The sequence below is a fragment of the Brucella pseudogrignonensis genome, assembly GCF_031454375.1.
GTDB lineage: Bacteria > Pseudomonadota > Alphaproteobacteria > Rhizobiales > Rhizobiaceae > Brucella > Brucella pseudogrignonensis_A.
In genome coordinates, this window is record NZ_JAVDQT010000003.1 from 1 (window position 1) to 57,671 (window position 57,671).

Consider the following 57,671-nt stretch of genomic DNA (forward strand, 5'->3'; position numbering starts at 1 on the left):
TCAGGGCTGAGAACGGCACCCGACAGATCGCTGACATGCGCGGAAAGATCACGGATATTGCCGTCTGCATCGAGAAGGCCCGGCTTTTCCTGACCTGTTTCGCCATAGCGAAGAAATTTCATGAGATTACTCCTTGTGGGGATAGAACTGGTGGCGGTGGAACGCCTAGAGCTGTCGAAATTCAAGTTATGGCGTGCCGAAAATGGTGTTTTTCGAGAACCGGAGCGGAATGTACTTTAAGGTACATGAGCCTAGGCAAGCGCAGAAGAATACCGTTTGCAGGCCGCCAGAGCCTGAATAGCGATAGCTCTAGATCGTCCAGCCACCATCGATGTTGTACGCCTGACCGGTCGTGTAAGTGGCACCCGCGAGATAGACCGCGAGGTCGGCGATTTCTTCCGGCTGACCGATACGGCCAATAGGCTGACGCGCGATGAAGGCTGCACGCTGCTCTTCATAATCGCCCTGCGCACGCAGGCGATCCTGAAGCGACGGGCTTTCAACCGTACCGGGGCAGATGGCGTTGCAGCGGACGCCCTTGGCAACATAATCAGCAGCAACAGCCTTGGTGAGGCCGATAACAGCGGCCTTGGTTACACCATAGGCAAAGCGGTTCGGAACACCTTTAACGCTTGAAGCAACCGACGCCATATTGACGATCGCGCCGTCATTGCGTTCCAGCATGCCCGGCAGCACAGCCTGAATAGTGCGGATCATCGCCTTGACGTTGAGATTGACGGCGAAGTCGAGGTCTTCGTCCTTCATTTCCAAAATCGAACCGCCATGGACAACGCCTGCGCAGTTGAACAGGATATCGACCTGACCGATCTCGGCAACGAGCGCTTTGACTTCTGCCTCGTCAAGCACGTTGAGCTTGCGGGTGATGATGCCAGAAACGCCTTCGAGTTCTTTCAGCGCTGCTTCGTTGATATCGGTCGCATAGACCTTCGCGCCTGCTTCCGCAAAAGCCAGCGCACTCGCACGGCCAATGCCCTGAGCAGCCGCTGTGATCAGCGCTGTTTTTCCATCAAATCGTATCGTCATAGTCATGCCTTCCGTTCAACAAGCAGGATGTGGTCGCAAGCCAGCACCACTTCGTCCCGCTGATTAAGCACTTCGCACCGCTCGGTAACGCGGCCCATATTTGTCCGTTTCGGGTCATCTTCCTTTGCGCTGATCGTCACGCGCGTGCGGATCGTATCGCCAATATGCACCGGACGCACGAACCGAAGGCGGTCATAGCCATAGGAAAACGCAACAGGGTTAATCAGCGTCGCAGTCAGGCCGACGCCGATTGCAAAGACCATCGTGCCATGCGCAATGCGCTGACCGCCCGGCAAGGTCTTTGCAAATTCCGTATCCATGTGGTGCGGAAAGAAATCTCCTGTATGACCGGCGTGGACCACGAAATCCGTTTCGGTGATCGTGCGGCCATAGGTTATGCGCTGATGGCCCAATTCATAGTCTTCAAAATAGATCGTCTGTTCAGACATGATCAGAACTCCGGTTTTGCAGCGAGCGGCGTGGCGGGCGCAGCGCTTGACTGATAGGCCGCTTCGACCAGCGCCATGGTGTGCCACGCATCTTCGACCGAGCCGATCAGTTCTGCATCTTCACCAGTGGCGAAACTCTGCAACTGCGCCATGCGGTTTAAGAATGCGTCCGGAAACCACGCGCCTTGAAGCTCTACCTGCACCCAGTCGTCCCCGCCCTTTGGCTTGATCCAGAGCTCGTCCGGTTCGCCGCGTGGATAGTCGAGATTGACGCCAAGTTTCACATAGGCAGCGCCTTCAGTCCCGCAGATACGGAACTCGCAAGCCTGAAACTTGCGGCCAAAATCATGGTCGTGATTGATCGACAAAGCACAGCGCACGCGGTTGCCATAATCAAGAATCGCAGCCGTGCGGGTCTGGGCGACCTCGTGGTGTGGATGGCCAATGGTCTTGGCGTGAACGCCTTGCGGATTGCCGAGCAGACCGCGCACAAAATCCAGATAATGGATCGAGTGCATGGCGATCTCGATGCGTGGCAGGCCTTTGAGGAACGGCCACAGCCCCCAAGGGGTAGCAAGTGCCAGCCATGCATCGAAATCCACCACTTCACCAAGCAAGCCCTTATCGACGGCGTCGTAAAGAGCGAGCATCATCGGCGCGAAACGCAACTGGAAATTCACCGCAGCTTTGAGATTGCGCGCACGGCAGGTTTTCAGAATTTCCGTTGCTGCGGCAAGATCGCTGCCCATCGGCTTTTGGATGAGACACGCAGAACCTTCCGGCAATTGTGAAAGGATCGAGGCATGGGCTGACGGCGGCGTTGCCATATCGAAGATCGCGCCTTCAACGGCAAGCGCCTCTTGCAAGTTTGCGAAAGCTTTTACGCCCCATTGGTCAGCAAGTGCCGATGCTTTCTCGAAATTGGGATCGAAAATGCCAGCAACTGGAAAACCGCCCTGCTTATAGGCTGGCAGATGTGCGTCGCCGACAATGCTGCCCGCGCCGAAAATCACTATGGGCTTCGGCTTGGAGGGCTTCGCCCACCACTGGCGCAAGCTTTTGGGATCAAAGACCTCAGTCATGATGGAAAACCTCCTCCATCATCGCCCACCACTCTCCTTCTTTGCGAGTTTCGAGAGGCTTCTGGCATGGCATACAGACCGACCACCATTCCTGATTTTTAGGATTATCGGCCATTTTCTTCATATCGGCTTCAAAGTCCGTACCGAGATAGTCCCATGTGCCAAACAGCAGGTTTTCCGGCTCTTTGAGAAAAATCGTGTAATTGGTAATGTTGCACTCGGAAATGAGTGAGAGAATTTCCGGCCACACGTTCGCGTGCAGCTTCTTATATTCTGCGATCTTCTCAGGCTTCAGCCCGATCACCATCCCCATTCTGTCAGCCATCACGACCTCACGATCTCGCGGGTAAATTCAGAAACGGACCGCGTGCGCACGGCATCCCAATCCCACGAAATACCAATGCCCGGCTCGGATGGCGCAATGGCGTGGCCATCGCGAATTTCCATGCCCTTGGTGGTCAGATCATCAAGCTGCGGAATATATTCGACATAGCGCCCGTTCTGCACGGCACAGGTGAGGCTGACATGCAGTTCCATCAGGAAGTGCGGGCAAACCGGAATGTCGAAGGCTTCTGCGGCATGTGCCACTTTCAGCCACGGTGTGATACCCCCGATACGCGCCACATCCACCTGCACGATAGAGCAAGCGCCCTTCTGCATATATTCACGGAAATGGCGGATCGAATATATCGATTCACCCACCGCAATCGGCGTTGGTGTCGAGCGCGTCAGGCGGATATGGCCATCAAGATCATCAGCCGGAAGCGGCTCTTCAATCCATGCCAGATCAAGTTCTTTCAGACGCTCTGCACGGCGGATCGCTTCATCCACCGTGAAGCCCTGATTGCAGTCGGTCATGATTTCAAAGCCATCACCCACGGCTGCACGAACCGCCGAAAGACGCGCATAATCTTCCGAACCATGTGGCTTGCCGATCTTCACCTTGGAGCCGGAGAACCCCTTGGCTTTGGCGGCTAGAGCATCCTCGACCAGCGCTTCTTTCTCGATATGCAGCCAGCCGCCTTCGGTCGTGTAAAGCGGACAACGATCTTTGGCACCGCCTGCGAGTTTCCAGAGTGGCAAGTTCTGCTTTTTCGCACGCAAATCCCAAAGAGCTGTATCGATGGCAGCAAGCGCCAAAGCGGTGATCGCGCCAATGGTTGTGGCGTGGGTCGCAAATTCGAGCTTGCGCCAGATCGCTTCGATGCAATCTGCATCCTCATTCAGGATAAGCGGCACCAGATGGTCGTTCAACAAGCGCATGACGGACGAGCCGCCAGTGCCGATGGTGTAACTATAGCCCGTACCCACTGCACCATCACTGTCGGTGATAGTGACAATCGGTGTTTCCTGACTGACAAAGCTCTGGATCGCATCCGTGCGTTTGACCTTCGGCGGAAGGTCAACCATGCGCAGTTCGACTTTTTCAATGCGTGCCATGACTATACCGCCAAGCTCTTGCCGCTCGCCGCATCAAACAGATGCGCCTGCGACAGATCAAAATGCATGGAAATCGCTTCACCGGAATTGAGGTGACGCGGGTTGAGCATACGCGCCACCCATTCCTTGCCTGCAAATTCGACAAAGACCAGCGTTTCATTGCCAAGCGGCTCTGTGATCGCAACAGTCATGTCCTGCTCATGCGATGTTCCGGCATCACCCGACGACAGGCCATGACCGGTCGGGAAAAGATCATCCGGACGCAAACCGAATGTCACCTTGGCACCATCCGTCACCTTAGCTTTGAACTGTGCAGGCACTGGCAGACGGTCGCCACTGGCAAAGACCAGTTCCGAACCCTGCACGGTTGCCTCGGCCATATTCATCGGCGGCGAGCCGATAAAGCCAGCGACAAACTGCGTATCGGGGCGCTTGAACACTTCATCCGGTGTTCCGACCTGTTCAATATGGCCGTCACGCATGATGACAATGCGGTCGGCCAGTGTCATAGCCTCAACCTGATCATGCGTCACGTAAACGACGGTAGACTGCACCTTGGCGTGAAGCTTCTTGATCTCGGTGCGCATCTGCGTGCGCAGCTTCGCATCAAGGTTGGAAAGCGGTTCGTCAAACAAAAACACTTCCGGATTGCGCACGATGGCGCGCCCCATGGCAACGCGCTGGCGTTGGCCGCCTGAAAGCTGTGCCGGGCGGCGTTCCATCAAGGCTTCGAGGCCGAGAATGGCGGAGGCTTCATTGACGCGACGGTCGATTTCCGCCTGTGGCTGCTTGGCGATTTTAAGCGAGAAACCCATGTTCTCGCGCACCGACATATGCGGATAAAGCGCATAGGATTGGAACACCATCGAGATATTGCGATCACGCGGCGGCAGATCGTTGACCACTTTGCCGCCGATTTCCAGCGCACCGTCGGAAATGCTTTCAAGACCTGCGATCATGCGCAGCGTCGTGGACTTGCCACAACCGGACGGGCCAACAAGCGCTACAAATTCCTTGTCGGCGATTTCGAGATTGATGCCATGCACCACTTCGACAGTGCCATAACGCTTAACGAGATTTTTAATGGAAAGCTGAGCCATTGTAATATCAACCTTTAACCGCGCCGAACGTCAGACCAGCAACAAGATGCTTCTGAACGATGAATGTGAGGGTCAGCGCCGGAATAATCATCACGACCGCCAGCGCGCACATGCCACGCCAGTCGATGGTGAATTCAGCGGTGTAATCGAGAAGACCGACAGGAAGGGTCTTGGAATTGACCGAGCGGGTCAGCTGGGAAGCCAGCGCATATTCGTTCCATGAGGTGAGGAAGGCGAAGATGCCTGCGGTGGCAATGCCGGGACCAGCCAGCGGAAACTCCACCTGCCAAAAAGCCTGCCAGCGCGTGCAGCCGTCAATCTGGGCTGCTTCCGCCAGATCCTTCGGCACCTGACGGAAGAAGCCGTCGATCAGCCAGATCGTGAATGGCACATTAAGCGCCACATAAGTGACGATCAGACCGAAATGGGTGTCGATAATGCCGATGCGCGAATAGAGCATGAACAGCGGCAGCGACAACGCAATCCCCGGCACCGAACGCGTCAGCATGAGACCGAGGAACGTCGTTGACTTGCCCCAGAAGCGGAAGCGCGCAAAGGCATAGCCACCCGAAACGCCGACGACCAGCGCAATAATGGTGGATGTCACCGAGATAATCAGCGAGTTGCGGAAATAATCCCAGACCGGAATACCGCCACCACCTGCACCCGAGAACATCGCATAATAGGCATCAAGCGTGATTTCCTGCGGAATCCAGACTGGCGGCTTTGCCATGATTTCAACCGGCGGGCGCAGCGAGGACAGCACGATCCACAGACCAGGCAGGCAGATGATCGTCATCGCGAGAAACAGACCGATGAGGTACGCGACTTTCTTAACGCGACGCAGCAGGCGATGCTGATCATTAGAGAGTGTTTTGGAAGCCATGATTACCACTCCGCTCCGATTTGCGCGCGTGCGGCTGCAAGCTTGCGGAAGAACATTACGGTGAAGATGATCGAAAGCAGGATCGCGACATAGGCCATGGCATTGGCCAGTCCCATCTGCGCATCCGAATAGGCTGTGCGCCCGACCAGCGTCCAGATCAGCTCAGTACGGCGTGCCGGACCACCATCGGTCATGATTTTTACGATGTCATAAGCGCGTGCCACATCAAGCGACCGAATAGTCATCGCGATGAAGGCAAATGGCATCAGATAAGGCCAGATGACATAGCGGAATGTCTGCCATGGCGTGCAGCCATCAACGCGCGCGGCCTCAACCGGATCCTGCGGCATGGACAGAAGACCACCCAAAATGAGGATGGCGAATACCGAGGTCGACATCCAGACTTCTGCCATCAGAATGGCAAACAGCGCCAGATTGCCGTCGATCAGCCATGGAATAGCGGTGTCGGTGATACCCAGCGATTGCAGCGCATTGTTCACAAGACCGATATTGTCGTTGAACATAAACTTGAACTGGAAACCGACCAGCACCGGCGAAAACATCATCGGGAACATCATCAATGTGCGCAAAACGCGCTGGCCGTGGGTGGCCTTGTTGATGAGCAGCGCCAGACCAAGTCCGAGCAGCATTTCCAGATTGAGCGCGATGGTGAGAAAGATCACCGTACGAATGAATGCAGCCCAGAACACCCAGTCGGTCATGATGCGCTGATAGTTGCGCAGACCGATGAAGGTGAACAGGCTATCAGGACGCGTCAGCCGGAATGGCGTGAAGCTTGAATAAAGCGAAAGTGCGAGGGGAAACAGAACCACCGCAGCGAGAATGATAAAGGCCGGAAGCAGAAGCAGAACCGGCGGGGAAATTCGTTTAAACATTGTTCTTCCGAAGCGGTCATTAAGCCAGCATCAAAGCGCGCGCATCTTGTTTAAAACCGCTACACACTTTTTGGGATGCGCTTGGAATGGCCCGCCCCATTCAGAACGGGCCATGAAGTCACAGGTTTAAATCACAAGGCAAAATTAGAGTTCGCCAGCATCCTCAAGAATCTGCGTTGCCTTCTTGGCTGCATCATCAAGCGCCTGCTGTGAGGTCTTATCACCAAGAATTGCTGCCTGAAGCTCAGGATAAACAGCGTTGGAAATCTCGATCCAGGATGGTGTCTGCGGAACCGGGAAAGCGGTCTTTGCAGTTTCCTGGAACACCGAAAGAACTTCCTTCTTATATGGATCAGAAGCAGCCTGTTCGATCACGTAATCCCAAACAGCGGTACGGGTTGGCAAAGTGCCAGCTGACGATTCCTGCTTCTGCGAATCTTCATTGGTCAGGAACCAAACGAGCGATGCGGCAGCATCCTTGTTGTCGCAGGATTCAGTGACCGAGAAGCCGTGATGACCCGACCAGCCGGTGCGCTTGCCGGCAGAACCTTCCGGCGCAACAGCAACGCCGACATTACCGGCAACTTTCGAGGACTTTGGATCGTTGAAATAAGTCGCCCAGCCCGGCCAATCCAGATTGAGTGCGATGGTGCCCGATGCAAAGCCAGCGCCCAGCTCATCCCAGAGATAGTTGGTGGTGCCGGCAGGAACAGCCTTCGCCTTATAAAGATTGACGAACCAGTCGAGCGCACGTGCTCCAGCTTCCGAGTTGAAAGCGGGCTTGCCGTCCTTGTCGAGATATTCGCCGCCTTCAGCGACCAGCATTTCATAGAAGCGGCCATTGATCGCTTCTTCCTTGCCCGCAAACTGCGTGCCGTAGAAATTTGGTGGATCAGCAAAGAACACAGCCTGATCGGAAACTTCTTTCCATGTTTTAGGTGGTGCGAGATCGTAGGCGTATTTTTCCTTGAACGCCGCTTTCTTGGCGGCGTCCTCATAGAGGCTCTTCTGATAGTAGAGCGCCGAGACGTCATATTGCGCGCGCGGCAGCATGATGAGCTTGTCGTTGAGCGTCGAAGCCTTGATCACCGAAGGCACAAAGCCTTCGATTTCTTCTTTCGGAACCAAAGCATTCAGATCGGCGTAGAGATCAGGATATTGCGGCGCGAAAGACGAGTGGTTGGAACCAACACACCAGTTGATTGAACGCGAAGCGATGTCGGATTTGATTTCCTTATCCAGCTCGAAGTGATTCTTCTTCGACAGGATATTCACCTTGGCGCCAGTCGCTTTTTCCCATTCTGCAATGCGCGAATAGAGCGCTTCATATTGCTGACCGCCGATCAGCTTGGCATTGATGGTGACGCCTTCAAATTTGCCCGGAAGGTCAGCTGCCCCCGCAGAAACCATACCCAGTGCAAGCAGAACAGAACCTGCCAGCACGGATGTCGTAAAATTCCTCATGCTTTCCTCCTCATGACGGACATCTCCCGTGTCCACACCCAATTGTAAATTGTGTATTTATATGCAAACATAATATTCACAGCCGGTCAAGGCGCTTTCGATGCAATCCTATCTTTCATCGCGCAAGATATTCGTATATGAAGCAAGCTATTCATGAGGGGAAGAAACTTGGAAACAGACGATCGCTACCGCGCACCCGCATTAGACAAAGGCCTGGATATTCTCGAATTGCTGGCCAGTGTCGATGGTGGATTGAGTCAGGCCGAGATTGCCAAATATCTCGACCGTAGCCCGAATGAATTTTACCGCATGCTCGACCGCCTGGTGAAGCGTGGTTATGTCACCAAACTCGAAGGCGACCGTTATTCGCTGACCCTGAAACTGTTTGGCCTTGCGCATCTTCATGCACCTGTGCGCAGGCTGGCGTCGTTCGCCACGCCCTTCATGCGCGAACTTGCAGATCGCTCGAAACAGGCCAACCAGCTTGCCGTGTTTGATCGCGGTTCCGTTGTGGTGATCGCGCAGCAGGAAGCCCCGGATTACTGGGGAATTTCGATCCGCGTCGGTTCGCATATCAGCCTGTTTGATACGGGTTCCGGTCACACTTTGCTGGCATTCCGCTCGCCGGAAGAACGCAAGATGATGATTGCCGAATATGTGAAAGGCAGCGAAAGCGCGCAGCTTGATGACAGCTTTTATGAGCGGCTCGATCAGATTCGCGAACGCGGCTATGAAATGATGCCCAGTGCGCAGGTGGCTGGAGTTTACAATCTTTCCGCACCGATTCTTGGACCGGACGGCACATGCATTGCAGCCCTCACTTGTCCTTATGTCACGCTCGTCAATTCGACTGCTGCACCCGACATCACACAGACAATCACACTGTTGCAAAAGACCGTCAAAGACCTGTCAAAACTGGTTGGCTCCGACATCGGAGCAACAGATTAATCAAGATTGATAATTCTTATTTGAAAACTCTCTTCTTTTTTGAAAGTATGACATCGGAGGAGAGTTTTCTATGATTATCGATACCCATCTGCACCTGATAGACAAAAGCGCGCTCAATTATCCATGGCTAGGCGATGTTCCGGCGCTTAACCGCGACTTCCTTTTTCAGACCTACAGACAGCAGGCCGAGCGCTGCGGAATCAAATCCGCACTGCATATGGAAGTGGACGTTGCGGCGGATAATATTCAGACCGAGACTGATCATGTGCAGAGGATAGCAACTGCCAATGGCGGCTTCATCAAAGGTGCAATTGCATCCTGCCGCCCGGAAGAGACAGGCTTTGCCGCATATTTGGAACAAAGCCGCAGCAATCCCTTCATCAAAGGCTTTCGTCGCGTGCTGCATGTTGTGCCTGATGATGTTTCTGAGGGCACTTTGTTCCGGGAAAACATCAAACGGCTCCAAGGCACTGGCCTGACTTTTGATCTCTGCACACTCCCTCACCAGATCGACAAGGTACTGGCGCTCGCCGATATCGCTCCGGACCTGCAATTCGTGCTCGATCATTGCGGCGTTCCGGACATCAAATCAGGTGCGCTGGAATTGTGGCAGAAGGGGATTACCGAGATTGCGCAACGCGACAATGTGGTCGCCAAGATTTCCGGTGTCGTTGCTTACGCGGATGCCGAAAGCTGGACCGTCGACACGCTGCGCCCCTATGTCGAGCATGTGATTCGTTCATTTGGCTGGGAGCGGATTGTATGGGGAAGCGACTGGCCGGTTTGCACACTTGCGAGCAATGTCGATGCCGGGCTTTCAACATGGGTAGCGACAACCCATGCACTTCTTGAAGGATGCAGCGAAGACGAAAAAGCGTTGCTTCTCTGTGAGAATGCAACACGTCTCTGGAAACTGTAAATTTGATCAAGCTGGCGAGTTCCTCGCCAGCCATACATTATTGATCAGAAGCTTTCGCGGAAAAGCTTATTGAGATCGGCGACAACAACTTCCGCCTTCTCCTTGTCCAGCAAGCCCTTATTGATCCGTTCGGAAGCTACTTCCTGAAACGACATATAGCCATCGTGACGCGGACGCACCCATGCACCTTCCAGCGTCGCGCGCGTATCGCGATAAAAGCCTAAAGTTGCATTGTTTACGGTATCGTCTTCCCATGCACCTGCATGGCCGGGCTGGCCGTTGGAAGCCGCATAAAGGCCCTTTTGCACGTCACCACTTGCAATCCAATAAGCGAAGTCGATTGCTGCTTCAGGATGTTTGCTGAAGGCAGAAACTGCAATGCCTGTACCGCCCAGAGCAGAACCCGCAACACCTGCCGCACCCGATGGAATATCCGCAAAGCGGATCAAACGCTCGCGGAAGCCCGGCATGGCATAATTCACATAGCCGTAAATCAGCGGTGAACAGGCAATCTCAGAATCGGACTTTGCCATTTCCTCAAACACCGCAATCGGGTCCATGCCGAAACATTCCGGCTTAACCAGCGAAGCAACCTCGCGCAGTTGCTCAAAAGCTTTCGCGCCGTCTTCAACAGAGATCAGTTCGCCTTCAACCGCGCAAGGCGTTCCGGCATTGGCAACGAGTGTGTAAAAGCACATCAGCGAATGCGGAGAGCGCAGTGGCAACAGAACTTTCCCGGCGCGTGCCAGACGCAGCACCTCGCCCCATGAGGTGGCTGGCTTATCCATCAGGTCCGGACGCCATGCCTGAACCTGTGTTGCTGCATCGAGCGGAAACGCCCATTGTCGCCCCTGCCAATTATAGCTTGGGAAGGATTGGCCCACAGAGCCATCGGCAAGCGCTTTCAATTCCGCTTCGCGACCCGGCACATCAAGCGGCAGCAGACAGCCTTCCTTGGTGATCTGGCCCACATGCGGATGGTCGATCACGATCATATCGAAATTGCGTGCCAGTTCCTCAACCGGAAAGGTCTCGAAATCCTGTAGTGACCGCTTTTCCCATTCGATCTCAACACCCTTATCCGCGAGCCATTGTTCGGCACCGGAAACCATCGGATCATAGCCGCGCGGGTGGCTCCAGGTCATGCCTTTAAGCTTGATCGTGCTCATAGACCGAACTCCTCGCGAATTTCTTTGCTGTTCTCGCCAATGCGTGGTGCTGCGCGTGCCACCTTCGGGCGCTGTCCGTTGATACGCAGTGGGGAACGGGTAGTGGTGATGAAAACATCATCTTCACGCGTCACCGTCTGGAGCATGTCGAGGGTTGAAAAACCTTCGCTTGCGAGCAGTTCTTCCCAGTTGAGAACGCGGGCGCACCAGATGTCGGCTGGTTCCAGAATGGCGAGCCATTCATCGACCGTTTTCCTGGCAACACAATCAGCGATCAGCCGCTTGATTTCATCGCGCTTGGCAAAAGCCAGTTTTGCATCCTCAATGAAAGGCGCAAGCGTATCTGTTTCAAGCAGTGGTGCCAGTTTCGCAATCGGCATCATGGCAATTGCGAGATAACCGTCCGCTGCCGGATAGACACCATAGGGTGCCGCGAGATAGGCATGGGCACTGCGGAACTCAGAACGCTTTGGCAGGCGGCGACCATCGTTAAGGTGGGTGGTCAGCACTTCAAACTGGAAATCAACCAGCGCTTCGAGAAGGCTGGTTTCGACATGCGAACCTTTGTTGGTGATGCCGCGGCGAACCAGCGCTGCGAGAATGCCCTGCGCGGCCGCAGCCCCCGCCAGCATATCGGCAACCGCCAGACCGAAGGGCACTGGTCCCTGCCCTTCATCACCATTGAGCCACATCAGGCCTGAGCGCGCCTGCGCCAGCAAATCCTGTCCCGGACGCCCAACCCATGGTCCTTCTTCGCCATAGCCACTGATCGACGCATAGACGAGACGCGGATTGATTTGCTGAACGGCTTCGTAATCAAGGCCAAGACGCTTGATGACACCGGGACGGAAATTCTGGATGACCACGTCGGCCTGTGTGAGAAGCTTCTTCAACGCAGCCAGATCATCAGGATTTTTCAGATCAATCGCAAGGCTATCCTTGCCGCGATTGATCGCATGAAAAATCGTGGAATCGCCACCGATTTCCGTATCGCTCAGATAAAGCCTGCGCGAGAGATCGCCACCATCGGGACGTTCAATCTTGATGACGCGTGCGCCCAGATCCATCAAACGCAACGAGCAATAAGGCCCCGACAGAAACTGGCTCATATCGACAACGACAAGCCCGCTTAGCGGCAGTTCGCTTTCCGACATCGGGAAATTCCCTCCTCATGAATTTCTTATGTGAATATAGTCTTCACATATGGATTTATAGAAGGCAAGGCTGAAGTTGATCATAGAAAACAAAAAAGCCGCCCGGTGGGGCGGCGTTTTCTAAGGAATTAGCTGACTATCAAACTTCGTTGCTGACCTGCTCCAGCAGTGTCCAAACATGATCAGCGAACGAGTTCCAAACTTCGATGCGATAATGATCGGCATCCCATTTCAACAAGATGATCTGGGCGTGATCGAAGATGGTGCGCGTGGCACCCGGATGTTGCATCTCTGAAAGATTGAGCGGCGACGCCGCATTAAGCAACCACTCCGCCTTTGGGCCAGAAATATCGATGCCGATTTCGCGGTGGCTGACTTCCGTCAAGCTATGCGGCTCGGTTTCATAAAGCATGGCGAAAGCCTGCGTGATCGCCGTGCTTTTGCTCTCATCTGCCCAGATATACCATTCATCGGGACCAAGGCAGGCTACGGCAGTCTCATCTGTGCGGATCAAATCACCGATTTTTGTCGGGATTTTTGCACCCAGTGCCTTCTCAGCCTGTTTAAGCTTTGCCGGAGCAATGCGCAGGATAAAACGAGCGGCATCTTCTGCCGCGTGGATCTCCACACGGCCGGAAATAACGACCTTGCGGTTCGAATAAGGTTTTGTCTCAATAAGCATGGTTCAATCCTTATCCGTTCAGCTTCTTACCTTCGGGGTCATAGAAGACCATGCCCGAAACAACCGCTTCATGCACACTGCCATCCGGCATCGGCATATAAAGCGTTTCACCCATCCGATCTTTGCCGCCTGACACCACGGCCATAGCAATCGACCGGCCAAGCGCCTCGCTCCAATAAGAAGACGTGACATGACCAAGCATTGTCATTGGCACAGCCTGTTTCGGATCAGCAACAATCTGCGCACCCTCTTCCAAAACCAGTTTGGGATCGACAGTCAAAAGACCAACCAGATGCTTGCGGTCTGATTTCAACATATCAGGGCGGGTCAGCGAGCGCTTGCCGACGAAATCCGGCTTCTGCTTGCCAACAGCCCAGCCAAGGCTTGCATCATCAGGCGTTACCGTGCCGTCCGTATCCTGACCGACAATGATATAGCCTTTTTCCGCGCGCAGAACGTGCATGGTTTCGGTGCCGTAAGGCGTGATGTCATATTGCTGACCGGCCTCATAAAGCGCCTTCCAGAGCGACAGACCATAACGGGCGGGTACGTTGATTTCATAGCCCAACTCGCCGGTGAAGCTCATGCGGAACAGACGCGCTGGCACGCCCAGGAATTTACATTCTGCAACCGACATATGCGGGAAGGCTTCATCGGAAATATCCAGGCCTTCAACCATTGGCTCGATGAGCTTGCGCGCATTCGGGCCATTGATTGCGACCACCGCCCACTGCTCAGTGGTCGAGGTCAGCGAGACTTTCAGATCAGGCCATTCGGTCTGGAGATAGTCTTCCATCATATTGAGAACACGCGCGGCACCGCCGGTTGTGGTCGTCACATGGAAGCGATCCTGCGTCAGACGTCCGACAACACCGTCATCGCGGATGAAGCCATCTTCGCCAAGCAGCAGACCATAACGGCAGCGCCCGACCCCAAGCTTCGTCCATGGGTTGGTGTACATGCGGTTCATAAATTCCGCAGCATCCGGGCCGACCACTTCGATCTTCCCAAGCGTCGAAGCATCGAACATACCCAATGATTCACGTGTAGCACGGCATTCACGCGCCACGGCTTGGTGCATGTCTTCGCCAGTTTTTGGGAAATACCATGCGCGGCGCCAAAGCGACACCGGCTCAAAAGCTGCGCCATGCTGTTCAGCCCAGCTATCAATTGGCGTCTTGCGCGTGACATCAAACAGTTTGCCGCGATTGTAACCGCAGAAAGCGCCAAAGGTCGTTGGCGTATAAGGCGGGCGAAACGTGGTAAGGCCCACCTGCGGCGTCGGGCGCTTGAGCGCATCGGCGGCAACAGCCAAACCGTTGATGTTGGACGTCTTGCCCTGATCGGTCGCCATGCCGTTGGTGGTGTAGCGCTTGACATGCTCGATAGAGTGGAAGCCCTCGCGCACAGCGAGACGAATATCCTTGGCGGTCACATCGTTCTGGAAATCGACAAAAGCCTTGGCCTTGCCCGGATCGCGATCCGTTGGCAGTTCGCGAACACTGACACCGTCACAGATGAAATCACCAGCGACTGCATATTCGGACGCTTTCACCTTATGGCCTGTATCAGAGGCAGCAGCAGCTCCCGCTTCCGCACCCTCACGCAAGGCAGCCTGCAAATCGAAATTGCCATTGCCTGCACCGGCACAGCGGCTTTCCTCTGTGCGTTCGCCCGGAAGATAAATCTGGCGCACCTCGTCCCAAACCAGAGAGCCCTTTGTGTGCGAGAAAAGATGCACACTCGGATTCCACCCGCCAGACATCAGCAGCACATCGCAGGCAATCGTGCGCGCAGCACCGACCGAGCCGTTAGAAACCGGATTAGCGCGAACCGAGGACACGCGATGGCGCCCGCCTGTATCCGTCACAGTCCAGCCGGTCAAAGTTTCAATGCCGAGCATTTTGGCGCGGTTGATAAGGCTATCGGCAACGGTTGCCCGCACATCAATGATGGCTGGAACCTTGACGCCTGCAACCGCAAGATCGAAGGCCGCGAGCCATGCGCTGTCATGCGAAGTGACGACGACAGCCTGATTGCCGACCTTGACGCCATAGCGATTGAGATAAGTCCGTGCGCTCGACGCCAGCATCACGCCGGGGCGGTCATTGCCTGCAAAGACCAGCGGCTTTTCGATAGCGCCCTGCGCCAGCACCACTTGCTTGGCACGCACGCGCCACATGCGTTCACGCGGCGCATTGGTAGCAGGCTTGGCCTGATGATCGGTCAGGCGCTCACAAAGGCCGACCATGTTCTGATGATAATAGCCAATCGCCGTTGTGCGCGGCAAAAGCGTGACATTCGGATTGGCTTTAAGGGCCGCTATGGTCTCATTGAGCCAATCCCAGCTTGCACGGCCATTGATCACCGGCTCTGGTTCGGACAAAAGCGAGCCGCCAAATTCGGCCTGCTCGTCAACGAGAATAACCTTTGCGCCACTCTTTGCAGCTTCTAAAGCAGCCGCCAGACCGGCGGGTCCACCACCCGCGATCAGCACGTCGCAGAAAGCATAGCGGCTGGCATAGGTGTCCGGGTCGGGTTCGGATGGCGATTTACCAAGACCGGCAGCACCACGGATGAAAGGCTCATAGACCTTGTTCCAGAAGCTTTTCGGCCACATGAAGGTCTTGTAGTAAAAGCCTGCAGAGAAGAACATGTAGAGCGCATCATTGATCGCGCCGACATCGTGCTTCAAGGATGGCCAATGGTTCTGGGTTTCGGCCTTGAGACCGTCATAAAGTTCCAGCACCGTCGCGCGGGTGTTCGGCTCGTAACGACCCGGTCCACGTGAGACGCCCATCAGCGCATTCGGCTCTTCGGAACCAGCAGAAAGAATGCCGCGCGGACGGTGATATTTAAACGAGCGACCGGCCAGATGTTCGCCATTGGCGAGCAAAGCGGAGGCCAGCGTGTCGCCTTCAAAACCGGAATAGGTCTTGCCGTTGAAGCTGAACCGCACGGACTTGGCCTTATTGACACGGCCTTTGTTATTCAAACGCATATCGGTCATTATTTTGCCTCCGTAGCCGGAGTTTCTGCCAAAGCAGGACGAGCTTCACCGGCCTTGTAGGTGGTGACGAACTTGTCGCTCACCGTGTCGCGCACCGCATTGAAGAAGCGACCGCAGCCATTGATATGCCGCCAGCGTTCAAAATGCGTGCCGCGTGGATTGGAGCGCGTGAAGAGGAAATCACGCCATTCTTCATCGGTGAGTGTCGATGGATCAGCCGGGCGCGCGATATGCGCTTCGCCAGCATAGGCGAATTCCAGTTCCGGGCGTTCCACTTCGCAATAAGGGCAACGGATTAAAAGCATATCAAACCTCCCTTAGTGCGCAACCGCGGCAGCAGCCGCTTCATCGATCAGGCGACCAGTCGCAAAACGCTCAAGCGTGAACGGCGCATTGATCCAATGCGGCTCATCTCGTGCGATGGTGTGCGCAAAGACATTGGCCGAACCCGGCGTTGCTTTGAAGCCGCCCGTACCCCAGCCGCAATTTACATAAAGACCCGGCACCGGGGTCTTACCGATGATCGGCGAGCGATCAGGCGTGACATCAACAATACCACCCCATTTGCGCAGCATCCGCATACGCGTGAAAATCGGGAAGATTTCGCAGATCGCAGCCAGTGTATGCTCGATCAGCGGCAGACCACCGCGCTGGCTGTAAGACGTGTACTGATCAGTACCCGAACCAATAACCAGCTCGCCCTTGTCCGACTGACTGATATAGGCATGAACACTGTTCGACATGATAACGCACGGAACAATCGGCTTCACGGGTTCAGACACCAGCGCCTGAAGCGGGAAGCTTTCCAGTGGCATCCGCACACCAGCCATATCCATAACAATCGACGTGCTGCCCGCAGCCGACACCGCAACTTTCTTAGCTTTGATAAAGCCGCGTGGTGTTTCAACACCCGTTACACGGCCCGATGCATCGCGACGGATACCCGTCACCGGACAGTTCTGAATAATATCCACGCCACGCTCAGTTGCGCCGCGTGCATAACCCCACGCAACCGCATCGTGACGAGCCACACCGCCGCGCCGCTGCAACGTAGCGCCAACAACCGGATAACGGGCAGTGGGGGAAATATCGAGCGGCGGGCAATATTCCTTCGCCTGCTCTTTCGTCAGCCATTCATTGTCGATGCCATTGAGGCGATTGGCATGGATGTGACGCTTGAAGCTCTGCACATCATGCACCGTATGCGCCAGCATCATCACGCCGCGCTGCGAGAACATAACGTTGTAGTTGAGGTCCTGGCTCAAGCCTTCCCACAGCTTCATCGAATGTTCGTAGAGATGCGCGCTCTCATCATAGAGATAGTTGGAGCGGATGATGGTGGTGTTGCGCCCGGTATTGCCGCCGCCAAGCCAGCCTTTTTCGATGACCGCAACATTGGTGATGCCATGTTCTTTGGCCAGATAATAGGCAGCACCCAGACCATGGCCACCTGCGCCGACGATGATCACATCATATTCGGCTTTAGGCTCGGCATTGGGCCATTGTGGCTTCCAGTTCTTGTTGCCGGATAGCGCGTTGCCAACGATAGAAGCTAACGAAAAGCGGGACATATACAAACCACCAGTCTTACGGTTCACGCTCCCATGTGGCGCATGAAAAACCTCTGGCGATATTTGTATTGGTTCAAGCGGAGAATGGAAAGCAGGCTTGCGTCATAAGACGTCATAAATACGACATTACCACCATTTCGCGACATACCCGCAAACGCCTTTTGAGAGTTGCTATTATCGCCATAGCCAGACAGTAATGGAATGAATTTGACACTATACGCCTAACGCTTTGATCGGACTGCCAATGACTGACGCGCTGCCACTTAAGCCACTCAACCTATCTGAAAGCGAATTCACAAGTCTTGTTCCGAACACCAGATTGCGACAGCAGTTCCAGTTCATTCTTGAAGTCGAAAAGCTGAAGCAGGTCATTCGTCGGACACCACTTCTGGATGGATCCCGTCGCGAGAACGATGCCGAACACACCTGGGAACTGGTGCTGATGGCGATGGTTTTGCAGGAACATGCGAATGAGAGCGTTGATCTGTTGCGCGTGCTCAAAATGCTAATCATCCATGATATCGTGGAAATCGATGCTGGCGACACGTTTATCTATGACAATGCCGGAATTGTTGATCAGGAAGAGCGCGAAATACAGGCAGCCAACCGGATATTCGGCATTTTACCCAATGATCAGGCGCTGGAGTTCCGTGCTCTTTGGGATGAGTTTGAGGCGCGCAAAACGGCAGAGGCGCAGTTTGCCCGCGCAATGGATCGGCTGCAACCGCTCCTGCACAACTTCTTCACAAGCGGCGGCACATGGCACACGCCGGGCGTGACCGCGCCTGTTGTGCTTGACCGAAAATCCCCGATCTCCCATGCATCAGACACACTTTGGGAGGCTGCTCAGCGGATTATCGCGGAAGGTGTTGAGCGCAGCTACCTGAAACAAGGATAAGCTCCGCCTTTATAATATTAGCATTAAGTAATATTAGAACAAATCCAAAACATTTTTGGGAAATAGGACAATAATATTGTCCTTTTCTCTTTTCTTTTATTGCGTGAAACGGTACTCAGACTTGCGCAAAATCGCATTTAAAAACACTTAAGCGCAAGAAAGGTGATTTCGTGACTAGGGAAAATCTACTTGAAAGTGCACTGGTTCGTCTTGATGAAGCCGCAAGCCACATCAATATTGATCCGGATGTTATCGAAAAACTGAAATACGCCCGCGAAACCATGAAAGTGCGACTGATGATCCGCATGGATGACGGTTCGCGTAAATCCTTTCTTGCATGGCGCTGCCGTTATGACGACACGCGCGGACCAACCAAGGGCGGCATCCGCTATCACCCGGAAGCAACGGCTGAAGAAGTCGAAACACTCGCTTTCTGGATGACCTTCAAATGTGCAGTCATGAATCTGCCTTATGGCGGCGGCAAGGGTGCCATTCAGGTTGACCCACGCCAGCTTTCCAAGGCAGAACTTGAGCGTCTTTCGCGCGCTTATATTCAGGCTTTCTCCGGCATCATCGGCCCGGATCGCGATATTCCGGCACCAGACGTTTACACCAACTCCATGATCATGGGCTGGATGGCAGACGAATATTCGCAAATCGTTGGTCAGTCTTCGCCAGCTGTTATCACCGGCAAGCCTCTGGCGCTCGGTGGCTCGCTTGGCCGTAACGATGCGACTGCACGTGGTGGCTTCTATCTTGTGCGCCACCTATCGGAAGATCTGGGCCTGGCATCACAGCTTCGCGTCACCGTTCAGGGCTTCGGCAATGCCGGTCAGTTCATCGCAAAGCTTATGGCAAGCGATGGTCATAAGATCGTCGCCGTATCGGATTCGTCCGGCGCCGTTTATTGCGCAAACGGTCTTGATCTTGATGCGCTGCTTGAAGCCAAGGCGCAGAACAAGTCGGTTGTCTCCACCGCTGGCAAACATGGCCATGAAGCCATTACGCCGGATCAGCTGATTGCCGCTGAATGCGATGTTCTCGTACCAAGCGCCATGGAAAACATGATCAACGCCGACAATGCAGCATCCGTAAAGGCAAAGCTGATTGTTGAGCTGGCCAATGGTCCTGTGACGCCGGAAGCCGACGAAATCCTCGTCAAAAACGGCGTTATCGTCCTTCCGGATATTCTGGCCAATGCTGGCGGCGTGACTGTTTCTTATTTCGAATGGGTCCAGAATCGTCAGGGTTACTACTGGACGCTTGAAGAAATCCATGAGCGCCTCAAGACCATCATGGAACGCGAAGGCCGCGCCATCTGGAACCACGCAAAAGCGCACAATGTAACCGTTCGCTCGGCAGCTTATGTGCATGCGCTTCAGCGCCTTGCACAGGCAATTGAAGCACACGGCACCCAGAGCGATTTCACCGCCTGATTGCTATCAATAAATACATTTTTCGCCATTTAGGGCGCCGGTCTGATTTTATCAGATCGGCGCCCTAAAACTTACTATAACGTGCATCTTATCCGAAAACCGCTACACACTTTTCGGGATGCACTCTAATCCGGCGAAAACCTCTTTGAATCCCGTTCTGCCGTTCCTATATGCAAAGCTCATAAATTGAGAGGAACGGGATGAATATCGGCCAGGCAGCGACCGCATCGGGCATATCGGCGAAGATGATCCGCCATTATGAAACCATCGGGCTTATTGAAGCTGCTGACAGAACCAGTTCCGGCTATCGCGTTTATACGCAAAGAGATGTCGAAACACTGCGCTTCATCCGTTCAAGCCGCGACCTCGGCTTTTCCGTCGATCAAATCAAAGCACTGCTCGCACTTTGGCGCGACCGCAACCGCGCATCGTCTGATGTCAAGAAAGTTGCGCTGGTTCATGTTGAGGAGCTGGAAGCCAAGATGAAGCAGTTGCAGAACATGGCCGATACGCTTCGCCATCTTGCGCATAATTGCCATGGCGATGATCGCCCCGATTGCCCGATCATCCACGAGCTTGCCAATAACAATGCGGAGCAGCTTCATCATACAGCGCCGCGCAAGGGCGAATTGCTGCACGGCAAAATTTAAACGCTTCCAATAATAAAACGCCGGGAATTTCCCGGCGTTTTTTGTCTCGAGCGCTTTATTTCGGCAGCGTATAGGCGATCACATAATCGCCGGGCTTGGTGCCCACCGAACCATGACCACCGGCAACCATCAGCACAAATTGCTGATCACCAACCGTATAGGTCATGGGTGTGGACTGACCGCCCGCAGGCAGGCGCGCCTGCCAAAGCACCTTACCATTGGTGAGGTCATAAGCGCGCAGATAATCATCCACGGCTGCACCAAGGAACACCACGCCACCAGCCGTAATCATTGGTCCGCCAATACCCGGAACGCCAACTTTGAGCGGCAGCGGAACCGGTGCCATATCCTCAATGGTGCCATTGCGGTGCTTATAGGCGATCTTGCCTGTGCGCAGATCAACACCGGCAACAAAGCCCCATGGCGGCGTCTGGCATGGAATGCCAAGCGGGCTAACGAATGGCCCCATGAACACACCATAAGGTGCGCCGTCATTGCGGTTCAGACCCTGCTCACTGCCCTTCTCATCCTGACCACGTGGCGGAATATCTGCACGAGGAACAAGCTGCGATGTGAAAGCCAGATAAGTCGGCATGCCGAACATCACCTGACGCACCGGATCGACGGCCACACTGCCCCAGTTGAACACGCCGAAATTGCCCGGATAGACAATCGTGCCTTTCAGCGAAGGCGGCGTGTAGCGGCCCTCATAGAAATGCTTACGGAAAGCAATGCGACATGCCAGCTGATCAAACAGGGTCACGCCCCACATGCTGCTTTCAGTCAGTGGTGCAGGACTGAATGTCAGATCAGAAATAGGCTGCGTCGGCGACGTGTGATCTTCCGGGATCGCACCCGTCGGCGCAGGGATTTCACGAACCGGAATAATCGGCTCACCTGTGCGGCGATCCAACACATAAATATCGCCCTGCTTGGTTGGTCCAACCAGTGCAGGCACGCCATTGATGTCGAGCAGAACCGGCTGGGCTGGAACGTCCATATCCCACAGGTCGTGGTGTACGGTCTGGCGCACCCATTTCGGCTGTCCGGTATTCACATCAAGCGCCACGATAGACGACGAATATTTCTCGACATTATCGCTGCGGTTCATGCCCAACTGATCAGGAACCTGATTGCCAAGCGGAATGAAGATCAGGCCGAGGCCTTCATCAACACTCGATACCGACCAGCTGTTTGGCGAATTGGTCGTGTAGTGTTCGCCTTCAGGCAGCGGTGTTGTGACATCCGGATTGCCGGAATCCCAGTTCCACAGCAGATCGCCAGTGCGAATATCGAAAGCACGGATAACACCCGACTGTTCTTCGGTCGAATAGTTATCATTGACCGCACCGCCAACGATGATCTTGTCACCAACGACTGCCGGTGGCGAAGTCGAATAGTAATAACCAGCCGGGTTATATTTCATGCCATGGCCAAGATCGAGCGTGCCGCCATTGGCAAAGTCGGTGCAGATTTCGCCTGTCTGGGTATCAAGTGCAATCAGACGCGCATCCGATGTTGGCAGATAAACGCGTTCGGAACACTTGGCCCCAGCCGTTGCGGTTGTGTCTTTCCAATAGCTTACGCCACGGCAAGTCTGGTGCTGGCGATCCGTATTGAAGCCAACCTTCGGATCGAACTTCCACTTTTCCTTGCCCGTTGCTGCATCGAGCGCAATGGCCCAATTGTGCGGTGTGCAAAGATAAAGCGAATCGCCAATTTTAAGCGGCGTGACCTGATAGGTCGTTTCGCCCACGTCTTCCGGCTGTTTCACATCGCCGGTCTGATACTGCCATGCGACCTGCAATTTCGAGACGTTTTCCGGCGTGATCCCGGTCAAAGGCGAATAACGCTGACCATAAGGCGTGCGGCCATATTGATGCCATTCGCCATCAGGAACATTGCCGCCAAGATCAGGCGTTGCCGCCACCTTATCGGTTGGCAGATCACCCGCAATATTCCACGGGTCCTGCGTCATGGAGTAACCAGCAACCACAAGCGCTGCGAGTGTCGCAACGGTCAGCGGCAAACCACCACCATTGAGCGGCTTTCTGATCCATGGTGTGAGCAGCCACAGGCCAAGCAGAACAATCACGCCGCCTGTTGAACCCAGTCCCCACCAGTCGAAACCGACTTCAGAGACCGCCCAGCCAAGCGAGCCGAGAATGACAAGCGCATAAATCCAGAGCGCAACAGCGCTTCTTTTGAAGAGGAAAATGCCCGTCAGCAAAAAGCCAATGGCAGCGATGACGAAGAACCAGCTGCCGCCCAGCGTAACGAGATAGATGCCCGCGGCACCCAGCCCCAGGCCGATCAATATCAAAACAATTGAAGTCAGAGAAACAAGCAAGACGTTACCCCCTTAAAGCTGTAACTGCCATCCCACCGTGCACTACTGTTCGACTGAAAGAGCTGCACGGATAAAGAAAATTCGAGGTATTCCTGATTGGTGGAAGTGTTGCAGCAAAAAGACCTTGCGCGCAACACAACACTGCCTGCCCTGAAAGATAGGCGGCAAAATGAAAAATCCAGAGGCATTTATGCAAAAGAAATAAAGAATTACCGGCGACCAGAAAGGCCGCCGATCTTCGCGTGATCCATCAGGCCATCGGGCTTTTGAAAGCCCGCAGCCGAAGCGCATTGCTAAGCACGAAAATGCTCGAAAGCGCCATAGCGCCCGCCGCCAATACCGGCGACAGCAGCGTTCCCGTAATCGGATAAAGAACACCAGCCGCAACCGGGATCAACGCCACGTTATAGGCAAAAGCCCAGAACAGGTTTTCGCTGATATTGCGGATCGTGGCTTTCGAGATTGCAATGGCATTGACCACACCGCGCAGATCGCCCGACATCAGCACCACGTCGGCACTTTCAATCGCAATATCTGTGCCAGTGCCAATAGCAATGCCGACATCCGCAGCCGCCAGCGCTGGCGCATCATTGATACCGTCACCCACAAAGGCAATGCGTTTTCCGCCAGCCGACAAACGCTTCAAAGCCTCAACCTTGCCATCGGGCAGCACCTCCGCAACCACCTCATCAATGCCAAGGCGCTTGGCAATGGCTTGCGCAGTGCGGCGGTTATCGCCAGTGATCATTGCAACTTTCAGGCCCTGCTCATGCATGGCGGCAATGGCGGCAGGCGTGGTTTCCTTCATCGGATCAGCGACTGTGATAATCGCAGCCAACTTGCCATCGATTGCCGCATAAAGCGGGGTCTGGCCTTCATCACCCAGACGGCTGGCATCATCGGCAAAGACCGCCACATCAAGCCCGATTTTTGCCATGTAACGATCTGCACCAATGGCAACTTCGTGACCCGCAACCTCGGCTTTCAGGCCAAAACCCGGAACCGATTCAAAGGCCGATACATCACCAAGTTTAAGGTTCTTTTCCTTGGCGGCAGTTACAATCGCATCGGCAATTGGATGCTCCGAACGAGCCTCGACAGCAGCGATCAGCGCCAGCGCTTCGTCCTTGTCGATACCATTAACGACAGCAAAATGTGCCAAAGCCGGTTTGCCCTGTGTGAGTGTGCCGGTCTTATCAACCGCAATCACCGATGCATCTCGCAAGGTTTGCAGCGCATCACCACGGCGGAACAGCACGCCAAATTCGGCAGCGCGACCTGTGCCGACCATGATTGAGGTCGGCGTTGCAAGTCCCATTGCGCATGGGCATGCAATGATGACAACTGCAATGGCGTTAACCAGCGCATAGCCCATCATGGCTGTGCCACCAATGATCAGCCAGACGATGAATGTGATGAGCGCTGCGCCGAGAACTGCTGGCACGAACCAGCCCGTCACCTTATCGACTTTAGCCTGAATGGGCAGCTTGTCGGCCTGCGCATCTTCAACCATCCGCACAATCTGCGAGATGACCATATCGCGGCCAACCTTGGTTGCGCGGAATGTAAACGCACCCGTTTTGTTGATCGTGCCGCCGACAACTTCAGCACCAGTTTCCTTGATGACTGGCACCGGCTCACCGGTAATCATCGACTCATCTACATAGGATGAGCCTTCAATCACTTCGCCATCAACGGGTACTTTTTCACCAGGGCGCACCTGCACAATGTCGCCCGCACGCACCTCTTCAAGCGGCACGTCCAGCGTTTCGCCATTGCGCACCACACGCGCAGACTTTGCCTGCAAACCCACCAGACGGCTGATTGCCGCGGACGTACGCCCCTTGGCGCGTGCTTCAAGATAACGGCCAATCAGGATCAGTGTCACGATAACAGCTGCGGCCTCGAAATAGACGTTGACCGTGCCGTCGGGAAGAATGTCGGGCCAGAAGGTAGCAACAACTGAAAAGCCCCATGCAGCCGTTGTGCCAACAACAACCAGCGAATTCATATCAGGTGCGGCACGCAGCAGAGCGGGAATGCCCTTTTTGAAAAAGCGCATACCGGGGCCGAACAACACAAGCGTTGTCAGCACAAACTGGAAATACCAGCTGTTCTGCATGCCGATTGTGTCCATGACGAACATGTGCACAGCGGGAATGAGATGCGAGCCCATTTCCAGAATGAACACTGGAAGCGTGAGAACGGCTGCCAGAATAACATTCTTTTTCAGTTCAACCGCTTCCGCGTCGCGCTTGTCGGATTGTGTTTCCTGCTGAACATCGCTGCGTGTCTCATCAAGCGAACGCGCTTCATAACCCGCTTTTTCAACCGCCTTGATCAGATCAGCGACTACGACCTGTCCTGCAAGCTCAACATGCGCGCGCTCTGTCGCGAGGTTGACGCTGGCGCGAGACACGCCCGGAACCGCGCTTAAAGCTTTTTCGACATTGCTCACGCAAGACGCGCAGCTCATACCCTCAATGGCGAGATCGGCACTGCCCGACGGCACATCATAGCCAGCCTTGCGGATTGCATCGATGACAGCAGGCATATCAGGTGCAGACTTGAAGGTGACATCAGCGCGTTCTGTTGCGAGATTAACGGACACTTTGTCCACGCCCGGCACCTTTGCGACCGCCTTTTCAACCGATGACACGCAGGACGCGCAACTCATCCCTTCAACAGGAATGGCAAAACTTGTGGCGTCAGATTTTACAGGCTTGTTCATGGCAATCCCTTTTAAAGCGCATCCTGCTTTCCAAAAAGCGTTTCCGACTTTCTAGCGGATGCTACTTCGCTCTGTTTGAAGAGCGTTTTGATGAGTTGCATGATAGATAACCCTTCCCACCGTTGGAAGGTCAAGCCCTATCAGATAGCCAATTCGTTTTGCGGTTCGATCATCGCAAGGATAGATCCACAGCGGGTCTGAATGAAGTCGGCCACATCAATGGCAGGCATTGGACGCCCCATCAAAAAGCCCTGCACCTCGCCGAAATTCTGCGCGCGCAAACATTCGAGTTGCTGTGTGGTTTCCACACCTTCAGCAGTCGTGACGATTCTAAAACCAGCGCCAAGTGTGGCAACGGCCTGAATGATCGCAAGATCACGCGTGTCCACCTCGATGCCCGATACAAAGCTTCGGTCGACCTTGATTTTATCGAACGGAAACGAGCGCAGATAGCTCAGTGATGAATAGCCGGTTCCGAAATCATCCATTGCAATGCGAACGCCTAAGCGACGCAACTCAAACAACAATTCGATGTTGTGCTTGCTGTTTTGCAAGAACACGGATTCCGTGATTTCCAGTTCCAGCCTGTCAGGCGACAAGGATGCCGCAGCCAGTGCATCGGTGACTGAATCAAGAAGCGCAGTTTGTTGGAACTGCACAGGCGAGAGATTAACCGAGACCTTGATGCCATGCGGCCACGAAGCCGCTTCAAGGCAAGCCTGCTTTAACACCCAATCGCCAATTGGTCCAATGAGACCAGCCTCTTCGGCAATTGGAATGAACTCAACCGGCGACACCATGCCAAGCACTGGATGACGCCAGCGCAACAAAGCTTCAAAGCCAGAGATATGGCCGGTTTGAAGGTTAAATATCGGCTGATAATGCAGTTCAAACTGCTGTGCTGCCAAAGCCAGGCGCAAATCCGTGGTCATGGCATGGCGTTTCTCAACAGCCAATCGCAGCGAATGCTGATAGAAGCGGAAAGTGCGCCGACCATCAGCCTTTGCAGCGTACAGCGCCAGATCAACATTGCGCATCAACACATCGAGATCATCGCCATGCAACGGCGCCTGCGCGATCCCAATGCTGCACGAAACAAATTCCAGCGTATCACCAAGATCGAACGGATCCTGAAATACAGAAAGAAGCTGATCGGCAAACATCGCAATCTGCGAAACTGCAGCGCAGCGATAAATAATCGCAAACTCATCACCACCCAGACGCGCCAGAAAATGATCGCAAACGATGTTCTTAAGGCGCTCTGCAACCTGTTGCAGCAAGCGATCCCCGATCTGATGCCCACGGCTGTCATTGATGTTTTTGAAGTGATCAATATCGAGATAGAAAAGTGCAAAAGCCGTTGCGCTTTCACGTTTTTTCAGAACAGTTTCAATGTGCTGAGAGAAATAAGCGCGGTTTGGCAAGTCCGTCAGATTGTCGTGCATCGCAATATGCGTCATGCGCTGCTCAATCAAACGACGCTCGGTTATATCCTCAACAAGTCCAATAAGATAGCGCGATTCATCGCCTTCTATTGGCGGAATGGAACGCTTGATGATTCGCATTCTGCGCGGTGTTCCATCTGCACAGCGAATATCGCGCTCGATTGTCAGCACGCTGCCGCGACGCATCGCAAGGCTATCTTGCTGAGTCAAAAGCTTGGCTTCTTCAGCAGGAAAGATTTGCGTGTCCACAGAGCCAACGACATGATCGATCTTGTGGCCACTTATGGTTGATGCAGCCTGATTGTAGAGCAGGTAACGCCCCTCGTCCTGCATATCCTTGACGAAGACACCAAGCGGCATGTTGTTGATGAGGCTATCGAGCAATGTCTGCGCATGACTGGCCTGACGATTGGCTTCCTCAAGCTCCGTCATGTCCTGCACAATTGCCAATATGGCCTGCCGGCCATCGAACACGACCTCACGACCATAGGTCAAAACATCAATCGTCTGACCATTCGCCTTCAGATGCTTCCAGCGTTCAGGGCGCTCAAGATCGCTTCTATCACGAACCGCAATCGACATACGGTCCCGCTCAGTTTGTGGACGAATATCGAGAACAGTCATGCCCGGCACTTCATCGGCCGAATAGCCATAAAGCGCGTGGGCTGCTTCGTTCATGACGATGAAGCGCAATGTATCGGGATCATACACCCACATTGGTGTGGGATGAGTCGTGAACAGAATGCGAAAATCCGCGTCAGATGTGCGCACCAGCGCATCATCCGAGTGAGCCTGACCGGCTTCCGGCTTCCTCATCATTGTCCCCTCATCAGACTGATCCTGACCCGATATTCCATATCCTTAAAAAGGACCGTGCCCAAAAATCAGATAACTCGTCTGTAGCAGGACGAAGCTTTTCCCAAGCTGAATTAGCGCATGGTCATTAAAAATTAATATATAAACTTGGGGAGAATATAAATTTATTCGCAAATTGTAATAATCTGGACCGCTTGACCGGCTCAACATTCCAGCCTATGCCTAAAGCACAAAATTCGTTGGGGTGCCTTCGAAGCAAGATCAGGAAAAGTGCATTGCGGTTTTCCATCCGATCTTGCGACACAAAAGGCTGAGAGACGCTGATCGCGTTAACCCATTGAACCTGATCCGGGTAATACCTGCGTAGGGAACGGAGTTTGGCGCGTCGCGAACAAGGAGGAATCCATCCTCCGTGGGGCAAAGCCCCAAAACCCGTTCATGACGTCTCAATTTTCCGTTCGGAATGAGAGACGACATGATGGACTTAAGACAAAGCCTCTCCCGAACCAAAACAACCGCCGGCAATGGTGCATCCGTGCCCCTTTGCGTAACGATTGCAGGCTCCGACAGCGGCGGCGGCGCTGGCATTCAGGCTGATCTCAAAACTTTTTCAGCCCTCAATGTTTATGGCGCAAGCGTCATTACAGCGATCACCGCGCAGAACACACTGGCCGTCACGGCTGTTCACGACATCCCGTCTGAAATTGTTGCGGCACAGATCGATGCGGTCTTCAGCGATCTCAATGTGGCTTCGGTCAAGATCGGCATGGTGTCGGTGCCGGAAACCATTCTCGCAATCGCCAAGGGCCTTGCACATTTCTCAGGACCAGTCGTTCTTGATCCAGTGATGGTGGCAAAATCCGGCGACAGGCTTTTAAGCGAGACTGCGATCTCGACATTGCGCGACAAACTGATCCCGCTTGCATGCCTTCTGACGCCGAATAGGCCGGAAGCAGCCTGCCTGCTCGATTGTGCAATCGCCCGCAATGATGATGAAGCAGAAGAACAAGGGCGCGCTTTGCTCAAGCTCGGCGCGAAGGCTGTGCTGATGAAAGGCGGACATGCCGATGGCGACATCTGCACCGACCTTCTCATCCGTGCAAATCTGCCAACGATCCAACTGGAAGCGCCGCGTATCTACACGCAAAACACCCATGGGACTGGCTGCACGCTTTCATCAGCAATTGCAGCGGGACTTGGCAAAGGCCTTTCGCTGGAACAGGCACTTCTTGAGGCTCACAGCTATCTGCAAGCGGCCATCCGCTCCGCAAACACATTGCAGGTCGGAAGCGGGCACGGCCCCGTGCATCACTTCCACGCCTTGTGGGAGATTGCATAATGCGCGTTACCATCATTGGCGCGGGTGTTGCAGGTCTTGCCTGTGCCGCAGAATTTAGTGATCAAGGTCACGCCGTCACTGTCATTGCGAAAAGCACCGCAATCGGCTCCGACAGCTGTTCGTGGTTTGCGGGCGGAATGCTGGCCCCGTGGTGCGAAGGTGAGAGTGCGGAAGAGCCCGTCGTCAGGCTAGGGCAAGAAGCGATTGGCTGGTGGGAACAGCATGTTTCAACCGTCCACCGCAAAGGCACGCTCGTCATTTCCCACACGCGCGATACGACTGAGCTGCGCCGCTTCGCCCGTCGCACGGAAGCGTTTGAAACGATTGATTCCGAACAGATTGATGCACTGGAGCCGGACCTTGCAGGCCGTTTCCGGCAGGGGCTTTTCTTTGCTGAGGAAGGCCACCTCAACCCGCGCAATACACTGATCGAGCTTGCAAAAAACCTGCAAAAGAAAGGCGTCGTCTTTCATCTCGGGCAAGATGCGAAAGATGTAAAAATCGACACCGATATCACCGTCGATGCGCGTGGTCTGGCAGCACGCGATCAATTGCAAGATCTGCGCGGCGTGAAGGGCGAAATGCTGGTGGTTCGCTCCCGCGACATCAATCTTTCGCGCCCTGTGCGCCTGCTGCATCCGCGCATTCCGCTCTACATCGTGCCACGCGGTGACGGCATTCATATGATCGGCGCAACCATGATCGAAAGCGATGAGAGAGGCGGCATTAGCGTTCGCTCGACGCTGGAAATGTTAAGCGCCGCCTATGCGCTGCATCCGGCATTTGGCGAGGCGGAAATTCTGGAAACCGGCGTCGATGCCCGCCCCGCCTTCCCCGACAATCTGCCGCGTGTGCGTAAACGCGGCCAGACGATCTATGTCAACGGGCTTTACCGGCACGGCTTTCTGCTCTCGCCTGCGGTTGCACGCATGGCGGTTACAGCAGCAACCGAGGCCGAACAAAGACCCGAATTTCTAGAGGAACTGGCATGACCATCGTTTTAAATGGCGAGGTTTTTGAGACCAAAAGCGCCAATCTTTTGGCTCTGCTTGCAGAAATCGAACTTGATGAGGCAGTGGTGGCAACCGCGCTCAATGGCGAATTCATTGCAGGCGATGAACGCGAGGAAACGCTGATCGGCGAAGGCGATCGCATCGAAGTGCTCGCGCCGATGCAGGGAGGCTAAGATGCTGGAATTTTACGGAAAAACATTTGAAAGCCGCCTGCTGTTGGGTACGGCACAATATCCATCACCCTCTATTCTTGCTGACAGCGTCCGCTCATCAAAGTCAGAAATCGTGACAGTTTCGCTGCGGCGCGAGAGCGGGAATATGCGTGCCGGTCAGGATTTCTGGACACTGATAAAGGATCTGGGTGTTTCGGTTTTGCCCAATACTGCCGGGTGCCATACCGCACGCGAAGCAATCACCACCGCAAAAATGGCGCGTGAGGTTTTCGGCACCAACTGGATCAAGCTTGAAGTCATCGGCGATCACGACACCTTGCAGCCTGATCCTTTCGGGCTGGTCGAAGCAGCCCGTATTCTCTGCGATGAAGGCTTTGAGGTCTTTCCCTATATGAATGACGATCTTGTGGTTGCGGAAAAACTGATTGAGGCAGGCTGCAAGGTGTTGATGCCATGGGGCGCTCCGATTGGTTCAGGTCGCGGCCTCAACAACCCTTATGCGCTTAAAACCATGCGCGCGCATTTTCCCGATATTCCACTGGTCGTGGATGCCGGTATTGGCGTGCCATCGCACGCAGCAACCGCCATGGAACTTGGCTTTGATGCCGTACTGATCAACACCGCCGTTGCCAAAGCGGGTGATCCAGCCGCTATCGCCCGCGCTTTTGCACTCGCTGTTGAGGCTGGTCGCATCGCCTATGAAGCCGATCCGATTGAAGCCCGCGACATGGCAGCCCCCTCCACTCCCCTCATCGGAAAGGCATTTTTGTAATGGCCCTTGATCCGTTCTACCCGATCTTTGACAGCGCCAGCTGGTGTGAGCGCATGGTGCCGCTTGGCATCAAACTCGTGCAGCTGCGTATCAAGGATAAGAACGACGCTGAACTGCGCGCAGAAATCCGCGCAGCCCGCGAAATTTGCGCGCGATATGATTGCCAGCTCATCGTCAATGACTACTGGAAACTGGCGATTGAGGAAGGCTGCGACTTCATTCATCTCGGTCAGGAAGACCTTGATGATGCCGATCTCGATGCGATTAGTGCGAGTGGCGTGAAGCTCGGTGTATCCAGCCATGATGAGGCAGAACTTGATCGCGCATTAGCGCTAAAGCCCGCCTATATCGCGCTCGGCCCGGTCTATCCGACCATTCTCAAAAAGATGAAATGGCATGAACAGGGACTGGATCGCGTCAGCCAATGGAAAGCCACACTTGGCGATATTCCGCTTGTTGGCATTGGCGGCATGAATGTGGAGCGAGCGCCGGGCGTCTTTAACGCCGGAGCTGACATTGTATCCGTCGTCACCGACATCACTCTCAACCCCGATCCCGAAGCCCGCGTGCGGGAATGGATCGATATTACACGCCCCTATGTAAAGTAGACCCAATATTCGCTTTAACGCGCATCTTGTCCGAAAACCGCTTCACACTTTTCGGGATGCGCTCTAACCGGAGGAAACATGAAAAAACTGGTTTTTGCTGCGCTTTTCAGCGCCACGGCTTCGTTCGCCCTGATGTCAGTTCAGGCAGCTCACGCGAATGATAAATTCAAACTCATACTCGACTGGTATGTGAACCCGGATCATGGGCCGATCATCGTGGCCGACAAGCTCGGTTACTTCAAGGACGCAGGTCTTGATGTGGAAATCATCGCACCTGCGGATGCATCCGTGCCGCCCAAAATGGTTGCGGCTGGACAGGCTGATCTGGCAATTTCCTATCAACAGCAGGTGCATCTTGATGTTCATGCCGATATTCCGCTGATCCGCGTCGGCACTCTGGTCGATTCCCCGCTCAATTGCCTGATGGTGCGTGACGATGGTTCCGTCAATTCAATTGCCGATCTCAAAGGCAAGAAGATCGGTTTCTCTGTCGCTGGTGTTGAAGAAACGGTGCTTGGCACCATTCTCAAAAACCACGACATCAAGCTTTCAGATGTCGAACTCATCAATGTGAACTTCTCGCTCGCACCATCGCTGATGTCGAAACAAGTTGATGCGGTGATGGGTGCCTATCGCAATGTTGAGCTCAACCAGATGGCGGTTGAAGGGGTTGCGGGCAAATGCTTCTTCGTCGAGGAGGAAGGCGTGCCGGTCTATGATGAGCTGGTTTATGTCGCCAACTCCAACAAGCTGGATGCGAACGAAAAAGAACGGATTTCGCGCTTTCTAGCAGCTACCGAAAAAGCCGCGCAATATATCGTCAATCATCCAGAGCAAAGCTACGAGTTGTTTGCGTCTTATAGTTCCGAACTCAAAGACGAGCTGAACAAGCGCGCTTGGAAAGACACGGTTGCCCGTTTCTCGCGCTCACCTGCCAGCCTCGATTATGGACGCTGGAGCCGCTACGAAACCTATCTCAAGGATAACGGTCTCGTGCCTTCGATCCTGCCTGTCGAGAAATTTGCAATCGACGTCAACGCGGGAGGTGACAAGTCATGAGTGACACGCTTCTTTATTCATCCGAATTGTTCACCCGCCTGCGTGCCGCAACGCTTGATGACTGGACCCCCTATATCGATCATGAGTTTGTCCGCGGGCTTGGCGATGGCACGCTGCCGAAATCAGCGTTCCTGCATTATCTCAGGCAGGACTACGTCTATCTCCATCACTATGCCCGCGCCTTTGCGCTGGGTGTCGTGAAGGCAGGCAGCTTGCAAGAAACGCGACTTTGCGCCGAGATTATGCATGGGCTGGCGGTCACAGAACTGCCGCTGCATGTCGGAATCTGCGCACGCGAAGGCATAACCGAAGATGATCTTTACAACACAAAAGAAGAGCCGGAAAACCTCGCTTATACGCGTTATGTACTCGATTGCGGGCAGGCAGGCGATTTCCTCGACCTGCTGACCGCACTTGTTCCCTGCGCGCATGGCTATGGCGAAATCGGGGTCAATCTGGCAGCCACCGCCCATACCGGCACGCCCTATCAGGAGTGGATCGACACCTATGCGGGCGCTGATTATCAGGAGATGTGCCACACGGTTGGCAAGCTTTTTGATCAGGCTGCAAAAGACCGCATCGGCACGGATTTCGAGAGTAGCCCGCGCTGGCCAAAGCTCTGCCATATTTTTGCAACCGCAAGCAGGCTTGAAGCGAACTTCTGGAGCATGGGTCTTAAGGGAGCATGACGAGCATCGCTCCTCGCTCACGCAAAAAACGCATCGCCGACGGGTTTCTGTCGGCGTTTGCCGTGCTGGCACTTTGGCAGGCTGTGGTGAGCATATGGCAGATGCCGCGCTTCATTCTGCCCGGTCCGCTCGACGTCGTGCAATCGCTCATCACCAATGCGCAGTTGATTGCCAATAATGCCGTCGTGACATTTGGCGAAGTACTGGGCGGGCTGTTTCTCGGCTCTACTATTGGTGTTCTCACAGCCATAGGCCTGATGATGTCACCGCTTGCACAACGGCTGGTTATGCCGGTGATGGTGTTCTCTCAGGCGATCCCGATATTTGCACTCGCTCCGATCTTAACACTCTGGCTCGGCTATGGACCGGCATCGAAAATTGCCGTCACCATTCTGATGATCTTCTTTCCGGTCGTCTCCACCTTTCTGGATGGGATGCAAAGGACGGATCAGACGTTGATTAATGCCGCCGAAAACCTTGGCGCCAAGCCAATGCAAATTCTGTTTCATGTGCGCATTCCCGCAGCTTTCCCGTCACTCGCTTCGGGGTTAAGTCTTGCTGCCGTCTATGCACCCATCGGTGCCGTGGTCGGCGAATGGGTCGGCGCATCCAAAGGGCTCGGCTATCTGATGCTGCTTGCCAATGGTCGCGCCAAGGTCGATCTAATGTTTGCGAGCCTGTTCGTGCTGGCGGCCTTCACCATGCTTTTACATGCAACCATCTCGCATTTTTCACGCAAACTCGCCGTTTGGCCTCGAAAGCTGTAAGGCAGCATTTTTATCACACTCGATAGATTGAAATTAAATTTCTGCATTTTGCCACTTGGCAAATAGATTTGCTTATTTATTGTGCACCCATCTGAAACACTGGCAAGAGGTATGAGATGCGTGCTTATCCATTTCCGTCGGTGCCCGGTGTTAATGCGGGCGCTTCCAAGCTTTAAGTTCTTGGCCCGTGTTGCAGGCTAAGGCCTGACCGCCCTCCCCAAAAGGGCATATTCCTAAACACTTCCAAATTTGCCGCAGCTATGTTCAGCTGTTTGTTTTGTCTTCGTTTTCAAGCATTTGTCGGCGCACAACCGCACCGCACTTTTTGCTGAAAGTGAATTTTAAAGGAACCAGAATCCGTTTTCATACGGGCTGGTATTATTCATATGACTCGGTTTCGTTTAGATTTCCGGGGGCCTGCGTTCCGCAAAGTCCTCGGCTACACCGTTAGCCACTGGCGAAGTCAGCCTCTGCGGCTGACGCTGATCATTATCAGCATGCTGCTTGCAACGGCCGCAGACGTCCTCACACCTCTCTATTCAGGGAAGCTGGTTGATGCGCTTTCGCTTGGGCAGGACGGCGCATGGGATGCCGCTATTCAAGCGCTGATCATTCTGCTTGCCTTGGGCGCTGTTGCGTTAATCACGCGCCAGCTAACCTTTTATGTCATCACGGAATTCACGTTGAAAATCATGAGCGACATGGCAGCCAGCGCGTTTCACAAGCTCCAGCGCTTTTCGACCGACTGGCACGCCAATGCCTTTGCCGGATCGACGGTGCGCAAGGTGTCGCGTGGCATGTGGGCGCTTGATCTGCTCAATGATACGCTGCTGCTTGCACTGCTGCCGTCCATTCTGATGCTGCTCGGCTCGGTCGCACTTCTCGCATGGTACTGGCCGATGATGGGCCTGCTGGTATTCATTGGTTCGGTGCTTTTCATCGTCTGCACGATTGTGATTTCGCTCGGCTTTGTTGCGCCTGCCGCAACACTTGCTAACAGCTGGGATACACGCATGGGCGGCGCTCTGGCCGATGCCATTTCGTGCAACGCTGTTGTGAAAGCATTTGGCGCGGAAACGCGTGAAGATGGGCGTCTTGCCAAGGTCGTCACCAAGTGGCGCTCGCGTACGCGCCGCACATGGCTGATTGGCACACTCAACGGCTTCATTCAGGGTGCAAACCTGTTAATCATGCGTGGCGTGGTTATTGGCTTCGCGCTTTATCTCTGGAGCCAGGGCAAAGCGACCGCAGGTGACATTACGTTTGTTCTGACCGCCTTCTTCATGTTGCAGGGCTATCTGCGCGATGTCGGTATGCATATCCGCAACCTGCAACGCTCGGTCAACGACATGGAAGAACTGGTTCAGATCGAAGCGGAGCCTTATGGCATTGCTGACAAGTCTGGTGCCGGTGCAATCCAGATCGGAAATGGCGAAATCACGTTCGATAACGTCACCTTCCATTATGGCAGCCACGACACAGCACTTTATCGTGACTTTTCGGTCAGGATTGAGGCTGGTGAGCGGGTTGGTCTGGTCGGCCATTCGGGTTCGGGCAAGACGACTTTCGTCAAGCTGATCCAGCGTCTTTATGATGTGAGTAGCGGCGCGATCAAAATCGATGGACAGAACATTGCCGAAGTCACGCAGGCTTCGCTCAGATCGCAGATTGCTATCGTGCAACAGGAGCCAATCCTGTTTCACCGGACACTGGCTGAAAACATCGCCTATGCTCGTCCCGGCGCAACACAAGCCCAGATCGAGCATGCAGCGATGCTTGCCAGTGCGCATGACTTCATCATGCGTCTGCCAAAGGGCTATGCAACGCTTGTTGGCGAACGTGGTGTGAAACTTTCGGGTGGTGAACGTCAGCGTGTGGCGATTGCCCGTGCGTTTCTGGCTGATGCACCAATTCTTATTCTGGACGAGGCAACATCAAGCCTTGATTCAGAATCGGAAGTGCTGATCCAGCAGGCAATGGAACGGTTGATGATCGGCCGTACCACACTTGTGATTGCACATAGGCTTTCAACGGTTCGTGCACTTGATCGGCTGTTGGTCTTTGACCGCGGCGATATCGTCGAAGAAGGCGATCACGATGCACTTATCCGTAAGCCAGATGGCATCTATCGACGTATGTTCGAACGGCAAGCTCTGGAACTGACCAAAGGACTTGATCTGCCATAAAAAAAGTGGGCCGGGAAACCGGCCCATTTTATTTGGAAACCTTGCCTGATGATTGGCGAATAATCAGCTTGTAATCGATATGCCGCGAAGGCGATGCCTCGCTGGTTTCTATCTGGCTGAGCAACATATCGACCGCATCATAGGTCATTTCGCGGATTGGCTGATGAACCGTAGTGATCTGCGGCGATACCATGCTTGAAATCGCACTATCATCGAAGCCAACAATGGTCAGCTCATTTGGTACGTCTATCTTATGATCATAGGCAATTTGCAGAACGGCTGCTGCCATATCGTCATTCGATGCAAAAATCGCAGTGGGTCTGTTCTTCAGCGACAAGAGTTTGCGGCCAGCCTCCAGCCCGCTTGCAAAGCTAAAGCCACCCTCCGCCTCATAATCAGGATTATGCGCAATGCCTGCTTGATCCAGCATCTTACGATAACCTTCAACGCGCAATTGCGCTGAGCGGTGCGTCAGATCTCCGATAACAATTGCAATCTTACGGTGCCCCAGATCGAGCAAATATTGCATCAGATCGCAGGCCGCTTTCTCGTCATCAATGGCAATGCTATCTGTCGGATGAACACCAAAATCACCAGCCACGCGCGTAAAAGGCATCGCGGAAGCAATAAGTTCCTGCAAAATCTCAGGATCATCCGACATCGGCGGCGTTACGATAATTCCGTCAAGGCCCGACGCATGGGCGGTCTCAATCAGCGATCCGCGAATGTCTGCACGGTTCTCTACGGGGAATATCAAAAGCCGGTATCGCGTGCCGCGCAACCGATCCAGTGCACCGATCTGCAATTCGGTTACATAGCTTTGGCTCGGATTTTCAAAGAAAAGCCCAATCAAATGCGAGCGGCGTTCGACCAGATTACGCGCCGCAGCATTGGGACGATAGCGCAATTCGGCGCCTGCCAATTTGACCTTTTCGCGGATTGTATCGCGGACATTCGGCTCGTCATTATAAACACGCGAAACTGTCTTGATCGACACGCCTGCCAAACGCGCCACATCGTGGATCGTCGCTCTTTTATTGGATGCGGCCATGGCCGTTATACACTCTCCCCAGTGATATGGCCAATTTAGTAACTGCTTTGCTCCGGAGAGCAAAGAGTTAAATCGAGCATATCTTGGAACGGGTGAGAAAGCGCTTTTCGCGACCATTATCAAGCGAGAACATACCGCCACGTCCCGGCACCACATCAATGATGAGTTCGGTATGTTTCCAAGCTTCGTATTGTGAACCGCTGATATAAAATGGCGCACCGCCGATTTCGCCGAGCTTCACATCCGCATCCGATAGTAGCAAATCGCCCTGCGGATAGCACATCGGCGATGATCCGTCGCAACAGCCGCCCGACTGGTGAAACATGATCGGACCATATTCGGCCTGCAATTCAGCAATCAATTCAAGCGCTGCATCTGTGGCAGTGACCTGCTCTTGTTCAGAGACTTGCGGCATGGTTCCTCCTCCCTTAGAGCGCATTTCGATCTGATCAAATCAGATCGGCGCTCTACAGTCTTTTACTTGAAGCATAATCTTATCGACCCTCGTTGAACGAAGGTCGGATTATGCTCTAATAAAGCCGCCGCATCACTACGGCGGCTTCACTTCTTTGTATCTGCGCATGTCTTTTGCCCCAAAACCGGTTCCCACTTTTGGGAGACATGCTTTATTATCGCAGCATTACTGCGTCAGGTCCATCACGACGCGGCCTTCAATCTGGCCTGCGCGCATTTCATCAAAGATCGCATTGATATTATCGATCTTGTCAGTGCGGATCGTCGCCTTGACCTTGCCGTCTGCGGCAAAGTCAATCGACTCCTGCAAATCAAGACGCGTGCCCACAATAGAGCCGCGCACGGTAACGCCATTGAGCACCATGTTGAAAATCGAAAGTGGAAATTCACCTGCTGGCAAACCGTTAAGCGCAATCGTACCACCGCGTGCTGCCATGCCAATGGCCTGTTCAAAAGCCTTCGGCGAAACAGCCGTCACCAAAACGCCCTGCGCGCCGCCATCGGTCTCTTTCTTGATATAGGCTGCCGGATCATTATGCGTCTTTGCGTTGACCGTAACCGTCGCGCCAAGCTTGCGGGCAAGATCGAGCTTCTTATCGTCAATATCGACAGCAGCAACATTCAGACCCATGGCCTTCGCATATTGCACCGCCATATGGCCAAGACCACCAATACCAGAAATCACCACCCAATCGCCGGGCTTGGTATCCGTGACCTTGAGGCCCTTATAGACCGTAACACCGGCACAAAGGATCGGGGCGATTTCGTTGAATGCGATGTTCTTTGGCAGATGACCAACGAAATTTGGATCAGCGACAACATAATCGGCAAAGCCACCATTCACCGAATAGCCTGTATTTTGCTGCTCTTCGCAAAGCGTTTCCCAGCCGCCCAGGCAATGCACGCAATGACCGCAAGCGGTGTAAAGCCAAGGAATGCCGACGCGGTCACCTTCCTTCACATGCTTGACTCCACGACCAACCGCCGAGACAAAACCAACGCCTTCATGACCCGGAATAAACGGCGGATTTGGCTTTACCGGCCAATCGCCTTCGGCAGCATGAAGATCGGTGTGGCACACGCCTGATGCCTGAATTGCTACCTGAATCTGGCCATCGCCCGGCACCGGAATTGGCACTTCGTCAATAGTCAGTGGTTTGCCGAATTCGCGAACCACGGCAGCTTTCATTGTCTTAGCCATTACGAAAACATCCTTCTGTTTTATCACGCACTTTGTCCTGAAAACTGCTTTGCGATTTTCGGACGTGCTGTAATGGGCCGGATTGGCAGGCACAAAGTCCTGCCGACCCGACCCTTTCCTGGGAGGAAACAGTGGGGGAGCGACTTCATAATGTGTTCTGTGAAGCCGCACTGAACCAGTGAAGTTACGAAGGCAGCATCTCGCAGCATCTCTGCCGCGGGATGCTTTCATTGTTTAGAAGAAGCCGAGCTTCTTGGGGCTGTAGCTCACCAGCATGTTCTTGGTCTGCTGATAATGGTCGAGCATCTTGAGGTGGTTTTCGCGACCGATACCTGACTGCTTGTAACCGCCGAATGCCGCATGGGCCGGATAGGCGTGGTAGCAGTTGGTCCAGACGCGGCCTGCCTGAATGGCGCGACCAAAGCGATAGGCGCGTGTGCCGTCACGCGTCCAGACACCGGCACCAAGGCCATAAAGCGTGTCATTGGCAATCGCGAGTGCTTCAGCATCGTCCTTAAACGTCGTGACCGAAACAACAGGACCGAAGATTTCCTCCTGGAAAATCCGCATCTTGTTGGTGCCCTTGAACACGGTCGGCTTAACATAATAGCCGCCTGCCAGATCACCAGCCAGTTCATTACGCCCGCCGCCGGTCAGCACTTCCGCGCCTTCCTGCTTGCCGATGTCGATATAGCTCAGGATTTTTTCGAGCTGTTCACTAGAGGCCTGTGCACCAATCATGGTTGCCGGATCAAGCGGATCACCCTGAACAATGGCTTCAACGCGCTTCAATGCCCGTTCCATGAACTTATCGTAGATCTTTTCATGGATCAGCGCACGGCTTGGGCAGGTACAGACTTCGCCCTGATTAAGCGCGAACATGACAAAGCCTTCGATGGCCTTGTCGAAATAATCATCATCTTCAGCGGTCACGTCCGAGAAGAAGATGTTTGGCGACTTGCCGCCCAGTTCCAGCGTCACCGGAATAAGGTTCTGGCTGGCATATTGCATGATGAGACGACCCGTTGTCGTTTCACCTGTGAACGCGATCTTGGCAATGCGCGGGCTTGATGCCAGCGGCTTGCCAGCTTCAAGACCAAAACCATTGACCACGTTGAGCACGCCTGCTGGCAGCAGATCACCAATGATTTCCATCAGAACGAGGATCGAAGCTGGCGTCTGTTCGGCAGGCTTCAATACTACGCAGTTACCCGCAGCAAGTGCTGGTGCGAGCTTCCACACAGCCATCAGCAGCGGGAAGTTCCACGGAATAATCTGGCCGACAACGCCGAGCGGTTCATGGAAGTGATAAGCAACCGTATCGTGATCGATTTCGGAAATGCCGCCTTCCTGCGCACGAATTGCACCGGCGAAATAGCGGAAGTGATCGATTGCCAGCGGCAAATCGGCATGGGTGGTTTCGCGGATCGGCTTGCCGTTGTCCCATGTTTCAGCAGCTGCAAGCTTTGGCAGATTGGCTTCAATACGATCTGCAATCTTATTGAGGATTACAGCGCGTTCAGCCGGGCTTGTTTTGCCCCAGGCTTCTTTGGCTGCATGAGCAGCATCAAGAGCTGCCTCGATATCAGCCGCTTCAGAACGAGCGACTTCGCAAAGCACCTGACCATTGACCGGCGATGTGTTTTCAAAATAGCGGCCAGACTTGGGTTCTACCCATTTGCCGCCGATGAAATTGCCATAACGTTTGGCAAACTCCGGCTTTACGGAGCGATGAAATTCAACCTTGTTCATTATAGTCCTCCCAAAATTCAACGCCGCTCCTACGGCGTTTCAGAAACAATGTGGCGCGGCTCTTGGGAGGAGTCATCCAGCGCTGGATAATATGCAGTATCAATGTGTCTCAATAATGCGACACAATTCAAAAACTAATTGGGTCTTATGATTTTGAGGCGATTAAGCTTGCGATGCAGCGTTGCACGACTGATGCCAAGAAGCTTCGCCGCAGATGAGACATTGCCTTCCGCACGTGCAATGGCGCGCAAAATAACGCTGCGTTCAGACTCCGCCATATCTTCACGCGGATCGGCATTCCAGCCAAGCAGGTCAGCAGCAGGCAGTGCGGTTGAAAGCGCTTCATCCGTCAGATCAAGCGAAAGCCGGGCTGCACGTGTGGCACCAATGACGAGATCATCCTTATCGACCGCGATCAATGCGCCGCCTGTTCTGTCGGCACTTGGGGCAAGCACGATACGCGCATCCGGGAAAGCCTGGCGGAAATTCTCAGCCTCAATGCGACGCGCCGCATCAATCACCGCAACAGAAATCAATTGCACGAAGGCTTCTGTCAAATCGCTGCGGCAGGACGAAACATCAAGCGCCGCCATAATGCGTCCCTGATGGTCATGGATCGGAGCAACTGTGCAGGAAAGTCCGATATTGCGGGTGTGAAAGTGCTGGTCGCGATGGATCGTCAGCGCGCGCTGTTCAGCAATACAAGTGCCGATACCGTTGGTGCCTTCAACGGCTTCACTCCAGACGGCACCCGTCCATAGACCCCAATCGTAAAACGTATCGTCATCACCCGCAGCGCCGCGACGTTCAACCGGAACGCCTTCGCTGTCCGCCAGAAGCACGCAGCAACCAACGCCGCCAACCGCCATATAAAGCCGGTCCATACTGGCTTGCGCAATACTGATAACGCGTTCCATACGTTGACGCGCCGTGCGCAATTCATGATCAGAAAGCGTCTGAACGGAGCCTACCTCCGCAGGGTCTAGGCCATAAAGGCGAGAAGAGCGTCGCCACGAGGCGACAAGTGCAGAACGTGCTGCACCGCCCGTATCGATCGCGGACTGAATACGCTCAGCATGAATCCTGTCTTGCGGTGCACCCATGTTTTCCTCCCAGAAAGGCTGGAAACCGCCTAATGAGTGGATAATGACTTTTTATCGGGCGGGTTGCAAGCGAACCGTTACACGACTTTGGCAGGTTCGACGAAAGTCTCAAGCGCTGCGACTTCCATCGCATTCATCCGCAGGCCAAGTTTGGTCCGGCGCCAGAGAATATCTTCTGCCGTATGCGCCCATTCATGCTCGATTAGATAACGCACTTCCACCTCGTAAAGGTCGGCACCCAAATGCCGGCCAAGCTCGGCAAGTGATGTGGCGTTGCCAAGCAAAACCCGTGCGCGTGTCCCGTAAAGCTTGAATAATCGGCGGGCGTGGATCGCTGACAGAAACGGATAATCGGCTTTCAGCTTTTCCAATTCGCGATCAAAAGCCGTTGCTTCGAAATCACCGCCCGGCAGAGATGCGGCATGGGTCCATGGCGCACCTTTCTTGCCCAAGTGATGCTCGATCTTTTCGAGCATATGTTCGGCCAGTCTGCGTGCTGTGGTCAGCTTGCCGCCGAATACATTGATCAGCGGGGCTACGCCCTGCGGCGCATCTTCTTTGAGCACATAATCGCGGGTTGCTTCCTGCGCCTTGCTGGCACCATCATCATAAAGCGGACGCACGCCGGAATAGGTCCAGACAATATCTTCAATCCGCACCGGCTCGCGGAAATATTCGCTTGCCGCAGCGCAGAGATAATCGGTTTCCTTGTCGCTGATCGCAACTTTCGCCGGATCACCCTTATAATCCTGATCAGTCGTGCCAATCAGCGTGAAATCATCCTCATAGGGGATTGCGAAGATGATGCGCCCATCATTGTTCTGGAAGAAATAGGAGCGCGGATCGGAAAACTTCTTGCGCACAACGATGTGACTGCCCTGCACCAACCGCACATTGTGCAACTGGCGGTCGCCTTCGACACCTTCCAGCACCTTGTCCGCCCATGGGCCCGCAGCATTGACCAGAAGACGCGCGCGAAATTCTTCGCGCAGACCTGTATCAACGTTTTCCAGCGTTACCGTCCACACCTTATGGTCGCGACGGGCCGAGACAACCTTGGTGCGCGTGCGGATCATCGCACCGCGATCAGCAGCATCACGCGCGGTGAGCGCTGTAAACCGCGCATCATCCACCCAGCAATCCGAATATTCAAAAGCCTTAGTGAAAAGCGGCTTAAGCGGTGCGGCGACCGGATCGGTACGCATATCGAGTGTGCGCGTGGCGGGCAGCATTTTGCGGCCACCCAGATGATCATAAAGAAACAGGCCAAGGCGTAAGAGCCAAGCCGAGCGCACGCCGCCCTTATGAAAAGGCAGCACAAAACGCATCGGATGTATCAAATGCGGCGCATTTGCCCAGAGCACTTCGCGCTCCATCAATGCTTCGCGCACCAGACGAAATTCGTAATGCTCGAGATAGCGCAAACCGCCATGAATGAGCTTGGTGGCGCGCGATGAAGTGCCGCTCGCCAGATCGTTCATCTCAGCAAGACCGACGGAAAAGCCGCGCCCGACTGCGTCACGTGCAATGCCGCAGCCATTAATGCCGCCACCGATTACGAAAATGTCGAATATTTCATGCTGCGCCATGGTGAACCCTGAAGACCATCTCCAACCACCAAAACGAATATAATTTATTTAATACGAAAGCAAAACGAAAATGAAACGAAACTACGATTCTTTCTCTTCGGCAGAGCTAAGCGGAGCCGTTTCAATCAACTCAACCTCATTCTCGCGGCATAAATCGCGCAATTGCTGCGACGGACAGCGGTCAGTGATAAACGTATGCACTTGGGATATATGACCAAGGCGCACCGGTGCCGTGCGTTCCAGCTTGGTTGAGTCGCTCACCAGAATGACGTGACGCGCATTGGCGATAATTGCCTGCGCAACCTTCACTTCGCGGAAATCAAAATCCAGCAGTGCACCGTCTTCATCCATGGCTGATGCGCCAATGATCGCGTAATCAACCTTAAACTGGCGAATAAAATCCACCGCTGCCTCACCGACGATGCCGCCATCAGAAGCGCGCACCACGCCGCCCGCAATCACCACTTCGATTTCAGGATAAACGCGCAGCGTATTGGCAACATTGATGTTGTTGGTGATGACCATCAGGTTGTTATGGTCGATAAGCGCATGGCTGACGGCCTCGGTGGTCGTGCCTATATTGATGAAAAGCGATGCGCCATCGGGGATCATTTCGGCTGCCGCACGCCCGATCAGCTCCTTCTCATGGGCCGCGATCCGACGACGCGCTTCATATTCCATATTCTCGACGCCCGACGGATAGAGCGCACCCCCATGGATACGACGCAGAAGACGCGCCTTGCACAGATCATTGAGATCCTTGCGCACCGTCTGCGGCGTTACATCGAAAGCAACCGCCAGATCATCCACCAGAACCTGCCCCTGTCGGCGCGCGATATCCAAAATTGCATTGTGACGAGGGGTAAGCTGCATGATGTTCCCGGTATGGAATTATTCTAACAATTAATTCGTAATTTCGCTGTTTTGCAAAAGAAAGCAACCACCTGATGACAAAACAGGCAGAAACTCACCATCTCTGCCCCTCATTGGAGGTATCGCCAAATAAACCTCCGTTTATTTCGAATCCGAAAGTTTTTCCTTTCAGAAAAATACCGTTCAAAAGATAGCAAAAAGCCTCACGATCTTTGAGCGAACCTACACCTTCCGAATATAAATAAGCCAAACAAACATATTTCCCGGATCGTTAATTTAAATATTATTCAGATAATCCTTATTTCTTTGAGAAAAGGACCACAGATAAAATTGGTAATGGCGCCTTTATCCTATCAGTAAATGTGAAACATATCTTCTTATCTGAAGGGGTTAGCTATGTCTAAACTGGGTATCTTTTTCATTTCCGGCGCACTTGTTCTTTTCAGTGGCAGTGCGTTTGCTCAAAGTGTGAATGTAGACAACAATACAAACTCGTCATCGCAAGCCGGAGCGACAGCTATTGCTGTTGGCGGCGGCGGAAATTCACCGAGCAAAATCAAAACAACGGTACCGGCTTTTGCACCGGGCCTCGTGGCCGCAGGCGTACACTCCTGTGCAGGATCAACGAGCGTGGGTGTCGGCGCGACTGGCTGGGGTTTTGGCTTTGGCAGCACTTATGAAATGCGTGAATGTAACCGCAGGGCTTATGCAGCAGCACTTTTGGGCATGGGCCAAAACAGAGCTGCACTCGATCTGATTTGTCTGAACAAGGAAGTCAGGGCCTCCCTCAATGCAACTGGGGTGGTCTGCCCTTCACAAGGCATAGCGACGGCACAAGCAGCGCCGCGCCGAACACGACAAGCACCGCTTTTTGCATCTGTCTCCAATGAGGAACCAGCTGCCATTCCAGCCAGTGCCCGCACTAAAACTGCGCCTTCACAGCCTATGACAGGAAAGCGAACTTACTCTGCCAAAGCGCTCGGGCTGAGTTCGGATCAGCTACGCGCCAAGGGATGTGTTCTGCGTAACACGGCGAACAACGGACAAGCCTGGCACTGCTCGCGCCCTCTGATGTGAAAATCAGCACATATGCCCGGCCCAAAGAGGCTTTCAAAGAAGCTTTGGGCCGGCAACTCTGCGGTATAGCCCCTTGAGCATAAAGCCTGGCAGCAAGCGGATGGGCAACGGGGTGTATCGTCAGGATATGCCGACCGAAACGGGATCGGGAACTCATTCAACACGTGGAGGACATCTCATCATGAAGAAAATTCTCATTGCTTCTCTCACACTTCTTGCAGCCAGCGCTCTGCCAGCAGCCGCACAAACGGTAAACTGGAATGGTAGCTTTGGCGGCGCAAGTGGTGCTGGTTCTGCCGTTACAGGCGGCTTTGCGTTCGGCGCAGGCTCTACCGCAGCAGGTCAGGCAGCCACCACCGGCTGGGCAGAGGGCAAAGGCACAGTTGTCGGCATTGGCGGTAAGGTCGGACATTATGGCGGCAGCGCAGGAATAGGCTCTGGCTATTTCACCTCCGGATCAGGCGGTCAGTCCGCTGCCATGGCACAATCGGGCACAGGCTTTCTTGGCGGGAGTTCCGCAGGCACAGCCTTTGGCACCACATCCGGAGGATCGTCCGGCAGCATCAGCCTTCGTCGTTAACCAAAATCAAACAGGCTGGAACTGGAGCGGTTATCTGTTGAGAGAAAACCATCGAACCAAAGGCTCGACAGACAATTTTTCCAGAGCAAAAAACAGAAGCGGAAGCGCATCAGGCGTTCATCCGCTCAGAAAAGAATGAGAGCCCCCTCAAAGGATACCCACTCTCATTCTGTAGGGGCAGGTGAAAATCTGCCCCTACCCCCTCATCTTAGAAAATCCGATGAGGCTCTACCTGCACTCCAAAAGCTATGAAGCGTCGGCTGATCAATTCAGGCGACGCTTCATAGCTTTTGGTATTGATAATGTTAGCATTCACAAAACTTCATTCTTCACCAAACTTGTTGCCGTACATTTTATGCAGCTTACAAGCGACCTCAGTACGATTGGCGGCGCCAATCTTGCGCATGATATTATGAACATGCGCCTTGACGGTACCTTCGCTCATGCCAAGTTCAAATGCGATGATCTTATTGGATTTTCCGACGCGAATGGCGTGAACAACTTCAATCTCACGCATTGTCAGTAATTCACCAAGTACATCGTCGGTCATTTCCTCCGACGGTGGCTTCATAAGCATGGAAGCAGGCACATACATACCACCTGCAAGCGCCAGATGGATGGCTTCCACACAAATCCGAATGTCCACGGATGTCGGAATGTAGCCACGCACACCAATTTCCATGGCCCGCATAACCTGTGACCATTCTTCACGTTCTGCCAGCAACACGAGCGGTATCGGATGCCACGCCTTCACCGCAGCTTCCACTTCATCAGAGAAAAACGGATCTGCCAGCCGTCTGGAACCCACATGCATGAGAACGACAATGGCTCCGTTCAGCGGCATGTTTTTATAAGTTGCCGCGTAGCTTATAACGGGAAGCTTCAGCCCATTCATCATCAGACCATTAAAGAGACATTCCCGTTCCAGATTGCTTTTACAGACGAGCATAAGATGAGGCTCATTCTGAACAGGCAAGCCGGTTGCAATTTCTTCACTCTTTTTTCTTTCCCCGAAGGCAGCAAAAGCACCCTCACGACTACCATCGGGTGCTGCCCATAAGTAAGGCTCTCTTATTTGAAGCATTGCTTAGTTTCCTCTACTACTCATGTTTTTACTCGATACAAAACACTAGTTACGACAAAAACTTCGGCACTTTATTGGGATTTTCATTGCCAACCCCGCTGAAGACTGGTCTAAATATTGATACCAGCAAATAAACGTGTCATTAACTTATGTTAGCGGTTTATAAAAAAATGTGCTCGCCATAAGAACGACTTCGGGAACAGAAAGTTATAAATTCTATAACTTTCGTTGAGCATGGGTAGCGGATGCATAGTGGGAACCAACACACCACCGCTTTACTGATCGACGGCTTGGTCAACTTATTGGAATCGCCTCCAATTCTTGCCAAGCTGGATTCGCGCGAAAAAGAGGCTATGCAGGCCCTCGCTATTTCCGAGAACAGTTATCCCGCCGATGCGGTTATCATCGAGCAAGGTGCATCTATCCGAAGTCTTCATATGGTGCGCACTGGATGGGGTTGCGTCTATCGCGACCTTTCCAGCGGCGAACGCCAGATTATCGACTTTCCAATGCGATGCGACTTCGTAGGATTAAGAACTGCTGGCGGATACAGCTACAATACGATCAAAACGCTGACGCCTATGTCTGTTTATGAAATACCACTGGCGTCACTTGAACAAACAATCAAACAAATGCCCCGACTGGGCTTACTTTTTATCGAAATGTTGTCCCGACAGCGCGCCATGCTCGTCGAGCATTTAACCAATGTTGGTTGCCGCAGCGCTTTTGTCCGCACCGCGCATTTTCTGCTGGAATTGTCTGACCGTGTGAAATCCTGCGGCATGGGCGAACCAGATTCTTTTTACTGTCCACTCACCCAATATCAACTTGCCGACGCTCTGGGCCTTACCCCTATCCATCTCAACCGAATGATGAGGGAGTTGCGCGAGGAGGGGCTCGTGGTCTTCAAATCTTATAAGGTTGAAATTCTCGACCGGCAAAGATTGATGCAGATTGCCGAATATGACGGCGCATTCATGCGCATGTCGGTGTTCGACAAATCTATTTAAGCATTCACTTCAGGGAAAAAATGGTCGGAGTGGAGAGATTCGAACTCCCGACCCTCTGGTCCCAAACCAGATGCGCTACCAGACTGCGCTACACTCCGTACCCATATGAGCGAGACTCTATCGTCTTGCTGTGAGCGGCTTATAGCGCCGCTCTTTTGAACCTGCAAGGGGATGCAACAGCTTTTTTTCAGCTATTTTTTTCAACGACATAATTAGCTGGCTTATTTAGTTGAAAACTGGCGCTTTTCCCGCACCAAAAGCCACGAAATCCGGGTTGGCGAAGCCTTTCACGCTTCCATCAGAACGCGCACCATAAATCATCGGCTTTCCGTCAAAAGTCGTTGTCATGCCACCGGCTGCACGCAAAACTGCGTCACCTGCCGCCGTATCCCACTCCATTGTCGGGCCAAATCGCGGATAAAGATCGGCATCGCCGCGCGCGATCATGCAGAATTTCAGCGACGATCCCACCGAAACACATTTGCCACTGTGATTGAGTTTCAGGAATTGCTCGGTTTCTGGTGTCAAATGAGAGCGGCTGCACACCACAGTCTTTTCATCTGGTGCAATGCGAGCGGTAATCGCACGCCTGCTTATGATTTGATGGTCGGCAGATGTCGTCACTTCTTGCGCACCGTCACGCGAACCGACATAAAGAAGATTGCGCACAGGAGCATAAACCAGCCCCAGCACTGGCGCTCCATCCTCAATTAGCGCGATATTCACTGTGAAGTCGCCATTGCGCAGCAGAAACTCGCGCGTACCATCAAGCGGATCAATCAGGAAAAAATATCTCCCCAATTGCGCTGGCAGTCGACCTGCAGCCGCTTCCTCTTCAGCCACAACCGGAATATCCGGCGCAACCGACGCAAGGGCCGCAAGAATAATGGCCTCAGCTGCGTGATCAGCTTCGGTTACTGGCGACTGATCTTTCTTGGAATGAACTGCGCATCCTTGCGTATAATGCTTGATGATGACACGACCAGCCTCAAGAGCAGCATTCTCCAATGCAGCGAGCAAAGCTTCGCTGTCGGAATCAGGTTTCAGAAAGGCTGCTGTTGTCATTTCTCAAATCGACCAGGAATCACTGCCATAGCTGCCGATAACACCGCGCTCGGCGAGATATCTTTCCACTTCCGCGACGAGTTCGTCAATGTCACATCCTGCGGTGTGAAGATGTAGCTCCGGCGAATGCGGCGCTTCATAGGGCGAATCAATACCTGTGAACGCTTTGATCTCGCCACGCAGCGCCTGCGCATAAAGCCCCTTTGGATCACGCGCCATGCATTCCTCAATCGGCGTATCAACAAAGATTTCGATAAACTCACCCTCCGGCAGACGCGACCGCACGCGGTCGCGTTCGGAACGGAACGGCGAAATGAACGAGACCAGCGTGATCAGCCCGGCATCGGCCATAAGCCCTGCAACTTCCCCAACGCGGCGGATATTTTCGGCACGATCGTCATCCGAAAAGCCAAGATCGCTATTGAGTCCATGGCGGACATTATCGCCATCGAGCAAATAGGTGTGTTTGCCGAGTGTATGAAGCCGCTGTTCAAGCCTGTTCGCGATGGTGGATTTACCCGATGCTGATAGACCCGTGAACCAGAGCACAGCCGGCTTCTGGAATTTCTGCGCAGCGCGCGCCTGTTTGTCGAGATCGAAAGCCTGTAAGTGCACATTGGTTGCCTGACGCAGTGCGCTATCAATCATACCGGCGCCAACCGTCGCATTGGTGAGACGATCAATCAGCACAAAAGCGCCGGTCACGCGGTTGTCCGCATAGGGATCGAAAACGATCTGGTCCGCCGTCTGAAGATGGCAAAGTCCAACTTCATTCAGATCAAGCTGCGTCGCCTCTTCCTGCGCAAATGTATTTACGTCGGTGCGGTATTTGATCTCGCTGATCGTCACCGGCGTCTGGTCGGTTTCGGTGCGTAGCAGATAGGAACGCCCCGGCTGCAAGGCGTCTTCACCGAACCAAACGATATTGGCACTAAAGCGATCCGCCACTTCAGGCCGCGCCTCTGTACCCACCAAAATATTGCCACGAGAGACTTCAATCTCGTCCTCGAGAACCAGCGTTATCGCCTGCCCTTCGCTGGCGCGGGGTAGATCACCGTCATAGGTGGCGATGCGTTTCACCTTCGATTGCTTGCCCGATTTTGCGACAACAACCGTATCGCCTTCTGCAATCGAACCTGAGGCAACCGTGCCGGAAAAGCCGCGAAAATCGAGATTGGGTCGGTTCACATATTGCACCGGAAAGCGAAATGGCTTGCCGATACTATCCGTATCAAGACGCACTGTTTCCAGATGTTCCAGCAGATAAGGGCCTTCATACCAGCCGATGCGCGAGGAGAGGCTGCTGACATTATCGCCAAAGCGTGCAGACAGCGGAATCGCCTGAATGCTGGCAAAGCCCAAGTCTTTGGCGAAACTCATATACTCAGCAACAATAAGATCAAAAACATCTTGCGAGAAATCAACCAGATCGATCTTATTAACGGCCACGACAATATGCCGAATGCCCAACAGTGAAGCGATGAAGCTATGGCGGCGCGTCTGTGTCAACACGCCCTGACGCGCATCAATCAGCACCACTGCCAGATCAGCCGTCGACGCCCCTGTTGCCATATTGCGCGTATATTGCGCATGGCCCGGCGTGTCGGCCACGATGAACTTGCGGCGCGGGGTTGAAAAGAAGCGATAAGCTACATCGATGGTGATGCCCTGCTCGCGTTCAGCTTCCAGACCATCAACCAGCAGCGCAAAATCAAAATCGTCATCCGTGGTGCCGAATTTGCGACTGTCGTTCTTTAGCGTCGCCAGCTGATCCTCAAAGATCAGCTTTGTGTCATAGAGCAAACGCCCGATCAGCGTGGACTTTCCGTCATCGACCGAACCGCAAGTCAAAAAGCGGAGCAGAGTCTTACGTTCCTGATCCGCCAGAAAGTCGCTGACGGCTGCACTGGTTACAGAGGGCTTCAATATGGCGTTCATCAGAAATAGCCCTCCCGCTTCTTCTTTTCCATGGAGCCTGCTTCATCGCGATCAATGGCGCGGCCCTGGCGCTCGGAGGTGCGGGCGATCAGCATTTCTTCGACAATATCGGAGAGACTGGTAGCGCTTGATTCAATGGCACCCGTCAACGGATAGCAGCCAAGCGTGCGAAAACGCACCACCCGCTCCTCAACCTTCTCACCAAGACGCAACGTCATGCGGTCATCATCGAGTTTGATCAACATGCCGTCGCGCTCAACTACCGGGCGGGGGGCTGCGAAATAGAGCGGCACAATCGGGATATTTTCCTGCAAAATATACTGCCAAATATCCAACTCGGTCCAATTCGAGAGCGGGAACACGCGGATCGATTCACCTGCTGCAACGCGGGTATTGTAAACCTTCCACATTTCGGGACGCTGGTTCTTCGGGTCCCAGCCGTGCTGCGCATTGCGGAACGAAAAAATGCGCTCCTTAGCGCGGGATTTTTCCTCATCGCGACGCGCACCACCGAAAGCGGCATCAAACTTGTATTTATCCAGCGCCTGCCGCAAACCCACTGTCTTCATGACATGGGTATGGACGTTTGAGCCATGCGAGAACGGACCCACGCCATCGCGCACGCCGTCTTCATTGATATGAACCAGCAGCTCAAAACCCTTTTCGCGGGCCTGTGCATCGCGAAACTCGATCATCTCGCGGAATTTCCAGGTTGTATCGACGTGCAGAAACGGAAATGGAGGCGGAGCCGGATAGAATGCTTTCATCGCCAGATGCAGCATGACGGAGGAATCTTTGCCCACCGAATAGAGCATCACCGGATTAGAAAAGGTTGCGGCAACCTCGCGGAAAATATGAATTGCTTCTGCTTCCAGACGCTCAAGATGCGTCAGGTTCTTACTCAGGGATGCGTGATGCACGTCTGTTTCTCCCGGAAACCAGCTCGAAAAGAATATTGACGGGAGGTTTGATCCGGCGCGGGCGTTGGAAAACCACTCTTCGCGCATTGTCGTGAAAGGCAGAGCAAAAGGAAAAGTATGCTATCGCGTATTGTGACGGGGTTAAGCGAAAACGTGCCTGTTTTGACACGATAACAGAAACAAACTTGCGCCAGATTGAAAAGTGCAATTTTCGGCCAAGTTACGGAAAATACTACTAAATTTGTGGTATTAAGCCAATTTTTGAGGGGTAAATTGTCCTTCGGGCCAAACCGCCAAAGGATCAAACACTGTTAGAGAAGGCCAAATGTACGCGCCTTGGCAACAGCCTGTACCTTGTTGACTGCAACAAGTTTGGTGAGAACATTGCTTATATGAAAATTCACCGTGCGGGTCGAAATGCTGAGGATGGTTCCAATAATCTCGGCGGTTTTACCTTCGCTTGTCCAGCGCAGGATTTCACGCTCGCGCGCAGTCAGGTTCACTTCTGATACGCAGTTAATTTTCGGAACATTGAGATGTTCATACATGGCGAGGTGCAAGAGATTGGTTACAATCTGCATCTGGCGACGCAGCATTGAAATTTCACCTTCTGATAAAGCAGGCTTGTCACGCAGAAATGTGAGAATGCCGAAGACACCTTGGGCGGCCCAGCATGGCTGAGAGATGCCCACACGAAGCCCAAAATTCTGCGCATCTGCCCAGATCTGTGGGGTTTCGGCAAAAAGCCTCTGCGACCATACGAGCGGCTCGATGCTGTTTACTCCCCGCCGTACGACAGGATCGATTTCGACATATTTTTTGGCCGCATATTGTTTCTGCCATGCATCAGGCGTGGTCTCAAAGCGTATCCAGCGCGAGACACTATCCAGCGACGGAACACACATCGAATAAGACACATAAGCAAAGCCCAGTTTTGCGGCATAGGTCTTAATCTGCTCGAACAGGACTTCGGCATTATCGGATGATTGAATGGTCTCGTAAAAATCTTCCCATTTCATAACTTGAATCCCAATATTGTTTCGATGAACCAAAAACTTCTGAGAAATATCAGTTAAAGAGCCGCACTCCGGCCAAAATTAAAAAAGCCAGACAAGCGAATAATAATGTTGAGGATTCGATGGCGCCGGAACCCGAATTTATTTATCGACCACAATACCGTGAGCCACCTGTATTACATACCATATGATTTACAGGTCATCCACCTATATTGATTTGAATATTGTTATAATTTTCAAAAAACAGTACTTATTTTAACTGCATAAAACTTAAGTAAAATTAAATAAATAAGCCCCGCAATGCGGGGCTTATGATTTTCAGATGCGCTACGGTTATGCTGCAGCTTCAACCGGCTCCGGTGTCTGGCCGGGAATATAATTGAGAACTGGGCCAAGCCAGCGCTCTACTTCCTCAACGCTCATGCCCTTGCGGGTGGCATAATCTTCGACCTGATCCCGCTCGACCTTCGCAACGCCAAAGTAATAGCTTTCCGGGTGGCCGATATAGAGGCCCGACACGGACGAACCCGGCCACATGGAATAGCTTTCCGTCAGCTCGACCCCGGTTTGCGTGGTCGCATCAAGCAACTCAAACAGCGTCTTCTTTTCCGTGTGATCCGGCTGCGCCGGATAGCCCGGTGCCGGACGGATACCCGCATAACGCTCATGGATCAGATCATCGTTGGACAATTCTTCGCCCGGTGCATAGCCCCAGAACTCGTTGCGGACACGCTGATGCATCAGTTCGGCAAAGGCTTCTGCAAAGCGGTCAGCCAGTGCCTTCACGAGAATGGACGAGTAATCGTCATTGGCCCGCTCGAAGCGTTCGGCAATTGCCACTTCCTCGATACCCGCAGTCACGACAAATCCACCGACATAATCCTGCTTGCCGCTCTCGTTCGGAGCCACAAAGTCAGACATGGCGACATTCGGACGACCATCGCGTTTTGAGAGTTGCTGACGCAGCGTGAAGAAGGTTGCAAGCTCCTCTTTCCGGCTTTCATCGGTAAACAGACGAATATCGTCACCAACCGTATTGGCAGGCCAGAAGCCTATGACTGCACGAGGTGCAAACCACTTTTCTTCGATGATCTTCGCAAGCATGGCCTGCGCATCTTTCCAGAGCTGACGCGCTGCTTCACCCTGCTTTTCATCTTCAAGAATAGCCGGATAGCGACCCTTCAACTCCCATGTCTGGAAGAAAGGCGTCCAGTCAATATAGCGCGCAATCTCTGCGAGATCGTAATTCTCGAATGTTTTGGTGCCAAGGAAAGTTGGCTTTGGTGGGTTATAGGCATCCCAATCTAGCTTATGCGCGTTTTCACGTGCACGGGCCAATGGCAGACGCTTCTTTTCCGCCTCGCTGCGCGCATGCGCCGCTGCAACTTTGGCATATTCAGCGCGAATGCCTTCGACATAAGCGCCCTTGTTTTCAGGCGACAACAGATTGGAAACAACACCCACCGCACGGCTGGCATCAATCACATAGACCGCCTGTCCCTGCTCATAACGCGGATGGATTTTAACGGCCGTATGCACACGGCTGGTCGTCGCACCACCAATTAGCAGCGGCACATTGAAGCCTTCGCGTTCCATTTCAGCCGCCACATGCACCATCTCGTCAAGCGATGGGGTTATGAGGCCGGAGAGGCCGATAACATCAACATTTTCAGCGCGCGCCGTATCGAGAATTTTCTGTGTCGGCACCATCACGCCAAGATCGATGATCTCGTAATTGTTGCAGGCGAGAACCACACCGACAATGTTCTTGCCGATGTCGTGCACATCGCCTTTTACGGTTGCCATCAACACTTTACCGGCGCTCTGACGACCTTCGCCGCCATTCAGGCGCTTTTCTTCTTCCATGTAGGGCAGGAGCACCGCGACGGCCTGCTTCATCACGCGGGCGGACTTAACAACCTGCGGCAGGAACATTTTGCCTGAGCCAAACAGATCACCGACGACATTCATTCCCGCCATCAACGGACCTTCGATAACATGGAGTGGACGTGCCGCAGCAAGACGCGCTTCTTCGGTATCGGCTTCGATATATTCAGTAATACCATTGACCAGCGCATGGGAAAGGCGCTGCTCGACCGGCCATTCACGCCAGCTCAAATCCTGCGCCTTGGCTTCGCGCGTGCCGCTATCGCGGAAACGCTCGGCAATCTCCAACAGTCGCTCTGTCGCATCATCGCGACGATTCAGCACCACATCTTCACAGGCTTCGCGCAGTTCTGCGTCAATCGTGTCATAGACGGCCAACTGACCGGCATTGACGATACCCATATCCATGCCAACCTGAATGGCGTGGTAAAGGAAGACAGCATGCATCGCTTCACGCACCGGCTCATTGCCACGGAACGAGAAGGACAGATTTGAAACGCCACCCGAAATATGGGCATGCGGCAGAGTTTCAGTAATTTTGCGCGTGGCTTCGATGAAATCGACGCCGTAATTATTGTGCTCATCAATGCCGGTTGCGACGGCAAAAACGTTCGGATCGAAGATGATGTCTTCCGGCGGGAAGCCGACCTGTTCGGTCAGAATCTTATAAGCGCGGGTACAGATTTCGACCTTTCGCTCTTCTGTGTCCGCCTGCCCGGTTTCATCAAAGGCCATGACGACAACCGCCGCACCATAAGCACGCACCAGACGCGCATGATGCAGGAAGGCTTCTTCGCCTTCTTTAAGCGAGATCGAGTTGACGATCGGCTTACCCTGAACGCATTTCAGGCCAGCTTCGATCACCTCCCACTTGGAGCTGTCGATCATGACCGGAACGCGTGCGATATCCGGCTCTGCCGCGATCAGGTTGAGATATTCAACCATGATCTTCTGGCTGTCGATGAGACCTTCATCCATGTTGATGTCGATGATCTGTGCGCCGTTTTCCACCTGATCACGCGCCACATCAAGCGCTGTCGAATAATCGCCAGCCTTAATCAGCTTACGGAAACGGGCCGAGCCGGTAACATTGGTGCGTTCGCCGACATTGACGAAAGGAATATCCTTGGTCAGCGTGAAAGGCTCAAGGCCCGACAGACGCATCAGCGGTGGCACCTTAACAGGCTTGCGCGGCGGATGCTTAGCGACAGCAGCCGCTATTGCACGGATATGTTCCGGCGTCGAACCGCAGCAACCACCCACCACATTGACGAGGCCTTCGCGTGCAAAGTCCTCGATTTGGGCTGCCATGGCTTCCGGGCTTTCGTCATACTGGCCGAACTCGTTTGGCAGGCCAGCATTCGGATAAGCGCAGACAAATGTATCGGCAATGCCTGCGATTTCGGCGAGATGTTCGCGCATTGCATTGGCACCGAGTGCGCAATTGAGCCCGATAGTGAACGGCTTCGCATGGCGCAACGAATACCAAAACGCCGTTGGAGTCTGGCCGGAAAGCGTGCGGCCTGAAAGATCGGTGATAGTGCCGGAAATCATCACCGGCAGATGCACGCCCTTCTCAATGAACACTTCTTCAGCCGCAAAGACAGCTGCCTTGGCGTTCAGCGTATCGAAGATCGTCTCAATGAGAATAATGTCGGAGCCACCATCGATCAGCCCGCGGATCTGATCGGCATAGGCAATACGCAGATCGTCAAAAGTGACGGCACGATAGCCCGGATTGTTGACATCCGGTGACAGCGAAGCGGTGCGGTTTGTCGGTCCAAGTGCCCCTGCAACAAAGCGGCGGCGACCATCCTTCTGCTGCGCACGGATGGCAGCGCGACGTGCGAGGCGCGCGCCATCACGGTTCAGCTCATAAACGGCATCTTCCATGCCGTAATCGGCCTGCGCGATGGTGGTCGACGAGAACGTGTTGGTTTCGAGAATGTCGGCACCGGCCATAGCATAGGCATAATGAATTTCTTCAATCGCCTTTGGCTGGGTGAGCGTCAGAAGATCGTTGTTGCCTTGAAGCTGGCAATCGCAGGAGCCAAAACGCTCGCCGCGAAAATGCTCTTCGTGAAAGCCCAGGCCCTGAATCTGCGTACCCATGGCGCCGTCGAGAATCAAAATGCGTTCCTGTGCGGCTTTGGTCAGCGCTGCAAGCACTTCCGAGCCGTCCGGCTTAGCTGCCGTTGAACCAAAAAGATTATCGAGGGAAGACGTCATAGGGGATTACCGCCTGTATTCTAATACGCAAAATCACAGTGGCTTGCTTAATGACATAAACATATCTTTATGTCAA

General features: G+C 53.7%; 48 protein-coding genes, 1 tRNA gene, 1 pseudogene and 1 riboswitch. Of the genes and pseudogenes, 17 read left to right on the plus strand and 33 right to left on the minus strand.

Features of this window, described 5'->3' with window-relative positions:
* From J2782_RS10870 to J2782_RS10915, 10 genes and pseudogenes are all read right to left on the minus strand, one after another.
* A pseudogene (locus J2782_RS10870) lies at nucleotides 1–122 on the minus strand (2-hydroxyhepta-2,4-diene-1,7-dioate isomerase); the annotation flags it as partial.
* 187 nt (nucleotides 123–309) lie between these two features.
* Nucleotides 310–1,044, minus strand: coding sequence for an SDR family oxidoreductase (locus tag J2782_RS10875; RefSeq protein ID WP_310012329.1), 735 nt, complete (start codon nucleotides 1,042–1,044; stop codon nucleotides 310–312).
* A gap of 2 nt (nucleotides 1,045–1,046) precedes the next feature.
* Nucleotides 1,047–1,493: a MaoC family dehydratase gene (locus tag J2782_RS10880; RefSeq protein WP_310012332.1), complete on the minus strand. Its 447-nt coding sequence runs from the start codon at nucleotides 1,491–1,493 to the stop codon at nucleotides 1,047–1,049.
* Nucleotides 1,494–1,495: 2 nt separating this feature from the next.
* Complete coding sequence (locus J2782_RS10885) at nucleotides 1,496–2,575, minus strand: Gfo/Idh/MocA family protein (RefSeq protein WP_310012334.1); 1,080 nt, start codon at nucleotides 2,573–2,575, stop codon at nucleotides 1,496–1,498.
* Complete coding sequence (locus tag J2782_RS10890; RefSeq protein ID WP_310012335.1) at nucleotides 2,568–2,900, minus strand: L-rhamnose mutarotase; 333 nt, start codon at nucleotides 2,898–2,900, stop codon at nucleotides 2,568–2,570. Before J2782_RS10890 ends, J2782_RS10885 begins: the two co-directional genes overlap by 8 nt.
* Nucleotides 2,900–4,015 carry a mandelate racemase/muconate lactonizing enzyme family protein gene (locus J2782_RS10895; protein ID WP_310012337.1) on the minus strand — a complete coding sequence of 372 codons (1,116 nt, stop codon included), beginning with the start codon at nucleotides 4,013–4,015 and terminating at the stop codon, nucleotides 2,900–2,902. The genes J2782_RS10890 and J2782_RS10895 overlap by 1 nt, the downstream gene beginning before the upstream one ends.
* A 2-nt stretch (nucleotides 4,016–4,017) precedes the next feature.
* Nucleotides 4,018–5,115, minus strand: coding sequence for an ABC transporter ATP-binding protein (locus J2782_RS10900; protein ID WP_310012338.1), 1,098 nt, complete (start codon nucleotides 5,113–5,115; stop codon nucleotides 4,018–4,020).
* A 7-nt stretch (nucleotides 5,116–5,122) separates the two neighbouring features.
* Entirely contained in the window at nucleotides 5,123–6,001 is an 879-nt protein-coding gene (locus tag J2782_RS10905) for a carbohydrate ABC transporter permease (protein WP_310012340.1), read from the minus strand.
* A gap of 2 nt (nucleotides 6,002–6,003) precedes the next feature.
* Complete coding sequence (locus J2782_RS10910) at nucleotides 6,004–6,897, minus strand: carbohydrate ABC transporter permease (protein ID WP_310012341.1); 894 nt, start codon at nucleotides 6,895–6,897, stop codon at nucleotides 6,004–6,006.
* Between the two features lie 144 nt (nucleotides 6,898–7,041).
* Nucleotides 7,042–8,361 (minus strand): type 2 periplasmic-binding domain-containing protein, encoded by a 1,320-nt coding sequence (locus J2782_RS10915; RefSeq protein ID WP_310012344.1) that lies wholly within the window; start codon nucleotides 8,359–8,361, stop codon nucleotides 7,042–7,044.
* A 153-nt stretch (nucleotides 8,362–8,514) separates the two neighbouring features.
* On the opposite strand from J2782_RS10915, the gene J2782_RS10920 reads away from it, so the two are divergent.
* Both J2782_RS10920 and J2782_RS10925 read left to right on the plus strand, forming a co-directional pair.
* Nucleotides 8,515–9,309, plus strand: a complete 795-nt coding sequence (locus tag J2782_RS10920; protein ID WP_310012349.1) for an IclR family transcriptional regulator — start codon at nucleotides 8,515–8,517, stop codon at nucleotides 9,307–9,309.
* 70 nt (nucleotides 9,310–9,379) lie between these two features.
* Nucleotides 9,380–10,228, plus strand: coding sequence for an amidohydrolase family protein (locus tag J2782_RS10925; protein ID WP_310012351.1), 849 nt, complete (start codon nucleotides 9,380–9,382; stop codon nucleotides 10,226–10,228).
* Nucleotides 10,229–10,272: 44 nt separating this feature from the next.
* Here the strand turns inward: J2782_RS10925 and J2782_RS10930 are convergent, their stop codons facing one another.
* The 6 genes from J2782_RS10930 to J2782_RS10955 all read right to left on the minus strand — a co-directional run bounded on the left by J2782_RS10930 (nucleotide 10,273) and on the right by J2782_RS10955 (nucleotide 17,814).
* Nucleotides 10,273–11,397: an extracellular solute-binding protein gene (locus tag J2782_RS10930; RefSeq protein ID WP_310012354.1), complete on the minus strand. Its 1,125-nt coding sequence runs from the start codon at nucleotides 11,395–11,397 to the stop codon at nucleotides 10,273–10,275.
* Nucleotides 11,394–12,551 (minus strand): CaiB/BaiF CoA transferase family protein, encoded by a 1,158-nt coding sequence (locus J2782_RS10935; RefSeq protein WP_310012356.1) that lies wholly within the window; start codon nucleotides 12,549–12,551, stop codon nucleotides 11,394–11,396. The genes J2782_RS10930 and J2782_RS10935 overlap by 4 nt, the downstream gene beginning before the upstream one ends.
* Nucleotides 12,552–12,690: 139 nt before the next feature.
* Nucleotides 12,691–13,233, minus strand: a complete 543-nt coding sequence (locus tag J2782_RS10940; protein ID WP_310012360.1) for a sarcosine oxidase subunit gamma — start codon at nucleotides 13,231–13,233, stop codon at nucleotides 12,691–12,693.
* Between the two features lie 10 nt (nucleotides 13,234–13,243).
* Nucleotides 13,244–16,243 (minus strand): sarcosine oxidase subunit alpha, encoded by a 3,000-nt coding sequence (locus tag J2782_RS10945; RefSeq protein WP_310012363.1) that lies wholly within the window; start codon nucleotides 16,241–16,243, stop codon nucleotides 13,244–13,246.
* Nucleotides 16,243–16,548 (minus strand): sarcosine oxidase subunit delta, encoded by a 306-nt coding sequence (locus tag J2782_RS10950; protein ID WP_310012365.1) that lies wholly within the window; start codon nucleotides 16,546–16,548, stop codon nucleotides 16,243–16,245. Before J2782_RS10950 ends, J2782_RS10945 begins: the two co-directional genes overlap by 1 nt.
* A gap of 12 nt (nucleotides 16,549–16,560) precedes the next feature.
* Nucleotides 16,561–17,814 carry a sarcosine oxidase subunit beta family protein gene (locus J2782_RS10955; RefSeq protein WP_310012373.1) on the minus strand — a complete coding sequence of 418 codons (1,254 nt, stop codon included), beginning with the start codon at nucleotides 17,812–17,814 and terminating at the stop codon, nucleotides 16,561–16,563.
* Between the two features lie 244 nt (nucleotides 17,815–18,058).
* Here J2782_RS10955 and J2782_RS10960 point away from each other — a divergent pair, with 244 nt between their 5' ends.
* From J2782_RS10960 to cueR, 3 genes are all read left to right on the plus strand, one after another.
* Entirely contained in the window at nucleotides 18,059–18,712 is a 654-nt protein-coding gene (locus J2782_RS10960; protein ID WP_310012376.1) for an HD domain-containing protein, read from the plus strand.
* 170 nt (nucleotides 18,713–18,882) lie between these two features.
* Nucleotides 18,883–20,148: a Glu/Leu/Phe/Val family dehydrogenase gene (locus J2782_RS10965; RefSeq protein WP_310012377.1), complete on the plus strand. Its 1,266-nt coding sequence runs from the start codon at nucleotides 18,883–18,885 to the stop codon at nucleotides 20,146–20,148.
* A 200-nt stretch (nucleotides 20,149–20,348) separates the two neighbouring features.
* Nucleotides 20,349–20,798 carry a Cu(I)-responsive transcriptional regulator gene (gene cueR / locus J2782_RS10970; protein WP_310012378.1) on the plus strand — a complete coding sequence of 150 codons (450 nt, stop codon included), beginning with the start codon at nucleotides 20,349–20,351 and terminating at the stop codon, nucleotides 20,796–20,798.
* Nucleotides 20,799–20,853: 55 nt separating this feature from the next.
* Here the strand turns inward: cueR and J2782_RS10975 are convergent, their stop codons facing one another.
* The 3 genes from J2782_RS10975 to J2782_RS10985 all read right to left on the minus strand — a co-directional run bounded on the left by J2782_RS10975 (nucleotide 20,854) and on the right by J2782_RS10985 (nucleotide 28,140).
* Nucleotides 20,854–23,148 (minus strand): glucose/quinate/shikimate family membrane-bound PQQ-dependent dehydrogenase, encoded by a 2,295-nt coding sequence (locus tag J2782_RS10975; RefSeq protein WP_310012381.1) that lies wholly within the window; start codon nucleotides 23,146–23,148, stop codon nucleotides 20,854–20,856.
* A gap of 250 nt (nucleotides 23,149–23,398) precedes the next feature.
* The gene (locus J2782_RS10980) at nucleotides 23,399–25,879 is read right to left on the minus strand and encodes a heavy metal translocating P-type ATPase (protein WP_310012382.1); all 2,481 of its coding nucleotides are present in this window, start codon (nucleotides 25,877–25,879) and stop codon (nucleotides 23,399–23,401) included.
* A gap of 140 nt (nucleotides 25,880–26,019) precedes the next feature.
* Complete coding sequence (locus J2782_RS10985) at nucleotides 26,020–28,140, minus strand: putative bifunctional diguanylate cyclase/phosphodiesterase (RefSeq protein WP_310013319.1); 2,121 nt, start codon at nucleotides 28,138–28,140, stop codon at nucleotides 26,020–26,022.
* Nucleotides 28,141–28,370: 230 nt separating this feature from the next.
* Nucleotides 28,371–28,527: riboswitch (TPP riboswitch) on the plus strand.
* Nucleotides 28,528–28,618: 91 nt separating this feature from the next.
* Here J2782_RS10985 and thiD point away from each other — a divergent pair.
* From thiD to J2782_RS11030, 9 genes are all read left to right on the plus strand, one after another.
* Nucleotides 28,619–29,479, plus strand: coding sequence for a bifunctional hydroxymethylpyrimidine kinase/phosphomethylpyrimidine kinase (gene thiD / locus J2782_RS10990; RefSeq protein ID WP_310013320.1), 861 nt, complete (start codon nucleotides 28,619–28,621; stop codon nucleotides 29,477–29,479).
* On the plus strand, nucleotides 29,479–30,471 hold the full coding sequence (thiO, locus tag J2782_RS10995; RefSeq protein ID WP_404989626.1) for a glycine oxidase ThiO: 993 nt from the start codon (nucleotides 29,479–29,481) through the stop codon (nucleotides 30,469–30,471). The genes thiD and thiO overlap by 1 nt, the downstream gene beginning before the upstream one ends.
* Nucleotides 30,468–30,665, plus strand: coding sequence for a sulfur carrier protein ThiS (gene thiS / locus J2782_RS11000; RefSeq protein ID WP_113487427.1), 198 nt, complete (start codon nucleotides 30,468–30,470; stop codon nucleotides 30,663–30,665). The genes thiO and thiS overlap by 4 nt, the downstream gene beginning before the upstream one ends.
* 1 nt (nucleotide 30,666) lies before the next feature.
* A complete protein-coding gene (locus J2782_RS11005; RefSeq protein ID WP_310012385.1) occupies nucleotides 30,667–31,437 on the plus strand; it encodes a thiazole synthase in 771 nt (256 codons plus the stop codon).
* A complete protein-coding gene (locus J2782_RS11010; protein WP_310012388.1) occupies nucleotides 31,437–32,045 on the plus strand; it encodes a thiamine phosphate synthase in 609 nt (202 codons plus the stop codon). Before J2782_RS11005 ends, J2782_RS11010 begins: the two co-directional genes overlap by 1 nt.
* A gap of 78 nt (nucleotides 32,046–32,123) precedes the next feature.
* On the plus strand, nucleotides 32,124–33,104 hold the full coding sequence (locus J2782_RS11015) for an ABC transporter substrate-binding protein (RefSeq protein ID WP_310012392.1): 981 nt from the start codon (nucleotides 32,124–32,126) through the stop codon (nucleotides 33,102–33,104).
* On the plus strand, nucleotides 33,101–33,793 hold the full coding sequence (gene tenA, locus J2782_RS11020) for a thiaminase II (protein ID WP_310012393.1): 693 nt from the start codon (nucleotides 33,101–33,103) through the stop codon (nucleotides 33,791–33,793). The genes J2782_RS11015 and tenA overlap by 4 nt, the downstream gene beginning before the upstream one ends.
* Nucleotides 33,790–34,560 (plus strand): ABC transporter permease, encoded by a 771-nt coding sequence (locus J2782_RS11025; RefSeq protein WP_310012394.1) that lies wholly within the window; start codon nucleotides 33,790–33,792, stop codon nucleotides 34,558–34,560. The genes tenA and J2782_RS11025 overlap by 4 nt, the downstream gene beginning before the upstream one ends.
* Nucleotides 34,561–34,946: 386 nt before the next feature.
* Complete coding sequence (locus tag J2782_RS11030) at nucleotides 34,947–36,746, plus strand: ABC transporter ATP-binding protein (RefSeq protein ID WP_310012397.1); 1,800 nt, start codon at nucleotides 34,947–34,949, stop codon at nucleotides 36,744–36,746.
* A gap of 28 nt (nucleotides 36,747–36,774) precedes the next feature.
* Here J2782_RS11030 and J2782_RS11035 read toward each other — a convergent pair whose 3' ends face one another.
* From J2782_RS11035 to J2782_RS11065, 7 genes are all read right to left on the minus strand, one after another.
* Entirely contained in the window at nucleotides 36,775–37,797 is a 1,023-nt protein-coding gene (locus J2782_RS11035) for a LacI family DNA-binding transcriptional regulator (RefSeq protein WP_310012399.1), read from the minus strand.
* A 67-nt stretch (nucleotides 37,798–37,864) separates the two neighbouring features.
* Nucleotides 37,865–38,212, minus strand: coding sequence for a DUF779 domain-containing protein (locus J2782_RS11040; protein ID WP_094506234.1), 348 nt, complete (start codon nucleotides 38,210–38,212; stop codon nucleotides 37,865–37,867).
* Nucleotides 38,213–38,437: 225 nt separating this feature from the next.
* The gene (gene adhP, locus J2782_RS11045; protein ID WP_250039075.1) at nucleotides 38,438–39,472 is read right to left on the minus strand and encodes an alcohol dehydrogenase AdhP; all 1,035 of its coding nucleotides are present in this window, start codon (nucleotides 39,470–39,472) and stop codon (nucleotides 38,438–38,440) included.
* A gap of 234 nt (nucleotides 39,473–39,706) precedes the next feature.
* Nucleotides 39,707–41,224, minus strand: a complete 1,518-nt coding sequence (gene adh / locus J2782_RS11050; protein ID WP_310012407.1) for an aldehyde dehydrogenase — start codon at nucleotides 41,222–41,224, stop codon at nucleotides 39,707–39,709.
* 134 nt (nucleotides 41,225–41,358) lie between these two features.
* Nucleotides 41,359–42,327, minus strand: a complete 969-nt coding sequence (locus tag J2782_RS11055; protein WP_310012410.1) for a GAF domain-containing protein — start codon at nucleotides 42,325–42,327, stop codon at nucleotides 41,359–41,361.
* 77 nt (nucleotides 42,328–42,404) lie between these two features.
* Nucleotides 42,405–43,916, minus strand: coding sequence for a glycerol-3-phosphate dehydrogenase (gene glpD / locus J2782_RS11060; protein ID WP_310012415.1), 1,512 nt, complete (start codon nucleotides 43,914–43,916; stop codon nucleotides 42,405–42,407).
* A gap of 81 nt (nucleotides 43,917–43,997) precedes the next feature.
* Complete coding sequence (locus tag J2782_RS11065) at nucleotides 43,998–44,789, minus strand: DeoR/GlpR family DNA-binding transcription regulator (protein ID WP_250039079.1); 792 nt, start codon at nucleotides 44,787–44,789, stop codon at nucleotides 43,998–44,000.
* A 396-nt stretch (nucleotides 44,790–45,185) separates the two neighbouring features.
* Here J2782_RS11065 and J2782_RS11070 point away from each other — a divergent pair, with 396 nt between their 5' ends.
* Together J2782_RS11070 and J2782_RS11075 are read left to right on the plus strand one after the other, a co-directional pair.
* Nucleotides 45,186–45,866, plus strand: a complete 681-nt coding sequence (locus J2782_RS11070; protein ID WP_310012419.1) for a hypothetical protein — start codon at nucleotides 45,186–45,188, stop codon at nucleotides 45,864–45,866.
* Nucleotides 45,867–46,047: 181 nt separating this feature from the next.
* Nucleotides 46,048–46,446 (plus strand): hypothetical protein, encoded by a 399-nt coding sequence (locus tag J2782_RS11075; RefSeq protein ID WP_310012420.1) that lies wholly within the window; start codon nucleotides 46,048–46,050, stop codon nucleotides 46,444–46,446.
* Nucleotides 46,447–46,768: 322 nt separating this feature from the next.
* Here J2782_RS11075 and J2782_RS11080 read toward each other — a convergent pair whose 3' ends face one another.
* Nucleotides 46,769–47,530 (minus strand): helix-turn-helix transcriptional regulator, encoded by a 762-nt coding sequence (locus J2782_RS11080; RefSeq protein WP_310012422.1) that lies wholly within the window; start codon nucleotides 47,528–47,530, stop codon nucleotides 46,769–46,771.
* 245 nt (nucleotides 47,531–47,775) lie between these two features.
* On the opposite strand from J2782_RS11080, the gene J2782_RS11085 reads away from it, so the two are divergent.
* Nucleotides 47,776–48,540 carry a Crp/Fnr family transcriptional regulator gene (locus J2782_RS11085; protein WP_310012424.1) on the plus strand — a complete coding sequence of 255 codons (765 nt, stop codon included), beginning with the start codon at nucleotides 47,776–47,778 and terminating at the stop codon, nucleotides 48,538–48,540.
* 21 nt (nucleotides 48,541–48,561) lie between these two features.
* On the opposite strand, the gene J2782_RS11090 is transcribed toward J2782_RS11085, so the two are convergent.
* The 6 genes from J2782_RS11090 to metH form a co-directional block, all read right to left on the minus strand.
* Nucleotides 48,562–48,638: transfer RNA gene (locus tag J2782_RS11090), tRNA-Pro, on the minus strand.
* Between the two features lie 127 nt (nucleotides 48,639–48,765).
* Nucleotides 48,766–49,605: a 3'(2'),5'-bisphosphate nucleotidase CysQ gene (gene cysQ, locus J2782_RS11095; RefSeq protein WP_310012426.1), complete on the minus strand. Its 840-nt coding sequence runs from the start codon at nucleotides 49,603–49,605 to the stop codon at nucleotides 48,766–48,768.
* A gap of 3 nt (nucleotides 49,606–49,608) precedes the next feature.
* Entirely contained in the window at nucleotides 49,609–51,543 is a 1,935-nt protein-coding gene (gene cysN, locus J2782_RS11100; RefSeq protein WP_310012428.1) for a sulfate adenylyltransferase subunit CysN, read from the minus strand.
* Nucleotides 51,543–52,463: a sulfate adenylyltransferase subunit CysD gene (cysD, locus tag J2782_RS11105; RefSeq protein WP_310012430.1), complete on the minus strand. Its 921-nt coding sequence runs from the start codon at nucleotides 52,461–52,463 to the stop codon at nucleotides 51,543–51,545. The genes cysN and cysD overlap by 1 nt, the downstream gene beginning before the upstream one ends.
* 311 nt (nucleotides 52,464–52,774) lie before the next feature.
* Nucleotides 52,775–53,482, minus strand: coding sequence for a LuxR family transcriptional regulator (locus tag J2782_RS11110; protein ID WP_310012431.1), 708 nt, complete (start codon nucleotides 53,480–53,482; stop codon nucleotides 52,775–52,777).
* Between the two features lie 330 nt (nucleotides 53,483–53,812).
* The gene (metH, locus tag J2782_RS11115; RefSeq protein ID WP_310012434.1) at nucleotides 53,813–57,595 is read right to left on the minus strand and encodes a methionine synthase; all 3,783 of its coding nucleotides are present in this window, start codon (nucleotides 57,593–57,595) and stop codon (nucleotides 53,813–53,815) included.
* Nucleotides 57,596–57,671 lie beyond the last annotated feature (76 nt).

What these genes read in the sequence shown, in the direction of transcription:
- J2782_RS10930 (WP_310012354.1), bottom strand. Translation starts at nt 11,397, where the DNA reads ATGAGCACGATCAAGCTTAAAGGCATGACCTGGAGCCACCCGCGCGGC.
- J2782_RS11025 (WP_310012394.1), top strand. Translation starts at nt 33,790, where the DNA reads ATGACGAGCATCGCTCCTCGCTCACGCAAAAAACGCATCGCCGACGGG.
- J2782_RS10875 (WP_310012329.1), bottom strand. Translation starts at nt 1,044, where the DNA reads ATGACGATACGATTTGATGGAAAAACAGCGCTGATCACAGCGGCTGCT.
- J2782_RS10955 (WP_310012373.1), bottom strand. Translation starts at nt 17,814, where the DNA reads ATGTCCCGCTTTTCGTTAGCTTCTATCGTTGGCAACGCGCTATCCGGC.
- J2782_RS10925 (WP_310012351.1), top strand. Translation starts at nt 9,380, where the DNA reads ATGATTATCGATACCCATCTGCACCTGATAGACAAAAGCGCGCTCAAT.
- thiO (WP_404989626.1), top strand. Translation starts at nt 29,479, where the DNA reads ATGCGCGTTACCATCATTGGCGCGGGTGTTGCAGGTCTTGCCTGTGCC.
- J2782_RS10950 (WP_310012365.1), bottom strand. Translation starts at nt 16,548, where the DNA reads ATGCTTTTAATCCGTTGCCCTTATTGCGAAGTGGAACGCCCGGAACTG.
- J2782_RS10915 (WP_310012344.1), bottom strand. Translation starts at nt 8,361, where the DNA reads ATGAGGAATTTTACGACATCCGTGCTGGCAGGTTCTGTTCTGCTTGCA.
- J2782_RS11010 (WP_310012388.1), top strand. Translation starts at nt 31,437, where the DNA reads ATGGCCCTTGATCCGTTCTACCCGATCTTTGACAGCGCCAGCTGGTGT.
- J2782_RS11080 (WP_310012422.1), bottom strand. Translation starts at nt 47,530, where the DNA reads ATGCTTCAAATAAGAGAGCCTTACTTATGGGCAGCACCCGATGGTAGT.
- cysN (WP_310012428.1), bottom strand. Translation starts at nt 51,543, where the DNA reads ATGAACGCCATATTGAAGCCCTCTGTAACCAGTGCAGCCGTCAGCGAC.
- J2782_RS10880 (WP_310012332.1), bottom strand. Translation starts at nt 1,493, where the DNA reads ATGTCTGAACAGACGATCTATTTTGAAGACTATGAATTGGGCCATCAG.
- cysQ (WP_310012426.1), bottom strand. Translation starts at nt 49,605, where the DNA reads ATGACAACAGCAGCCTTTCTGAAACCTGATTCCGACAGCGAAGCTTTG.
- J2782_RS11070 (WP_310012419.1), top strand. Translation starts at nt 45,186, where the DNA reads ATGTCTAAACTGGGTATCTTTTTCATTTCCGGCGCACTTGTTCTTTTC.
- adhP (WP_250039075.1), bottom strand. Translation starts at nt 39,472, where the DNA reads ATGGCTAAGACAATGAAAGCTGCCGTGGTTCGCGAATTCGGCAAACCA.
- J2782_RS10945 (WP_310012363.1), bottom strand. Translation starts at nt 16,243, where the DNA reads ATGACCGATATGCGTTTGAATAACAAAGGCCGTGTCAATAAGGCCAAG.
- cueR (WP_310012378.1), top strand. Translation starts at nt 20,349, where the DNA reads ATGAATATCGGCCAGGCAGCGACCGCATCGGGCATATCGGCGAAGATG.
- adh (WP_310012407.1), bottom strand. Translation starts at nt 41,224, where the DNA reads ATGAACAAGGTTGAATTTCATCGCTCCGTAAAGCCGGAGTTTGCCAAA.
- J2782_RS11110 (WP_310012431.1), bottom strand. Translation starts at nt 53,482, where the DNA reads ATGAAATGGGAAGATTTTTACGAGACCATTCAATCATCCGATAATGCC.
- thiS (WP_113487427.1), top strand. Translation starts at nt 30,468, where the DNA reads ATGACCATCGTTTTAAATGGCGAGGTTTTTGAGACCAAAAGCGCCAAT.
- J2782_RS10890 (WP_310012335.1), bottom strand. Translation starts at nt 2,900, where the DNA reads ATGGCTGACAGAATGGGGATGGTGATCGGGCTGAAGCCTGAGAAGATC.
- J2782_RS11035 (WP_310012399.1), bottom strand. Translation starts at nt 37,797, where the DNA reads ATGGCCGCATCCAATAAAAGAGCGACGATCCACGATGTGGCGCGTTTG.
- glpD (WP_310012415.1), bottom strand. Translation starts at nt 43,916, where the DNA reads ATGGCGCAGCATGAAATATTCGACATTTTCGTAATCGGTGGCGGCATT.
- J2782_RS10920 (WP_310012349.1), top strand. Translation starts at nt 8,515, where the DNA reads ATGAGGGGAAGAAACTTGGAAACAGACGATCGCTACCGCGCACCCGCA.
- J2782_RS10900 (WP_310012338.1), bottom strand. Translation starts at nt 5,115, where the DNA reads ATGGCTCAGCTTTCCATTAAAAATCTCGTTAAGCGTTATGGCACTGTC.
- J2782_RS10980 (WP_310012382.1), bottom strand. Translation starts at nt 25,879, where the DNA reads ATGAACAAGCCTGTAAAATCTGACGCCACAAGTTTTGCCATTCCTGTT.
- J2782_RS10905 (WP_310012340.1), bottom strand. Translation starts at nt 6,001, where the DNA reads ATGGCTTCCAAAACACTCTCTAATGATCAGCATCGCCTGCTGCGTCGC.
- thiD (WP_310013320.1), top strand. Translation starts at nt 28,619, where the DNA reads ATGGACTTAAGACAAAGCCTCTCCCGAACCAAAACAACCGCCGGCAAT.
- J2782_RS10940 (WP_310012360.1), bottom strand. Translation starts at nt 13,233, where the DNA reads ATGCTTATTGAGACAAAACCTTATTCGAACCGCAAGGTCGTTATTTCC.
- J2782_RS11055 (WP_310012410.1), bottom strand. Translation starts at nt 42,327, where the DNA reads ATGGGTGCACCGCAAGACAGGATTCATGCTGAGCGTATTCAGTCCGCG.
- J2782_RS10985 (WP_310013319.1), bottom strand. Translation starts at nt 28,140, where the DNA reads ATGAGGAAGCCGGAAGCCGGTCAGGCTCACTCGGATGATGCGCTGGTG.
- J2782_RS10885 (WP_310012334.1), bottom strand. Translation starts at nt 2,575, where the DNA reads ATGACTGAGGTCTTTGATCCCAAAAGCTTGCGCCAGTGGTGGGCGAAG.
- J2782_RS11005 (WP_310012385.1), top strand. Translation starts at nt 30,667, where the DNA reads ATGCTGGAATTTTACGGAAAAACATTTGAAAGCCGCCTGCTGTTGGGT.
- J2782_RS11015 (WP_310012392.1), top strand. Translation starts at nt 32,124, where the DNA reads ATGAAAAAACTGGTTTTTGCTGCGCTTTTCAGCGCCACGGCTTCGTTC.
- metH (WP_310012434.1), bottom strand. Translation starts at nt 57,595, where the DNA reads ATGACGTCTTCCCTCGATAATCTTTTTGGTTCAACGGCAGCTAAGCCG.
- J2782_RS11075 (WP_310012420.1), top strand. Translation starts at nt 46,048, where the DNA reads ATGAAGAAAATTCTCATTGCTTCTCTCACACTTCTTGCAGCCAGCGCT.
- J2782_RS11085 (WP_310012424.1), top strand. Translation starts at nt 47,776, where the DNA reads ATGCATAGTGGGAACCAACACACCACCGCTTTACTGATCGACGGCTTG.
- tenA (WP_310012393.1), top strand. Translation starts at nt 33,101, where the DNA reads ATGAGTGACACGCTTCTTTATTCATCCGAATTGTTCACCCGCCTGCGT.
- J2782_RS11030 (WP_310012397.1), top strand. Translation starts at nt 34,947, where the DNA reads ATGACTCGGTTTCGTTTAGATTTCCGGGGGCCTGCGTTCCGCAAAGTC.
- J2782_RS10935 (WP_310012356.1), bottom strand. Translation starts at nt 12,551, where the DNA reads ATGTCGGAAAGCGAACTGCCGCTAAGCGGGCTTGTCGTTGTCGATATG.
- J2782_RS11065 (WP_250039079.1), bottom strand. Translation starts at nt 44,789, where the DNA reads ATGCAGCTTACCCCTCGTCACAATGCAATTTTGGATATCGCGCGCCGA.
- J2782_RS10910 (WP_310012341.1), bottom strand. Translation starts at nt 6,897, where the DNA reads ATGTTTAAACGAATTTCCCCGCCGGTTCTGCTTCTGCTTCCGGCCTTT.
- J2782_RS10960 (WP_310012376.1), top strand. Translation starts at nt 18,059, where the DNA reads ATGACTGACGCGCTGCCACTTAAGCCACTCAACCTATCTGAAAGCGAA.
- J2782_RS10895 (WP_310012337.1), bottom strand. Translation starts at nt 4,015, where the DNA reads ATGGCACGCATTGAAAAAGTCGAACTGCGCATGGTTGACCTTCCGCCG.
- J2782_RS11040 (WP_094506234.1), bottom strand. Translation starts at nt 38,212, where the DNA reads ATGCCGCAAGTCTCTGAACAAGAGCAGGTCACTGCCACAGATGCAGCG.